Origin of the sequence: Rhodococcus sp. 14-2483-1-2 (assembly GCF_002259405.1) — a bacterium.
Taxonomy (GTDB): Bacteria; Actinomycetota; Actinomycetes; order Mycobacteriales; family Mycobacteriaceae; genus Rhodococcoides.
In genome coordinates this window covers 692057-749727 of the sequence record NZ_NPFW01000022.1, presented here as the reverse complement: position 1 = coordinate 749727, position 57671 = coordinate 692057, and the positions used below count along the sequence as shown (strand labels likewise).

Below are 57671 nucleotides of genomic sequence, written 5' to 3'. Positions count from 1 at the left end.
GACGACGAACTCGACTTTCCGTACTCGTCGTCGTCCGACGCACGCTCGGCCGATGCACAGCCCACGGAGAAGATGCAGACCTATCGACCGTCGGCCTTCGCCGATTCGCCGACCGATCGCAAGTCTGACTCCGACACCACGTCGTCGAGTGCGTACTCCGACAACTCGACTGCGTACCTCGGTACCACCGCAGCCGCGGCGCCTGCGGCAGCCGTCGCTCCGGAGCCCGAGATCCGTACCGAGACCGTCGAGGTTCCTGCCCGTCGCGGCAGCACCGACCTCGGCCTGTTCGTCCTGCGCGTCACGATCGGCGCGGTGTTTCTCGGTCACGGACTGCAGAAGCTCGTCGGACTGTGGGACGGCCCCGGCCTCGACGGATTTCAGAACCTGCTGGAGACTTCGGGATTCCGCTACTCGGAAATCCTCGCGATCGCGGCCGCGGCGGGCGAAACCCTCGGCGGAGCGCTGCTGATCCTGGGTCTGGCAACACCACTGGCAGGCGCGGCCGTGCTGGCCACGATCATCAACGCCTGGTGCTTCAAGCAGGCCGTCGAGCCCGGATTGCAATTCTCCGGCACCGGCGGCGTTGAGTACGAGACGGTTCTCGGCTTCGCCGCTGCCGCGATCATCCTCACGGGCCCGGGAAAGATCGCGTTCGACGGCCGACGCGGATGGGCCACTCGGCCGCGGATCGGTTCGTTCCTCGCGCTCGTCGTCGGCATCGCCGCAGGCGTGTGCATCTGGATCTTCCTCAACGGGGCCAACCCCGTCGTCCGCTGACCCGGATACCGACCCGACCACGTGAGCGGAACTTCGTAGCCTGCTACGAAGTTCCGCTCACGCGCGTTTCACCCTCAGGGCACGTAGCGAACGGCACCCTTGTCCGCTGATGTCGCCAGCGCGGCGTATGCGCGCAGAGCGGTGGTGACCGTGCGCTGACGGTCCACCGGCTGCCACGGTCGCTCGGACGCGTTCATCTTCGCGCGTCGCGTCTCGAGGGTCTCGTCGTCGACGAGGATCTCGAGGGTGCGGGTGGCGACGTCGATCCGGACCTGGTCGCCGTTCTCGACCAGTCCGATCACACCGCCGGCGGCTGCCTCGGGGGAGATGTGTCCGATGGACAGTCCCGAGGTTCCGCCGGAGAATCGGCCGTCGGTGATCAGTGCGCAGACCTTGCCCAGTCCGGCACCCTTGAGAAACGCCGTCGGGTGCAGCATCTCCTGCATGCCCGGACCGCCCTTGGGCCCCTCGTAGCGAACGACCAGCACGTCACCGGGCTGAATCTTCTTCTGCAGGATGGCCGAGACAGCTTCTTCCTGGGACTCGACGACCAGTGCCGGGCCCTGGAAGGAGAACAGGTCCTCGTCGATGCCTGCGGTCTTGAGGATCGCACCGTCGACGGCGATGTTGCCGCGGAGTACCACCAGGCCACCCTCGACCGTGTAGGCGTGTTCGAGATCGCGGATGCAGCCGCCCGCGGCGTCGGTGTCGAGCGAGGACCAGCGGTTGCCCGTGGAGAACGGTTCGACGGTGCGGACACCGCCCGGTGCGGCGTGGAACAACTCGACGGCCTCGTCGGACGCCTTGCCGGAGCGGATGTCCCAGGTGTCGAGCCAGTCGTCGAAGCTCTTCGTGTGCACGGTCGAGACATCGGTTTCGAGCAGGTTCGCGCGCCGCAGTTCGCCGAGGAGCGCCGGGATTCCGCCGGCGCGGTGCACGTCTTCCATGTGGTAGTCGGAATTGGGAGAGACCTTCGACAGGCACGGAACCTTGCGGCTGATGGCGTCGATGGTGTCGAGGTCGAAGTCGACCTCGCCCTCCTGCGCGGCTGCGAGGGTGTGCAGCACCGTATTGGTCGATCCGCCCATCGCGACGTCGAGAGCCATGGCATTGCGGAACGCGGCCGGAGTGGCGATGTTGCGCGGGAGTACGGATTCGTCCTCGTCGCGGTAGTACTTCAGCGCTGCCTCGACGATGGTGGTGCCGGCGCGCGTGAACAGCGCTCGGCGGGCCTGATGCGTGGCCAGGGTGGAGCCGTTGCCGGGCAATGCCAGGCCGAGCGCCTCGGTGAGGCAGTTCATCGAGTTCGCCGTGAACATGCCCGAGCACGACCCGCACGTGGGGCACGCGCTGCGCTCGACCTCGTCGAGGCCGGCCTCGGACACGGCGTCGTTGGCGCTGGCGGAGATCGCGGTGATCAGGTCGGTCGGTGCCTGCGCGACGCCGTCGACGACGACGGCCTTGCCTGCCTCCATCGGTCCACCGGAGACGAAGACGGCCGGGATGTTCAGGCGCATCGCGGCATTGAGCATGCCGGGGGTGATCTTGTCGCAGTTGGATATGCAGACGAGCGCGTCGGCGGTGTGGGCGTTGGCCATGTACTCGACGGAGTCGGCGATGATCTCGCGGCTGGGCAGCGAATACAACATCCCGCCGTGGCCCATGGCGATCCCGTCGTCGACGGCGATGGTGTGGAACTCCCGGGGAACGCCGCCTGCCGCCCGTACGGCATCGGCGACGATCTCGCCGACGTTCTTCAGATGCACGTGGCCGGGAACGAACTGGGTGTACGAGTTCGCGATGGCGACGATGGGTTTTCCGAAATCCGAATCGGTCATTCCGGTGGCGCGCCACAGCGAGCGTGCGCCCGCGGCATTGCGTCCGACAGTGGTGACCCGTGAGCGTAGCGGCGGCATAGTGCGTAGTCCTCGTTCGTTGCAGCGGTTTCTCGCATCGACGAGATTACTCGCCGCCCGCTACTGCTCCTTCGGTGCCTGCTCGCCGTCGTCCTCGGCGTTCTCGGCCTCCGCACGGTCTCGATCCTCGGCAGCGGCCGCGGCCGCTGCGTAGGGATCGGTGATGCGGCCCCCGCTGGCCGCAGCGAGTTGGGGGAGTAGATCGAAACGCACGAGCGGCAACGACTTCTCGCTCTTGTCGGTCAGAACCACCCGCGCCCAGCGACGATCCGGGAAGTGCAGACCCGCCACCGATTCCCACGCGATCACGTCCGAACCCACGAACCGTCGAGCCGTGATCGCCTCCGGGGAGATGACCGTGCGCACTCGAAACACCCAGATGCCCGCGACGATCGGCAGGGTCAGCAGCCATCCCATGGCCACGGGCCAGCTGGCGGCGGTCAGTCCCGTGCCGAACAGCAGCAGTCCCACGCCGAGGAGCGCGAGGCGCGGGACTCGGATGACCTGCGTTCTCGATGGTTGCGGTCCCTCGGCACCGTTCGGCGACTCGGGTGCGGTGTGGGATGATGGCCGAGGTGGTTCGGACTGCTGCGAAGACGACACCCATTCATCTTCGCATTGCATCTACGCGATCTCACATAATGGGATTGCGTCGTGACGAGTTTGACTCTTCCCTGTGCGCGCGCCTACCGTCGAGCGCGTGAAGCGGAATTGGATACTCGTAATCGGCCGGCGCGTCAACGCCTGAGCCGGTTGTTCAAACTCGCATCGACGCGCCACCCTCGTACAGCTCATGCTGACGGGGGTTTTTTCTTGCCCAGAGATCGCCCAGCAATTTCACATTCCTGAGGAAGCAATCAGTGAGCGCACCAACCGCACGCCCAGGGCCCACGACCCGTAAGTCGGGGACAGCGTCCAGCCCGTCGACCAGCCCGTCCGCAGAAGCGGCGACCAACGGATCGCGACGCCACGTCGCGCCGGAGAAGGTCACCGGCGCACAGTCGGTCGTTCGGGCCCTCGAAGAACTCGACGTCGACACCGTATTCGGCATTCCCGGAGGCGCGGTTCTCCCGGTCTACGACCCGCTCTTCGACTCCGTGAAGGTGCGCCACATTCTGGTGCGCCACGAGCAGGGTGCGGGCCACGCCGCGACCGGCTACGCCCAGGCGACCGGCAAGGTCGGCGTCTGCATGGCAACGTCCGGTCCGGGCGCGACCAACCTCGTGACTCCGCTCGCCGACGCTCAGATGGATTCGGTTCCCGTCGTCGCGATCACCGGTCAGGTCGCCCGCAGCCTGATCGGGACGGACGGCTTCCAGGAAGCCGACATCTCGGGCATCACGATGCCCGTCACCAAGCACAACTTCCTCATCACCGACGGTGCCGACATCCCGCGCATCATGGCCGAGGCGTTCTACATCGCGTCCTCCGGTCGACCCGGCGCCGTGCTCGTCGACATCCCCAAGGATGTGCTGCAGGCACCGACCACGTTCTCGTGGCCGCCGGAGATGCGTCTGCCCGGCTACCGGCCGGTGACCAAGCCGCACGGCAAGCAGGTTCGTGAGGCAGCGCGCTACATCGCCGACGCCAAGCAGCCGGTGCTGTACGTCGGCGGCGGCGTCATCAAGGCCAATGCCTCGGCAGAGCTGCTCGAGCTCGCCGAACTGACCGGAATTCCCGTTGTCACCACTCTGATGGCTCGCGGTGTGTTTCCCGACTCGCACAATCAGAACCTCGGAATGCCGGGAATGCACGGCACCGTCGCCGCAGTCGCCGCGCTGCAGCGCAGCGACCTGCTGATCACGCTCGGAGCCCGGTTCGACGACCGCGTCACCGGTCAGCTCTCGTCGTTCGCGCCGAACGCCAAGGTCATCCACGCCGACATCGACCCGGCCGAGATCGGCAAGAACCGCTACGCGGACGTGCCGATCGTGGGCGACTGCCGTGAGGTCATCACCGAGCTCATCGAGGCGCTGCGGGCCGACCGCGCGACCGGAACCACGCTCGATCTCGAGCAGTGGTGGGTCTACCTGAACGGCATCCGCAAGACCTACCCGCTGAGCTACGACCGCCCGTCCGACGGATCGATGTCACCGGAGTTCGTCATCAGCTCGGTCGGCAAGTTCGCCGGACCCGACGCGATCTACTGCGCAGGCGTCGGTCAGCACCAGATGTGGGCCGCACAGTTCATCAGCTACGAGAAGCCGCGTACGTGGCTCAACTCGGGTGGCCTCGGCACGATGGGGTACGCGGTCCCGGCCGCAATGGGTGCCAAGAGGGGCCTCCCCGACGCCGAGGTGTGGGCCATCGACGGTGACGGATGCTTCCAGATGACCAACCAGGAACTCGCGACCTGTGCGGTCGAGGGCATCCCGATCAAGGTTGCACTCATCAACAACGGCAACCTCGGCATGGTCCGCCAGTGGCAGACACTGTTCTACGAGGAGCGTTACTCCAACACCAATCTCGGTACGCACGGTGCCGTCCGCATCCCCGATTTCGTGAAGCTCGCGGAGGCGCTGGGTTGCGTCGGGCTGCGGTGCGAGCGGGAAGAGGACGTGGATGCGGTGATCGCGCAGGCACGAGCGATCAACGATCGTCCGGTCGTCATCGATTTCATCGTCGGAGCCGACGCGCAGGTGTGGCCGATGGTCGCTGCCGGAACCGGCAACGACGAGATCATGGCCGCCCGCGGAATCCGTCCGCTGTTCGACGAGGACGAGACCGTGGGCAGTGAGCCCGGCCTCGACGAGGCCATGGAGCGCGAGCAGGCCCCGCACCCGCAGATCGACGACGTGAAAGGCACCGACAAGTGAGCACGAGCCATACCCTCAGCGTCCTCGTCGAGGACAAGCCAGGTGTGCTGGCCCGCGTCGCCGCGCTGTTCTCGCGCCGTGGATTCAACATCTCCTCGCTTGCCGTCGGCGGCACCGAGATTCCCGAGATCTCGCGGATGACGATCGTGGTGACCGTCGACGAGTTCCCGCTCGAGCAGGTGACCAAGCAGCTCAACAAGCTCATCAACGTCATCAAGATCGTCGAGCAGGACGACGATTCCTCGGTGGCTCGCGAGTTGGTGCTGATCAAGGTCCGCGCCGACGCCAGTGTGCGCAGTGAGGTCATCGAAACGGTGAACCTGTTCCGCGCCAAGGTGATCGACGTGTCTCCCGAGGCCGTGACGGTCGAGGCGACGGGCACCCGCTCGAAGCTCGATGCGTTGCTGAAGATGTTGGACCCCTATGGAATTCGAGAAATAGTTCAGTCGGGAGTCGTTGCCGTCGGACGTGGACCGAAATCGATCACAGCGTCGCGCTGAGCGGCGGACGTGATTTTCAGCGAAATCGAAGAGGAAAGGTTACAAACAGTGGCAGTCGAGATGTTCTACGACGACGATGCTGATCTGTCGATCATCCAGGGCCGCAAGGTCGCTGTGATCGGTTACGGAAGCCAGGGCCACGCGCACTCGCTGAGCCTGCGCGACTCCGGTGTCGATGTGCGCATCGGCCTGGCAGCGGGCTCGAAGTCCCGCGCCAAGGCGGAGGAGCAGGGCCTGAAGGTCGGCACTCCCGCCGAGGTGTCCGAATGGGCCGACGTGATCATGGTGCTCGCACCCGATACCGCGCAGGCCAAGATCTTCTCCGAGGAGATCGAGCCCAACCTGAAGGACGGCGACGCGCTGTTCTTCGGCCACGGCCTCAACATCCACTTCGACCTGATCAAGGCTCCGGAGTTCGTCACCGTCGGCATGGTCGCACCCAAGGGCCCCGGCCACCTCGTGCGTCGCCAGTTCGTCGACGGCAAGGGTGTTCCCGCGCTCATCGCCATCGACCAGGACCCCAAGGGCGAAGGTCAGGCACTGGCTCTGTCCTGGGCCAAGGGCATCGGTGGAACGCGCGCAGGCGTCATCAAGACCACGTTCAAGGAAGAGACCGAGACCGACCTCTTCGGCGAGCAGGCCGTGCTGTGCGGTGGCACCGAAGAGCTCGTCAAGACGGGCTTCGAGGTCATGGTCGAGGCCGGCTATGCGCCCGAGATGGCGTACTTCGAGGTTCTGCACGAGCTCAAGCTCATCGTCGACCTCATGTACGAGGGCGGCATCGCTCGGATGAACTACTCGGTGTCCGACACCGCGGAGTTCGGCGGCTACCTCTCGGGACCGCGCGTCATCGACGCAGGCACCAAGGAGCGCATGAAGGCCATCCTGGCCGACATCCAGTCGGGTGAGTTCACCCGTCGCCTGGTCGCCAACGTCGAGAACGGCAACACCGAGCTCGAAGGCCTGCGCAAGGCCAACGCCGAGCACCCCATCGAGGTCACCGGCAAGAAGCTGCGCGACCTGATGAGCTGGGTCGATCGCCCGATCACCGAGACGGCCTGATTCTCATCGAATCACGTTCTCACGCATGCTGATCGAAGGGCACCCCTGCATCGGTAGGGGTGCCCTTCGGTGCGTGCACGAGGTGGCGTCACAGTTCGGCGACTCCGGCCTCTAAACTGTTTCTGCTGCACCAGCTCCGAATTTCACCGACAACAGTCTCGTACCGACCTAGGGAGTTTTTCACGTGAGCCAGCCAGGCCGTCCTGTCGTTCTGATCGCCGACAAACTTGCGCCGTCCACCGTCGAGGCATTGGGCGACGGCGTCGAGGTCCGTTGGGTCGACGGCCCGGACCGCCCCGCGCTGCTCGCCGCGGTTCCCGAGGCCGACGCGATCCTGGTGCGCTCCGCGACCACGGTCGACGCAGAGGTTCTCGCCGCCGGAACCAAGCTCAAGATCGTCGCCCGCGCCGGTGTCGGCCTGGACAACGTCGACGTTCCCGCAGCCACCGAGCGCGGTGTCCTCGTCGTCAACGCCCCGACCTCCAACATCCACACCGCCGCCGAGCATGCCGTGACGCTGCTGCTGTCGGCCGCACGCCAGATTCCCGCTGCCGACGCCACTCTGCGTCAGCACGAGTGGAAGCGCAGCAAGTTCAACGGTGTCGAGATCTTCGGCAAGACCGTCGGCGTCGTCGGACTCGGCCGCATCGGTCAGCTGTTCGCACAGCGTCTCGCCGCATTCGAGACCCACATCATCGCCTACGACCCCTACGTCTCGGCCGCGCGTGCCGCCCAGCTCGGCATCGAACTGGTGAGCCTGGACGAGCTGCTCGAGCGCGCCGACATGTTCTCGGTTCACCTGCCGAAGACCCCCGAGACCAAGGGAATCATCGGCAAGGAAGCCCTGGCCAAGACCAAGCCCGGTGTCATCGTCGTCAACGCCGCTCGCGGTGGACTGGTCGACGAGCAGGCCCTGGCCGACGCCATCACCAGTGGCCACGTCTTCGCCGCAGGAATCGACGTCTACGCCTCCGAGCCGTGCACCGACAGCCCCCTGTTCGAGCTGCCCCAGGTCGTCGTCACCCCGCACCTCGGCGCGTCGACGACCGAAGCCCAGGACCGCGCGGGCACCGACGTGGCCAAGTCGGTACTGCTCGCTCTCGCAGGCGAATTCGTCCCCGACGCCGTCAACGTCAAGGGTGGTGCCGTGGGCGAGGAGGTCTCCCCGTGGCTCGAGATCGTGCGTAAGCAGGGTGTACTGCTCGGCGCTCTGTCCACCGAACTTCCCACGTCGCTGTCGGTCGACGTACGCGGCGAACTCGCCACCGAGGACGTCGAGATCCTCAAGCTCTCGGCGCTGCGCGGACTGTTCTCCGCCGTCATCGAGGACTCGGTCACGTTCGTCAACGCCCCGTCGCTCGCCGAGGAGCGTGGCGTGACCGCCGAGGTCACGACCGCGTCCGAGAGCGAGAACCACCGCAGTGTCGTCGACATCCGCGCCGTCTACGGCGACGGCTCGGTGCTCAACGTCGCGGGCACTCTGACCGGCACCACGCAGGTCGAGAAGATCGTCAACATCAACGGTCGTAACTTCGACCTTCGTGCCGAGGGCAAGAACCTCATCGTCAACTACGCGGATCAGCCCGGCAGCCTCGGCCGGATCGGCACCCTGCTCGGCGACGCCGGCATCGACATCCAGGCCGCCGCACTGAGCCAGGACTCCGAGGGCGACGGTGCAACGATTCTGCTTCGCGTCGACAAGGACGTTCCGGCCGAGTTGAGCGCAAGCATCGCCACCGCGGTCGGCGCGTCCACCATCGAGCTGGTCGATCTGTCCTGAGCATCGCTCGCAGTCGATCGAACGACGTCGAACAATCACGAGGAGTGAGATGAAGCTGGCCGTCATCGCCGGGGACGGAATCGGACCCGAGGTCGTCACCGAGGCGCTCGCCGTGCTCGATGTGGTTGCACCCGGGGCCGAGAAGACCGAGTACGACCTCGGTGCGCGTCGCTACAACGCCACCGGAGAACTGCTGCCGGACTCGGTGTTGGCGGAACTGCGTGAGCACGACGCAATTCTGTTGGGAGCCATCGGAGATCCGTCGGTACCGAGCGGCGTGCTCGAGCGTGGACTGCTGTTGCGAGCTCGGTTCGATCTCGATCACCACATCAATCTGCGCCCGGCCAAGCTGTACCCCGGAGTGGTCGGCCCGCTGGCCGGTGACAAGCAGATCGACGTCGTGGTCGTGCGTGAGGGCACCGAGGGTCCGTACACCGGAAACGGTGGAGCACTTCGCGTCGGCACACCGCACGAGGTGGCCACCGAGGTCAGTGTCAACACCCGCTACGGCGTCGAACGGGTGGTGCGCAACGGTTTCGAGCGTGCTCTGACTCGACGCAAGCATCTGACGCTGCTGCACAAGACCAATGTGCTCACGTTCGCAGGCAGCCTCTGGGCCCGCACGGTGGACGAGGTCGCGGCGGAGTTCCCGGACGTCGAGGTCGCATACCAGCACATCGATGCCGCGATGATTCACCTCGTGACCGATCCGGGCCGGTTCGACGTCATCGTCACCGACAATCTGTTCGGTGACATCGTGACCGACCTCTCGGCGGCGGTGACCGGTGGAATCGGTTTGGCCGCAAGCGGAAACATCGATGCGACCGGTACCAATCCGAGCATGTTCGAGCCGGTGCACGGCAGCGCTCCCGACATCGCAGGGCAGCAGAAGGCCGATCCGACCGCTGCCATCCTGTCGGTGTCGCTGCTACTCGATCATCTCGGCGACGCGGCAGGAGCGGCGCGTGTGGAAGCCGCTGTCGCAGCGGACCTCGCCGAGCGGGGAACCACCACCGCGTCCACGAAGGACATCGGCGCACGAATCGCCGCTCGCCTGTAACTGGACCGACACGAAATGCCACGGTAGGCCGACCGGCCACCGTGGCATTTCGTGCTTCTCGGGTATACCGCCGTGCTGGATCAGCCGGTGCTGTCGGCCTTCTCGTCGGGAACCTCGGGACGTGGATCGTCGGGGACGATCGGCACGGAGAGTGCGGGGAAGATCGCCGACACCAGGAATGCGATGGGAAAGCTGACCGCCGCAAGTGCCCCGAACACCGGCGGCACGGCCGACGCGAACACGTACTGACTCGTGTTCTGCACGCCGAGGGCGCGGCCGCTCCAATACGGTCCCGATATCTCGGCAACAGCGGTGAAGGCAAGACCGTTCGGGGCAACGGTGGCGACCGACGCGACGACGAGCATGACGATCGCGACAGGGGAGTCGAACCAGTCGGCCACCCCGAGTCCGAGCATGCTGACGGCGGCAGTCACCGCGACCCACCGGAGGGGCCGCATGCGGCTGCCGACCCGATCGGACAACGCGCCGACGCTCATCCGGCCCAGTGCACCGAGAATCTGCGTCGCCGTGACGAGGACTCCCGCCGCCGCAGCCGTCCATCCTCGGTCGGTCATCAGCCATACGAGCGCATACGTCCAGACCACGTACTGCGGCACCACCAACAGGATCGAGGTGGCGTGAATGCGCCACAGCTGCCTGCTGCCTCGGTACGGATTGTCGAGCAGACCCTGCTCCGCCGCATCGATGCGATTCGGACGCGGGGGGTCGACCACCGCGAGACACATCAGTGCGGCAATTGCGCACACGGCGGCGGGTACGAGCAATGCTGCACCGACGCCGTGGTCCCGGGCGATGGGTGGGATGGTCAGGGCCGCGATGGCAACGCCGAGAGGGACCGACATCTGCCTGATCCCCATGGCCAATCCACGACGCTGCGGTGGGAACCAGCCGACCACCACGCGTCCGCTGGCGCTGTTCGCACTCGCCGCGGCCATACCGCCCAGCAGGAGCAGGATTGCCAGCAGGGGAATGGAGGAGGTGAACACGGCGGCTACGGCGGCGAGCGCCGTCAGACCGAGCCCGACTGCGAGTACCAGTCTTTCGCCGATTCGATCGACCAGCACACCCCAGGCGATCAGGGTGAACATGATGCCCACGGTGGGCATGGCGACGACGAGTCCGGCGGCGGGCAGGCTCAGGCCGCGGTCGTCGTGCAAGGCGGGAATGAGAAACGCTGCGCCGTTGATGAACACCGCGCCTGCGGTCTGCGCGAGCATGCCGAGGGCAAGCATGAACCATCGCCTGAACTCGCCGATGTCGGACAGCTGCGCGGTGGCGTCCATCAGTTCTCCATCTCAATATATGGACGTATGTTCTTGCAATGTGGTATCGGAGATCGACCCTACACCGGCCCGAATCGCGCTGAACGGACGGTGGCGGAGTGCACACCACGCATGTCGATAGACTTCCGACATGCGTCTCGGTCGAATTGCAAGTCCTGATGGTGTGGCATTCGTGAGTATCGAAGGTGAGGGCGACTCGCAGACTGCGAAGGAAATCGCCGAACATCCCTTCGGCACACCCACGTTCACGGGTCGGTCGTGGCCGCTGGCCGATGTGCGACTGCTCGCGCCCATCCTCGCCAGCAAGGTCATCGCCATCGGAAAGAACTACGCCGCGCACGCGGCCGAGATGGGCGGTGAGGCACCGAAGGATCCCGTGATCTTCATCAAGCCGAACACCTCCATCGTCGGCCCCGGTGCGGCCATCGTGCTGCCACCGTCCTCGAACGAGGTGCACTTCGAGGGCGAACTGGCGATCGTCATCGGCCGTCCGTGCAAGGACGTCCCCGCCTCGAAGGCGTACGAGGTGGTGCTCGGCTACACCGTCGCCAACGACGTCTCGGCCCGCGACCATCAGAAGCACGACGGACAGTGGACTCGCGCCAAGGGACACGACACCTTCTGCCCACTGGGGCCGTGGATCGAGACCTCACTCGACCCGACCGATCTCGAGATCAAGACCGAGGTCGACGGCGTGGTCAAGCAGCGGAGTCGCACTTCGCTTCTGCTGCACGACATTCCGAAGATCATCGAGTGGGTGTCCGCAGTGATGACGCTGCTCCCCGGAGACGTCATTCTCACCGGAACCCCCGAGGGAGTCGGACCCATCACCGACGGAGACAGCGTGTCGATCACCGTCGAGGGAATCGGTACCCTGACCAACCCCGTCGCAGCGAAGAAGTAGGGCGAGCATGACCACACCAACAGATGTCCGCGTTCGGTTCTGCCCGTCGCCCACCGGTACCCCGCACGTCGGCCTGGTCCGAACCGCACTGTTCAACTGGGCGTTCGCCAGGCATCACGGCGGCACCTTCGTCTTTCGCATCGAGGACACCGACGCCGCACGTGACTCCGAGGAGTCCTACGCCGCCCTGCTCGACGCGTTGCGCTGGCTGGGCCTCGAATGGGACGAGGGCCCCGAAGTGGGCGGCCCGTACGAGCCGTACCGTCAGTCGCTGCGCCGGGACCAGCACGTTGCCGTCGTACAGCAGTTGCTCGACGCAGGGGAGGCCTACGAGTCTTTCTCGACGCCGGAGGAAGTGGAAGCCCGTCACAAGGCAGCCGGACGCGACCCCAAACTCGGGTACGACAACTTCGACCGCGACCTGACGCCGGAGCAGCGACAGGGCTTTCTCGACGAGGGGCGCGGGGCCGTCGTACGACTGCGGATGCCCGATCACGATCTGACGTGGAACGACCTCGTGCGCGGGGAGACCACGTTCAAGGCGGGGACCGTACCCGACTTCGCCTTGACCCGCGGCAACGGAGTTCCGCTGTACACGTTGGTCAATCCGGTCGACGACGCACTGATGAAGATCACGCACGTCCTGCGCGGCGAGGACCTGTTGTCCTCGACGCCGCGTCAGCTCGCTCTCTACGAGGCATTGATCCGGATCGGTGTCGCAGAACGCACCCCCGAGTTCGGGCACCTGCCGTTCGTCATGGGCCAGGGCAACAAGAAGTTGTCCAAGCGTGACCCCGAGTCCAACCTGTTCATCCACCGCGATCGTGGGTTCGTTCCGGAGGGATTGCTGAACTACCTTGCTCTTCTCGGATGGGGTATCTCGGACGATCACGACGTCTTCTCGCTCGACGAGATGGTGGCCGCGTTCGAGATCTCGTCCGTCAATTCCAATCCGGCCCGCTTCGATCAGAAGAAGGCCGACGCGATCAACGCCGAGCACATCAGGTTGCTGGCAGCGGACGATTTCGCGGCGCGATTGCGCGAATTCCTCGTTGCCCGAGGACATCTGGTCGAACCGATCGACGAGAAGATCTTCGCTGTTGCCGCCGATCTGGTGCAGACCCGCATCGTCGTCCTGTCGGATGCATGGGGACTGTTGAAGTTCCTGTTCGTCGACGAGGCGGACTTCGAGATCGACCCCGCAGCCGCGGCCAAGAATCTCGGTGCCGATGCCGCACCCGTTCTCGACGCCACTGTCGAGGCACTGACGGCGTTGCAGAGCTGGACCACGGCCGACCTGGAGGCGACTCTCAAGGACGTGTTGATCGAGAAGCTGGAGCTCAAGCCGCGCAAGGCTTTCGCCCCGATACGGGTGGGAGTGACCGGGTCGCACATCAGCCCGCCGCTGTACGAGTCCATGGAATTGCTCGGGCGCGAGAAGACCTTGGCGCGCCTGGCTGCGGCACGCGCCCAGGTGGCGTGAGGGCGCACGGCCGCCGGCGCACCCCGGTCCTCGGGGAGAGCCTCGAATGAGTGTGTCCGATCGACTGGATCGACTCCAGCGCAGGCGGCCGGTTCTCGGATATCCCATTGCGGTGGTGTACAAGTTCGTCGACGATCAGGGTGGCTACCTCGCTGCCCTGATCACCTACTACGCCTTCGTCTCGCTGTTTCCCGCACTGTTGCTGTTCTCGACGGTTCTGGGCATCGTGTTGGCCGGTAGTCCGGAACTGCAGCAACAGATCCTGAACTCGGCGCTCGGTCAGATCCCGGTGATCGGAGACGAACTGGGCCGGCCCGAACGCATCGGTGGAGGCACCGTCGGTCTGGTGGTGGGTGTCCTCGGCTCCCTGTACGGCGGACTCGGGGTGGCGGTGGCGCTCCAGAACGCGATGAACACCGCGTGGACGGTGCCGAAGAACCTACGGCCCGATCCCATCCGCGCCCGGGTGCGCGGCCTGGGTCTGCTGAGCACGGTCGGTCTGGCCGTGCTGGCCATCACAGCACTCAATGTGCTCAGTGCCGCAGGATATTTCGGTCCGGAATCCGGCCTGGTGGTATTCGTGGTCGGCACGTTCTTCTACGTCGGCGTGTTCGTCGTCGCGTTCAGGCTCGCCACAGCGAGATCGGTGTCGATCCCGCAGGTCCTTCCCGGGGCCATCGTGGCCGGTCTGATCTGGCAGCTGCTGCAGACGTTCGGCAGTGTGTACGTGAAGTACGTCGTCAGCAACGCGACCGTGACCAACGGTGTGTTCGCTGTCGTACTGGGACTGCTGGCGTTTCTGTACGTGACGTCGGTGTCGATCGTGATGTGCATCGAGATCAACGTGGTTCGCGTCGATCGGCTGTTTCCCCGAGCCCTGCTCGGCCCGTTCACCGACGACGTCGAACTGACCGAGGGCGACAAGCTCACCTACACCGGACAGGCCGAAGCGCAACGCAACAAGCCGTTCGAGGACATCGACGTGACGTTCGTGGACCCGCCGCGTGCTCAGTCCGAATCCGGCTCCGAACCGGCAGCCGAGGCACCGTAGAAGCGGTCGATTCTCGTTTCCATCGGAAACCGGACCGCCGTGTCGCCGAACATCAGCCGGGTTGCCGACAATGCCGACCCGGCAATCGCTTCGGCGGCACGATCCGACTCGGCGACGGGACAATGCACCACCACCTCGTCGTGCTGAAAGAACACCAGTTCGCTGTCGGTCCCGGAATTCCGGTCGCTCCTGCGGGCTCCGCTGCCGGAATTTTGGTCGCTCCTGCGGGCTCCGCTCCCGGCCAACCGACCACGCAGATCGGCCAGCAAGCACAGCGCCCACTCGGCGGCGGTGGCCTGCACGACGAAATTGCGAGTGAACCGGCCACGGGCATGGGCGTCACCGGCGGACCACCACTGCGCCGAGGGCGGTGGGCAGGCCCGTCCCAGCCACGAACGAACGACCTCGCCACGTTCTCCGGCGCGGGCGGCCTCCTCCACCAGTGCGACGGCACCGGGGAACTTGGCCCGTAGTCGCGTCAGCAGAGCGCGCGCCTCACCCGAGGTCGCGCCGTAGAGCACCCCGAGAACGGCGACCTTCGCGTGGCCGCGATCGCCGTCGAACGATTCTGCCGCCACCGGTGCGTACAGATCTGCGGTGCCTGCCGCGGCGACCATGCGCGGATCGCCGGACATCGCAGCGAGGATGCGTGGTTCGAGCTGGCCCGCATCGGCAGCCACGAAGGTATAGCCGGGATCGGCTATCACGCTGGCGCGCAGGGGTTTCGGAATTTGAAGGCCGCCCCCACCGCGACTGGCCCACCGACCCGACACCACAGCGCCGGGAACGTAGACCGGCCGGAATCTGTCGTCGCGAACCCATGCGTCGAGCCACGCCCACCCGTTCGCGGCATGCAGCTTCGAGAGATCACGGTGGCGCAGCAGCAGCTGAACCGCCGGGTGGTCGATGTCGCGGATGACGTGCGCGCGAGTCGATGTCAGTTCGATACCGACGCGCGCGAACGCGGCCACCAACTCCACGGGCGAGGCGGGATTGACGCGTCGGCCGAATACCGACGAGATCTGGTTCTCGAGTTCCACGAGGGCCGGGGGAGTGGATCCATCGAGCGGCCGGGTACCGAGCATCGTCTCGAGATGACGGCGATGCGCCGACGCCGAGAACGGCAACCCGTCGAAGGTCATCTCCGCTGCAGCCAGTCCTCCGGCCGACTCGGCCGCTGCCAGCAGGTGCAGTGCGCGATCGGCACCGATGTCGCGTAGCTGACGCCGATACTCGGTGAGTACCGCCACGGGATCGGAGTTAGGGTTCGCGTCGAACAGGCCCGGTCGCAGGTCGGCAGGAGCCGACGGGACGGTCGCCGAGCCGGCCCGCATGGACAGAATGGCACCGACCAGTGCGAGATCGTGACAGCGGCGTACGCGTATCCCTCCGTCGAGCAGTCGAGGGTAGATCCGGCTCGTGTCTTCCCACACCCACCTCGGTCGATCGTCGCGCTCGATCTCGGCTACGGCCGCGGCCGGATCCTCGACCACGATGGGATCACTGAGCGTCGAGCCGTCGTCGGCGAGGTACGTCAGTACGGCCTGCTCGCCCTGTGGAACGAGCAGAACCTTCATCGGACTCGGCCGGGTCTGCGATCGGTCACGGAGAACAAGTCTGCTCCACGCGTCGGCCGAGGTGTGGAGGGGGCTCTTCGGTCCCCACGCGAGGGTGTCTCAGCGGCTCCCGACGCGTCCTTGGGGCGGTTTCGGTGGCTCTGAGCAGCCGATTTGGAGAATGGGTAGTCACCTTTGATAGTCTCTATCCCGGCTCGAAACGCAGTGCACATCGATCGTGATGAGCAATTCGATTCAAGTCCATTGGGGTATGGTGTAATTGGCAACACAGCGGTTTCTGGTACCGCCATTCTAGGTTCGAGTCCTGGTACCCCAGCGAGCAGGTGAAGGCGATTTTGTCGCCGAGGCCGAGGCAGTTAAGCTGGCTCAGCACGTACAAGCTCGAACACAATGCAGGTGAAGTTCCTGGCCCCGTCGTCTAGCGGCCTAGGACGCCGCCCTCTCAAGGCGGTAGCGCGGGTTCGAATCCCGTCGGGGCTACAACTGGCAACACCCTCTCGATCCTCGGATCGGGAGGGTGTTGTCGTTTCGGTGCGGGCTTCTCAGACGCTCTTGCGGCGGAACATCTTCTGATGGTCGGCCGGACCGTGGGCGTTGTTGACCTTCGGTCCACCGTCCTTGTGTTCGACGGAATTGTGAGACTTGCTGTTCTTCTGTTCCAGAACCTCGCGGAACTTCTTCTTCAGTTCTTCACTGCCGGATTCGGGCATGGGATGACTCCTCGCAGTCGTCGACCGGCCGGGTAGGCCGTTCGAGACGAAGGTACCCCACTCTCGCAGCTCGATCAGCTCGTTTTCCTCGGGCCGACGGGGCCTGCATGCTTCTATCGGAGTCGCTTGTTCAGTGCGTCCGCGGCCGCCAGGAGATCCGCGGCCCAGCGCGCTCCTGGCTTGCGTCCGATTCGATCGATGGGTCCGGATACCGAGATCGCCGCCACCACAGTGTCGTTGCTGTCTCGAACCGGCGCTGCGACGCTCGCGACGCCCGGTTCACGCTCGCCGGCACTCTGTGCCCATCCGCGCCGCCGAACTTCGAGGAGAACACGCTCACCGAATTCTGCATCGGGCAGAACTGTTCGTTGAGTCTGCGAATCTGCCCATGCGAGAAGCACTTTGGCACCCGATCCGGCCGTCATCGGAAGGCGTGCGCCGACGAGCACGGTGTCGCGAAGTCCGGTCGGCGGCTCCATGGACGCCACGCACACCCGCACCGTCCCTTCCCGCCGATAGATCTGCACGCTCTCACCGGTGATTTCGCGCAGGCGTGGGAGTACCGAGGCGGCGGCATCGAGCAGGGCGTCCGATGCGCTCGCCGCAAGCTCTCCCAGCCCCGGCCCCGTCCGCCACAGGCCGTCGGCATCTCGTACGAGTAGTCGGTGGGTCTCCAGGCCCACCGCGAGCCGGTGGGCCGTGGCCCGGGGCAGGCTCGTTCGCGCGCACAGATCGTTGAGATTGCAGGGCTTCTCGGCCACCGCGTGCAGCACGGTCATCGCCTTGTCGAGGACCCCGATACCGCTCGATTTGTCGACGAGGCCATTCGGGCTATGCTGTCTCATAGAACGATATTAGCCTCCCGAATGCTGAGATTGCACAACTACGAGATCTTCAGTGCGCGTCAGGGGCATGATGTCGAGACGATCACGCGAGGTGGGCCAGCCCGTTCATCGGCGCGACGACGACAGGGAAGACGAGGTCCGCGACAGCGATGTCCGAAACACCGAAGACTTTGGCGGAGAAGGTATGGGACCAGCACGTGGTGGTCCGAGGCGGCGGAGAAGGCGGAGCGCGTGAGCCGGACCTGATCTACATCGATCTCCATCTGGTGCACGAGGTCACGAGCCCGCAGGCGTTCGACGGCCTTCGGCTGGCCGGCCGCGGACTCCGGCGTCCCGATCTCACGATCGCGACCGAGGACCACAACGTCCCGACGGCAGACATCTTCGCGCCCATCGCAGATCTGGTCTCGCGCACACAGGTCGACACTCTTCGACGCAACTGCGAGGAATTCGGCGTTCGGCTCTACCCGATGGGCGATCTCGATCAGGGCATCGTGCACATCATCGGGCCACAGTTGGGTCTGACCCAGCCCGGCATGACCGTGGTGTGCGGAGACAGTCACACCTCGACGCACGGTGCCTTCGGCTCGATCGCGATGGGCATCGGTACCAGCGAGGTCGAGCACGTCATGGCCACGCAGACCTTGTCGCTGCGTCCCTTCAAGACGATGGCGATCAACGTCGACGGTGAGCTCGCCCCCGGTGTGACGAGCAAGGACCTGATCCTTGCTGTCATTGCACAGATCGGCACCGGCGGCGGCCAGGGCTACGTCCTCGAGTACCGCGGTGAGGCCATTCGCAAGCTGTCGATGGAGGCGCGAATGACCATCTGCAACATGTCGATCGAGGCCGGTGCGCGGGCAGGCATGATTGCTCCCGACGAGATCACCTACGAATACCTGAAGGGGCGTCCGCACGCTCCCAGCGGTGCCGACTGGGACGCGGCGGTGGCGGCGTGGGACGAACTGGCGACCGATCCGGATGCGGTGTTCGACAACGAGGTCCACATCGATGCCGATACGTTGACGCCGTTCGTCACGTGGGGAACGAATCCGGGTCAGGGTGCGCCACTGGGCGATACGGTGCCCGATCCCGAGGCGATGGTCGACGAGAGCGAGCGGGCCGCCGCGCAGAAGGCTTTGCAGTACATGGGCCTGGAAGCAGGCACACCCATCCGCGAGATCGCCGTCGACACCGTGTTCGTGGGCTCGTGCACCAACGGTCGAATCGAGGATCTGCGGGCCGTCGCGTCCGTTCTCGAAGGGCACCGGGTTGCCGACGGAGTGCGAATGCTGGTGGTACCCGGGTCCATGCGGGTGCGGGCGCAGGCCGAAGAAGAGGGCCTCGGTGAGATATTCACGGCCGCAGGAGCGGAGTGGCGTCAGGCCGGCTGCTCGATGTGCCTGGGAATGAATCCGGATCAATTGGCGGCGGGCGAGCGATCGGCGTCGACATCCAACAGGAATTTCGAGGGTAGGCAGGGTAAGGGTGGTCGCACCCATCTCGTGTCACCGTTGGTTGCGGCGGCAACTGCAATCCGCGGAACCCTGTCCTCTCCGGCCGATCTCGCGTAACGCGCGTATTCGCTCGGATCGATCGAACGCATAGGAGCACATTCGATGGAAGCTTTCACTCGACACACCGGTATCGGAGTTCCGCTTCGGCGGTCCAACGTCGACACCGACCAGATAATCCCCGCGGTCTACCTCAAGCGCGTCACGCGTACCGGATTCGAGGACGGGTTGTTCGCGGCCTGGCGCTCGGACCCGAACTTCATCTTGAACCTCGAGCCCTACGACCGAGGCTCGGTGCTCGTTGCCGGGCCCGATTTCGGTACGGGATCGTCACGCGAACATGCCGTCTGGGCACTCTCGGACTTCGGATTTCGGGTTGTGATCGCTTCCCGTTTCGCCGATATCTTTCGCGGAAACTCGGGCAAAGCCGGGCTGCTGGCCGCCGAAGTCGATCAGTCGGACGTCGAATTACTGTGGAAAGCCTTAGAAGAACAGCCCGGTCTGGAAATAATTGTCGACCTCGTCGACAAGACCGTAACGGCTGGAACGTTGGTGGTGCGCTTCGCGATTGACGACTACACGCGGTGGCGTCTGCTGGAGGGTCTGGACGACATCGGATTGACATTACGCCAGGTAGAGGCCATTACGGAGTACGAAAAGTCAAGGCCTTCATACAAACCCCTGACCCTCCCGGCGCGGATCGAGACACCCGCCGAAAGCTGACCGGGCACCGGTCCGACACGCTTTGCGGCCGTGAATCATTGCGCGACACCAGAATGAAAATTGGCGTGGCGCATAGACTCTTGACGACTTGGGGTTTACCGTTGTAGTAGTCGGTCCGACGATGGACCACCATATAGCGGAGGAAATCCATGAACAAGGCAGAGCTGATTGACGCCCTGACCGAGAAGTTGGGGTCTGATAGGCGGAGCGCCACAGAGGCTGTCGAGAACATCGTCGACACCATCGTGCGCGCAGTACACCGCGGCGAGAGTGTCACGATCACGGGCTTCGGCGTGTTCGAGCAGCGTCGTCGCGCAGCGCGCGTCGCCCGTAACCCCCGCACCGGTGAGACCGTTCGCGTGAAGCCGACCAACGTTCCGGCATTCCGTCCGGGTGCACAGTTCAAGGCCGTCATCGCGGGCGGACAGAAGTTGCCCGCCACCGGTCCTGCCGTCAAGCGCGGTTCGGCTGCGGCTCCGGCCAAGAAGACTGCGGCTGCGAAGAAGACGGCTGCGAAGAAGGCGGCCGTGAAGACGACCGCCCGCAAGGCAACCACTGCTGCCGCCAAGAAGGCAGCACCGGCGAAGACCACGGCTCGCAAGGCTGCGGCTCCCGCGAAGACCGCTGCGAAGAAGGCAGCTCCCGCGAAGACCACCGCACGCAAGACCGTTGCGAAGAAGGCTCCGGCCAAGACGACCGCGCGCAAGGCGGCAACGACTGCTGCTCCCGCCAAGAAGGCTCCGGCGAAGACAGCGGCCAAGAAGACCGTAGCGAAGAAGGCTCCGGCCAAGAAGGCTCCGGCGAAGAAGGCTCCCGCGAAGCGCGCAGCAAAGAAGTAGAGCCTGCAGGTCTCACTCGTGAGGCGCAGCCGCTGATGCGGCTGCGTGAGTGTGGCAGTGTGGACAAGGCAGAAGGCCCCCGACTCGAAGAGCGAGTCGGGGGCCTTCCGTCGTTCGTGTTGCGTTGCTCAGCCGTCGGCGGCGAGGGTGGGCAATGGACTGGCGATGTGGTCGGCAGCGATGAGCCTGCCGTCGCGGCGCGAGAGGACCCAAATGCTGCCCTTGCGATTTCTGTTGGCAGGCAACGTTATTCCGTCCTTCTCGGCCCACCATCGCATCAGGTCGGGGATCACCTTTCCCTGGCTGCAGATCACGGGGGTGCCGGGTAGTTCGGCGATGTCGCGAGCGCGGTGGCGCCCCTTACGTGGGTCGTCGGCGTACCCCTCCTCGGACAGGAGGTGCTCGGGAGTGATGTCCACCCCCAACGATTCCGCGAACGGAGCGACTGTCTGGACGCATCGAGCGCGGTCGGCGGCGTACACGGAATCACCGCCGAAGGCCCGAAGCAACGAGACCAAGGATTCGGCCTGACGTCGTCCGGTTCTGTCGAGTGGACGGTCGACGTCGTTGCCCTTGAACCGTGAGCGCGACCCGGCGCTGCCGTGCCGAACCAGCAACACCGTGGAGGTGTCGGCAGGCTTGGCCACGAACCGGCGAAGGATCTTGTGGTCCATGGGATACGAGAGCTCGCGGCCGACGTCCTCCGGAGTCACCCAGCGCAGTTCGTCCACCTCGACATTGGGAACGAACTCGCCCCCGGTGACCTCGGCCGCCCAGTACAGCACCTTCTTGACCCGGCGGTGCCCCGGGATCGGATAGGTGACGTAGGACAGCGACCGTCCGAGTCGCGAGTCGAATCCGGTCTCCTCCTTGACCTCTCGGACCGCGGCGTCGACAGCTGTCTCACCGGGATCGAGCTTTCCCTTGGGGAACGACCAGTCGTCGTACTTGGGCCTGTGCACCAAGGCGACCTCGACGCCGGGGTCGCCGCTCGGTGAACGTCGCCACAGGATCGAGCCCGCCGCGAAGATGTTGGCGCGGGGAGAGCCGTCGGAAGTGCCCATCAGGACGCCTGATTCCTCCGACTGCGCATCAGGTCCACCTGATGCTCACGAACTTTCTCACCTCGAGCCGGTGACGCGACCCAGCCGCCGTCCGGTCCCAGCTCCCAGCATCGAGTGGTGGGGTCGAGGGCAGAATCGAAGATGTCGCTCAGCTGGTTCGCCAGTCGCGGATCCTTGACCTGAGCCATCACCTCGACTCGGCGATCGAGGTTGCGGTGCATCATGTCTGCGCTGCCGATCCAGAACTCGTCCGCACCCTGGAAGTGCAGAACTCGCGAGTGTTCGAGGAATCGGCCGAGGATGGAACGAACTTCGATGTTCTCCGACAGGCCGGGAACTCCTGGCTTGAGTGCACAGATTCCGCGCACCACCACCTTCACCGGAACTCCTGCCATCGATGCTCGGTAGAGCGCGTCGATGACCTGCTCGTCGACCAAGGCGTTGGCCTTGAGACGAATTCCGGCCGCGCGGCCTTCCTTGAGGTGTTCGACCTCCGCCTCGATGCGCTCGACGATGCCGCGCCGCACCCCGTACGGTGCGACGAGGAGGTTGCGGTACTTGGACTTTCGCGAATATCCGGTCAGTGAGTTGAACAGATCGGTGAGGTCGGCCCCGATTTCGGGCGACGACGTCAACAAGCCCACGTCCTCGTAGATTCGCGCTGTCTTGGGGTTGTAGTTGCCGGTACCGATGTGGCAGTACCGGCGAATGACGGATCCTTCTCGGCGCACGACCAGGCAGGTCTTGCAGTGCGTCTTGAGGCCGACGAGGCCGTACACCACGTGGACGCCCGCCTTTTCGAGCTTGCGTGCCCACTCGATGTTGGCCTGTTCGTCGAAACGCGCCTTGATCTCGACCAGTGCAACGACCTGCTTGCCCGCTCCGGCGGCGTCGACGAGCGCGTTGACGATCGGGGAATCGCCCGAGGTCCGATAGAGCGTCTGCTTGATGGCGAGCACCTGCGGATCGGCCGCCGCCTGTTCGATGAAGCGTTGAACGCTGGTGGAGAACGAATCGTAGGGATGATGTACCAGCACGTCGCCGTCGCGCAGGGTGGAGAAGACGCTCTTGGGGGTCTCGCGCTCACCGAATGCCGGGTGGGTGGCCGGGACGAAGGGGGCATCCTTGAGGTTGGGGCGGTCGACGCTGTAGACCTGCCACAGGCACGACAGGTCGAGCAGTCCGGGGACCTGAATGACGTCGCCTGGATCGACATCGAGTTCGCGAAGCAGCAATTCGAGCATGTGCTCGGTCATGTCGTCGGCGATCTCGAGGCGGACCGGCGAGCCGAAGCGCCTGCGCGCGAGCTCACGCTCCAGTGCCTGCAGGAGGTCCTCGTCTCGGTCCTCCTCGACCTCGAAATCGGCGTTGCGCGTGATGCGGAACGCGTGAGACTCGACGACCTCCATCCCGGGGAAGAGGACGTCGAGGTGAGCCGAGATCAATTCCTCCATCGAGAGGAAGGCATCGATGCGGTGATTGCCGTCGCCGCGCTTGACCCGTACGAAGCGATCCACATTGTCGGGAACCTTCACGCGGGCGAAGTGCTCACCGGTCGTCGAGTAATCCTTCACTGTCACAGCGAGATTCAAGCTCAGGCCACTGATGTACGGGAAGGGGTGGGCCGGGTCGACGGCCAGCGGCGTGAGAACCGGAAAGACCTGCTCGGTGAAATACTCCGACAGCCGCGTGCGCTCGTCGCTGTCCAGGTCGGACCACCGGATGATCGCGATGCCCTCGGCGGTGAGCTCGGGCAGGATCGAATCGAGCAGCACACGCGCATGTTTGAGCGCGAGCTCCTGGGTGCGTTGCCCGATCACGGCGAGCTGCTCGCGCGGAGTCATACCGTCGGCGGAGCGAACCGACAGACCGGTTTCGTCACGACGCTTGAGGCCGGCAACTCGAACCATGTAGAACTCGTCGAGGTTGGATGCGTAGATGGCGAGGAACTTCGCCCGTTCGAGCAAGGGGAGCGACGAGTCCTCCGCCAGCGCGAGAACTCGCGAGTTGAAGTCGAGCCAGCTCAATTCCCGGTTGAGATAGCGATTTTCGGGGAGCACGGTGGCAGCGTCCACGGATTCCGGCGTGGCAGCCGGTAGAGCGGAGGGAATGCTCGGCATCGTCGCCGCGATCGGAGCGCTCCATGCCGGCTCCGCACCGGTGGCCTTTCCGGTCTCGATCGGCGGATCCTGGTTCGCGGGCTGCACGTCGTCTTTGCTCACCGCACGATCATCCCCCATACCCGGCGTGGGTGAAACTCCGATGGCCGAACTCACCGCCGGTGTTCACTCGACTGCCGCGGCGGTCCGCACGCTCACGCAGTCGTCGCAGATGCTTCGTCACTCCAGCCGAGCGAGTGGAGGACGGCCGCCGTCGCCGGTCCGACCCCCAGACGGTGCGCTCTACGGACGTCGTCGGCGGTGTCCACGTCCAGTCGAAGACCCGGCCACGTGCCGTCGAGTTCCCGTGCGCCCGACTCGGTGTGGCGGTGTGCGGAGTCTCTGCCGAACAGTGGAGCCAGCTCGTCGGGGGAGTCCTTGAGGATCAGGGCAGCGGTCCCCGTGCCGTGATGATCGACCACGAGTGATCTGCCTCCCCGGCGGGCACCGGTGTAGGCCTGGGCGAGTTCCACCGAACGCATCGCCGGAAGGTCTGCTTGCAACGCGATGATGTCGACTCGGTCTGCGGCAACGGTCGAGCCCCCACGACCGTCCGCGCCGACGTGACCGTGTCGCAGTACGTGCGCCGCGGCGGAGAACGCGTGATTGAGGCGTTCGTCCGGTGGCAGCGCAGGATCGCGGACCGGTTCGTCGAACACCCGTGCACCGATTCTGCGGGCGGTCTCCGCGACGAGAGGATCAGGGGTGACCACCGTGACCGAATCGACCACCGACACCGCGTCTGCGGCCGCCACGGTGTCGCTGAGCATGGCGAGCACCAATCGTGTCCGGTCGGGTGGCGAGAACTCCGCCGCCAGGCGCGACTTCGCCGCGGTGAGATCCTTCACCGCGATGAGAACCCTGACGACGCGGTCGCCGTCGCCGTCTCGTGATGCACCCATGGTGCTCGATCCTGCCAGCGTCACGGATCTGTGCCGACTCCGACCGCCCGAGCAGGTCTGCGAGTTAGGGTGATGCGCGCGTGGACAGGGCATCGGCGAAGTAGGCGAGGGGTTGGCGGAATGAGCAGAGCAGCGGTATTGGGGTCGGGTTCGTGGGGGACCGCATTCGCCAAGGTGTTGGCCGATGCGGGAACGGACGTCACCATGTGGGCCCGCCGCGAGGAACTCGCTGCATCCATCACCGACGACCACGAGAACAAGGATTATCTGTCGGGAATCGAGCTGCCGTCGTCGATTCGCGCGACGAGTGATCCCGTCCGTGCACTCGACGGAGCCGACATCGTGGTGCTGGCCGTGCCGTCGCAGAGTCTGCGGGCCAATCTGGGGGCGTGGACCGATTCGATTCCGCCGCACGCGACCCTGCTCTCCCTGGCGAAGGGAATCGAGACCGGAACGCTCATGCGGATGAGCCAGGTGATCTCTCAGGTCACCGGTGCGGACCCCAGCCGGGTCGCGTGCCTGTCCGGGCCGAATCTTGCGCGCCCCATAGCCGAGGGACAGCCCGCCGCGACCGTCATCGCGTGCTCCGACTCCCAGCGTGCCCTCGAGATTCAGAAGTCCTGCGCCACCGGATATTTCAGGCCGTACACCAACAGTGATGTCATCGGTGCCGAGATCGGTGGTGCCTGCAAGAACGTCATCGCCCTCGCCTGCGGGATGGCCGCAGGCGTCGGATACGGCGAGAACACCCTCGCGTCGATCATGACCAGGGGTCTGGCCGAGATCATCCGTCTCGGAGTAGCGCTCGGTGCCAAACCGTCGACGCTGTCGGGCCTGGCAGGCGTGGGAGATCTGGTCGCCACCTGCTCGTCACCTCTCTCGCGCAATCGCACGTTCGGAGAACGACTGGGTTCGGGTGGCTCCCTCGAGAGTGCGCAGGAAGCGGCGCACGGGCAGGTTGCCGAGGGCGTCAAGTCCTGTACCTCGGTCCGGGCGCTCGCCGAGAGTTACGACGTCGAGATGCCGCTGACCGACGCGGTCCATCGGGTGTGTCACGGCGGCATGTCCGTTCCGGATGCAGTCGGGCACCTGCTGGGACGTCGCATCAAGCCCGAGTGAGGCAGTGATCGGGGTCTCGCGACGAACAGGGCGAATCCGCGTTCGATGAGCCGCGGCGGTACGGTTTCTCATCGTGAGTACTCCCCGCATCAAAGTTGCCGTCGTCTTCGGTGGACGCAGCAGCGAGCACGCTGTGTCCTGTGTATCGGCAGGTAGCGTGCTGCAGAACCTCGATCCGGCCAAGTACGAGGTGGTTCCCGTGGGAATCACCGCGGACGGTGCTTGGGTACTCGGTTCCTCCGACATCGACGCGCTGACGATTCACGACCGGGTGCTTCCGACCGTGGACAAGACCGGCGCATCGCTAGCTCTCAGCACGGACCCGGGTCACGCCGGCGCTCTGCTCGCCCTCGGCGAAGGGGAAGGCGGGACGGTGCTCGCATCCGTCGACGTCGTGTTCCCGGTTCTGCACGGACCGTACGGCGAGGACGGCACCCTGCAGGGTCTGCTCGAATTGGCAGGCGTTCCGTACGTCGGGCCGGGCGTGCTGGCCAGCGCCGCGGGGATGGACAAGGAATTCACCAAGAAGCTGCTCGGAGCCGAGGGACTGCCGATCGGTCGCCAGGTGGTACTCCGGCGCGCGGTCGACGACCTGACGGCTGCCGAGCGTGACCGAATCGGTCTGCCCGCATTCGTCAAACCGGCCCGAGGCGGGTCGTCCATCGGAATCTCGCGCATCACCGAATGGGACCAACTCCCCACCGCGATCGCCGTCGCACGCGAACACGACCCCAAGGTGATCGTCGAGGGCATGATCCACGGCCGCGAGGTCGAGTGCGGGGTACTGGAGTTTCCCGACGGCACCGTGCGCGCGAGCGCCGTCGCCGAGATCCGAATTCCCGACGCGGACATCGACGATCACGCTTTCTACGACTTCGACACCAAGTACCTCGACGATGTCAGTGAGTTCGACATCCCGGCTGCCCTCGACGACGCCACGAGCGACCGCATTCGTGACCTCGCCGTCGCTGCCTTCCGTGCGTTGGACTGCCAGGGCCTGGCGCGGGTGGATTTCTTCGTCACCGAGAACGGTCCGGTCATCAACGAGATCAACACGATGCCCGGGTTCACCTCGATCTCGATGTACCCCAAGATGTGGGCGGAATCCGGCGTCGACTACCCGACGCTCATCGCCACCCTGATCGACACCGCTCTCGCCCGCGGTATCGGTCTGCGTTAGAGCTGTTGCGGCCCAGCGCTACTGCAGCGGAGCCGGGTCGAGAGGTTGCTGGGGCAGCGCGCCGGACACGGCCGAGGACGCGTCCTGCAACGGGGTGGGGCCCGAGTCGCCCGGAATCGTCAGGGCCACGTACACACCGCGATCGACGACGAACCATGTGCTGGCGTCGATCCCGTCGTCTTCCCCGGACACCTCGAACCACTGAACGTCGTCGATCACCTGCAGTGGTGCAGCCACATCGAACCCGATCGGCCGCGGCAGGCCGCAGCGCAACACGACCGGCTCGGCGTTCTCCTCGGCCGAGACCCATGCGCGGACTCCGACCGGTGCCGGATCGGCCAACTCGGCTCTGGTGTAGTCGCCGAGGTTGTCGGGCAGGGCGTCGAGCAGCGACGTGCACTGCGCACTCGCGGCATCGGGGGAGTCGACCGGGCCCAGAGCGACCGGATCGTGGACGGGCGAGCGGTTGACCGCGATGGCGGCAACCAGAACTCCGACGACCAGCGCGACCGGTAGGGCGATCGCGGTGGCGATGACCGCAGGATGGCGCTGCTCGCGAGTGCCCTCGGTCTCGGCGGGGCTGTTTTCGGTGCCGGCGTCGTTGCCGGTGTCGGGTGAATTCACGAGCTATCCGACGGACGTCGTCGACTGCGGGGCCACAGGGCAGGTGAGGGTGCGAGTGATGGCATCGACCTTCTGGATGCGGGAGACGATCTCGGCGATCTCGGCGTCGGAGGCACCGTCGGCGCGGGCTATCACGTCGTAGGGCCCGACCACTGCCTCCGCCGACACGACACCGTCGACGGCCTCGATCTGCTGTGCGACGGCCGTCGCTCGGCCGACCTCGGTCTGAACGAGAACGAATGCTTGCACCATCGGTGGTCCCTTTCCCCTGCCGGACTTCTCGACTGTAGGTTGAGTCGACTACGTTCTCTTCGCACGTAACCTGCTGCATCGGTACTGTCCCGACCGCCGCTAAAAGGTACCGCAGGCGCGGCGCGCGCTCCGCGTGAGACCGTCGCGCACGTACCGCGTTCTCAGAGAGGAACATCATCGACGACTCCGTCACCGACTCGGCCACCGGCAGCGAGCGCACCGTCGCGCAGGTCGGCGAATTCGACGTGATCGCCCGTGCGATCGCAGACCGTGTGCAGCCACCGTCGACCATCGTCGGGCCGGGCGACGACGCAGCCGTTGTCGCTGCGTCCGACGGTCGGATCGCGGCGTCCACCGATATGTTGGTGCACGGCAGGCACTTTCGACTCGACTGGTCGAGTCCGATACAGATCGGCCGTAAGGCGATCGCGCAGAACGGCGCTGACATCGCCGCAATGGGCGCGCAGTGCTCGGGCTTTCTCGTCTCTCTCGGATGTCCGGCCGACACGCCGGTGAGCGTGACCGACGGTCTCAACGAGGGCATGTGGCTCGAGGCAGTTGCTGCGGGGTCGGCCGTTGTCGGTGGCGATGTGGTGCAATCGCCGGAGCTGGTGATCTCGATCACCGCGCTCGGCGATCTTCAGGGCCGGGCCCCGGTTCTTCGATCGGGGGCGCGTGCCGGCAACGTGATCGCGTACGCGGGGCGGCTCGGCTGGTCGGCGGCCGGACTGGCACTACTGCTCGGTGACAGGGACACAACCGGCCACGACGTCGTGGTGGACGCGCACCGGGTGCCCGTCCCTCCGTATCGCGCCGGGATCGACGCCGCAGAGGCGGGTGCGACCTCGCTCACCGACGTCTCCGACGGGTTGTTGGCCGATCTCGGCCACATCGCCGACGCGTCGGGCGTTCTCCTGGACCTCGATCCGGATCTGCTGGAGATCCCCGTCGAACTGCGGTCGGCAGCAACGCTGGTGGGGCACGATCCGCTGGAGTGGGTACTCACCGGAGGCGAGGATCACGCGCTCGTCGGCACCTTCCCCGATGCCGCAGGCGTTCCTCGGGGATGGACGGTGATCGGCCGTGTCCAGCACGGCGGTGATGGACAGAGCCCGCGAGTGACGGTCGGTGGACGCGTTCACGAGGGTAGATCGGGATGGTCGAGTTTCGAGGGCGAGTGAACACGGGTCGGGTCCAACGAGTCGGCTAAGTTGCAGAGATGGCTATCTATGCACTCGGTGATCGTGAACCCGACATCCACCCCGACGCCTACGTTCATCCCGACGCCGTCGTCATCGGAGCGGTGACCCTGGCTGCCGGATCGTCGGTGTGGCCCACTGCGGTTCTGCGGGCCGACTACGGCACGATCTCGATCGGCGAGGGCACCAACGTGCAGGACGGAACCGTGGTGCACTGCACCCCGATCGACGCAACGGTCATCGGATCCGGATGCGTACTGGGCCACAACGCGCACGTCGAGGGTGCGACCATCGGGGACAACTGCCTCATCGCGTCGGGCTCGGTGGTGCTGAACGGTTCGAAGATCGGTGCCGGTTCGATCGTCGGTGCTGGCGCGGTTGTGCCGTTCAAGTTCGTCGTTCCCGAACGTTCCATGGCGCTCGGTGTGCCCGCGAAGATTCGCGAGGGCTACCAGGTTCCCGACGGCCATGTCGACATCAACGTGCAGATGTACTCGGCCAACGCCGCGTACTACCGCGACGCGCTGCGCCGGATCGATCGGTGACGCCCAAGCCGCTCGCCGATGCCGTCGAATCGGGATGGGCACGGGCCCTCGCGCCGGTCGAGTCGAATGTCGCTGCGATGGGCGACTTCCTGCGGGCCGAGCTCGCCGCAGGACGGCACTATCTGCCCGCGGGAGAAAACGTACTGCGGGCGTTTCGCTACCCCTTCGACGAGGTTCGAGTCCTCATCGTCGGCCAGGATCCGTACCCGACGCCGGGACACGCAGTGGGGCTGAGCTTCTCGGTTGCACCGGACGTGCGACCCGTCCCGCGGAGTCTGAACAACATCTTCAAGGAGTACTCGGACGACCTGGGTTTGCCCACGCCCAGCAGCGGTGATCTCACGCCCTGGTGCGACCGCGGCGTGATGCTGCTCAACAGGGTGCTGACCGTCGAGCCGGGTCAGGCGGCGTCGCACCGAAAGAAGGGGTGGGAAGCGGTGACGGAGCGGGCTATTCGGGCCCTGGTCGCCCGAGCGGAGACACCCGACGCGCCCGGACTTGTCGCCGTTCTGTGGGGACGCGACGCGGCAACCCTGAAGCCGATGCTCGGATCCGTGCCCTGCATCGAATCCGCTCATCCATCACCGCTGTCCGCCTCGCGCGGGTTCTTCGGATCCAAGCCCTTCACTCGTGTCAACGAGTTGTTGGTCGAGGGCGGAGACGAACCGATCGACTGGACCCTGCCCTGACCGGTTCAGGAGAAGTCGGGACGACGCTTCTCGACGAACGCGTCGACCCCTTCACGTCCGGCAGGTGACGACGCAGCTGCTGATATCGAGGCGGCTTCGGCGTCCAACTGCTCTGTCAGAGTTGTCGATTCAGACGTTCCGAGCAGTTTCTTGATTCCCTGGTACGCCGATGTCGGTCCGTTGGCGAGGGTTCGAGCCAGACGCTCGGCCTCGCTGTCCACGATGTCGTCGCCCACCAGCCGGCTGAGGATCCCGAGCCGAACGGCGTCCTCTCCGTTGATGATCGCGTCGTTGAGCAGGATGTCCATCGCGCGGCCCGAACCGACGATTCGGGGCAGTGTCCAGGACATTCCACCGTCCGGAGTGAATCCGATCGAGGGGTACGCGGGGCGCAGCTTGGTCGACGGTCCGCCGATGGCGACGTCGGTCAGACAGACCAGGCTCATGCCTGCACCGGCGGCCCAGCCGTGCACACCGGCGACGATCGGGACGCTGACCGTGGCGAGTTCGCGAACGAAGGCATGAAACGTGTCGGCGACGGAACCGACGAAGGCACTGCGATCGGCCGCGCCGGCGAAATCGCGCACGTTGCCGCCGGCGCAGAAGTTGGGTCCCCGTCCGATGAGCAGGACGCTTCCGATCGCGGTGCTGCCGGCATTGACGGAGCGTAGAGCCGAGGTGCCTGCGTCGATTCCCTCGAGGTCGAGGGAGGCACCACCGGCATCGGTGGCGACGACGATGCGCAGTACACCGTCCTCGATGCTGACCTTGCTGGAAATGTCTGCGTCCGAATAAGTCACGTTCGGGACTCTAACCGACGGTTCTGTTCCGCCGTGGGGCCGCCGTGCTCGGGCACGGATGCGGGAGTCAACTGTCGGAGCCGCTACCGGGGTCGGAGACGGGGCAGCCGGACGCTGAAGACCGTGGTCGAATCCACTCGGTCGGCAGTGATGGTGCCGCCGTGCAGGCGTACGTTCTCGGCGGCGAGGGACAGTCCGAGTCCGCTGCCTTCGCTGCGGCCGCGAGCGGTGTCCACCTTGTAGAACCGTCGGAAGATCGCGTGGTTGTCCTCCGGCGATATCCCTGGCCCGTGGTCCACCACTGTCACGTCCACCCACTCGGGACGAGCGCTCATCTCCACGCGTACCGGGGGCGCGCCGTGACGAAGTGCATTACCCACGAGGTTGGCGACCACCACGTCGATGCGTCGGGGATCCACGGTCGCGTCGATACTGTTTGGCCCTCGCAGTTCGACGCTTTCTGCCCATCCGCGGCGGGTCAGTGAGTGTCGGACCAGCTCGACGAGGTCGACGTCGTCGAGAACGAGGCGCGCCTGTTGTGCGTCGTGACGAGACATCTCGATGAGATCCTCGACGAGTCGAGCGAGCTTCCCGATCTCACCGCTGACTATCCGGGCGGCTGCTCCCGCATCGGCCGAGAGTTGGGGGATCTCCTCGCGGAGTATCTCTCCGACCGGAACCAGTGCTGCCAGTGGAGTTCTGAGCTCGTGGGAGACGTCGGCGACGAACCTGCGCGCCTGCTCTTCCGACTCCTCCAACCCGCGAATGACCGTCTCGTTTCTGGCGATCATGGTGTTGAAGGTCGTCGTCAGCTCGGCGAGTTCGGTCACGCCCTCCTCGGAGAGTCGAACACTCAGATCACCGTCGGCGGCGCGGGCAGCGGCCCGATCGAGGCGTCGCAGTGGACGCACCAGGGTCGAGGCGATCCACATTCCGAGCAGCCCACTGACCAGTACTCCGCCCGCCAGGGTGAGGGCCACGGCGCGCAGGAGATCGTCGAACTTGTCCTGCACGCCCTCGAGCGGCCGAATGGCGACGGCCGTGACCAGGGTTTCGTCGCCGTCCGGATCGGTCGCCTCGAAGACACGGACCGACATGGCGATCATGATCCGTTCGGAGTCGAGTCTGACGAAGCGGATGATTCCGCGACTGCCCACCCCGGCCAGAAAATCGGGGGAGAGCGTGGCCGGGTCGACGGATCCCCGTTGTACTTCGTCGTCGCCGACGAGCAACGTCATGTCGGACGGAAAGAACTGTTTCAGTTCGGATGAATTCGCTCGGGTCACCTGGGCCCCGTCGGCATCCTGGAGTTCGTCGCGGAACTGCGCAGTCGCCACGTCCTGCGCGTTGGAGTAGATCCACGAACGCGCCATGAACGACACCACACCGGCCGTTGCACCGGCGATGATCACGACGATGGTGATGAACACCAGGACCAGTCGAGTACGCAGGCCGTCGACTCGCAGCCGGGACGGCATCAACGAGCCGGGCCGGGATCGAATCGATATCCGAACCCACGCACCGTTTCGATGGTGGCCGGTGCAGCGGGATCGTCCTCGATTTTTCCGCGTAGTCTCTGGATCGCAGCATCGACGATTCGGGAGTCACCGAGGTAGTCCTGATCCCATGCTGCAGACAACAATTGGCCTCGGCTGAGCACGTGACCCACGTTCTCGGTCAGAGCGAGCAGGAGCCGAAGCTCGGTCGGCGTCAGCGTCAGCAGAGTTCCGCCCTTCCTCACCTGTAGTGACGAACGGTCGACGGTCACATCGCCGTACTGCTCGACGATCGCCGTTGCCGTTGGCGTCGCCGCGGGAGTCGTATCGGTCGATCGTCTGATCACAGCCTTGATGCGCGCGTCCAGGACTCGTGGGCTCGTGGGTTTGACGACGTAGTCGTCCGCACCGGCTTCCAGACCCGCAACGGTGTCGATGTCATCGGAGCGGGCTGTGAGGATGATGATCGGCACCGAACTCTGCGCGCGGATTCGTCGGCAGATCTCGAAGCCGTCGGCTCCGGGGAGGCCGAGGTCGAGCAGGACGATCTCGGCGGAGCCCAGCGCGTTGTCGAGATCACCGTTGCCGTCGGGGCGATGGTCGACTCGGTGACCGAGTCGGTTCAGCCCCAACGTCATTGCTTCGGCCACAGCCGGATCGTCCTCCACGAAGAGAATGTTCACCATGTCGAGGACCTCGTGTAGTAGGGGCAATCGCGGTCGGCCAAGGGTACAGGGCTCACACCTGCGCGAGACGTTCGTTGCCGGGGTCGGCCAGCGTCGAATATCGGGGCGCGGAGATCCTGATCGGAAATGCGGAGACCGCCAGGGCATAGCACCCGACGAGCAGCAGCGCGCCGAGGGCGTCACTGGGGCGGTGCCATTTCAGGACGACGACCGACACAGCAGTTCCGACGATGAGCAGTGCACCGTTGATCGCGACGACGATCCGCCAGCGGTGAGCGGACGCGAGGTATACCGCACAGACGACAGCGGTGACGCAGGTGAGGGTGCCGCTGGGAAAGGAGTTGTGCTGGACGAGGCCATCGAGGTTCGGTCGATCGAGCGAGTACTTCAGAATCCAGGCCGTCGCGATCGGTCCGAGCGTCATGATTCCTGCTCGCAGCGCAAGGGCAATCCTGTTGCCGCGCCAGGCGATCAGGCATACGACGAGAACCGCTCCTGCGGCCGAGACCGGTGCGACGAGTTCGACGAAGTCGGCGCAGATCTCGGCGAGGTCACCGGACAGTGATTCGGCGCTCACCATCAGCCTCTGATCCACGGTTTGGCCTGTGGTCGTCAACACGCACAGGCAGTAGACGAGGACTCCAAGGTTCAGCAGTACGAGAGCGGCGACAAGTCGCCTCGGTTCGACCCGTGTCATTGTCAGCCCTCCGATCGTTCTTCGGATGGGTCGTCGAGTGGGGCCGGGCAGGTGCCGCCCGCACTGGTCGCCATCTCGAAGTGCCACATTTCGTTGGCATAGGTCTGGCACAGGCCGTAGTCGCTGCCGTGTCGGATCATCCAGTCGGCGGCGTCCGTCGGTCCGACATCCACCGCCCGTCCGGTGACATGCTTGGAATTGTTGGGTGTCTGCACCCAGCGTCTTGCTTCGTCGGTGCTGCCGTAGCGGGTTACGGCCTCGTCGAACAAGCGTTGCTGGTACGACGCGGAACGCCATCCGGAGGTGACGTACACATCCACCCCGGACGATGTCGCATCCGCAGCAGCGGACTGCAGTGCCATCAGCAGGCCGCGGTCGAGACGGGCGAGTGCGGGAAGATCGGTGTTGTCGAGGCCTATCCGGTCGTCTATCTCACCGCCGGCCGGCCCCGAGTCGGGCTGACTGGCCAGGTAGTGCGCGGCCGTCGGCGTATCGGGCTCTGCGTTCGAGCATGCCGTGAGCGTCAGCGCTGCGAGCGCCGTGACGAGGAGTGTGCGTGTTGTCGCCATGCGTTCGAGACTGCTCGGCCGGTGTCACCGGCCGGTGCCCGTGATTCGCCGTATTCGTCACGGTCCCGACCGGTTGTGTAACAGTACGGAACGGAACCGAAACGGAAGCTCACACGACTGTGCCCCGCCTCCGAGATCGGGGGCGGGGCACAGTGCTCGCACGCAGTCGAGGCCGTGGAGGAAATCGAAGAGCGAGGCCGAAATCAGCCCCGGACCACCTTGCCTGCCTTCAAGCAGGAGGTGCACACGTTCATGCGCTTGGAGTTACCAGGCGCAACCTGAGCGTGAACGGTCTGGATATTCGGGTTCCAACGACGGTTGGTCCGTCGGTGCGAGTGCGAGACCGACTTACCGAAGCCGGGCCCCTTGGCGCATACGTCGCAGACGGCAGCCATAGTCGCGAACTCCTTGATAGATGTTGATCGATACATGTGGTCGAAGACATCGAAACGAACTACGAGCAGATGCAAAGATTGCAATGCGTGAAGATCGCCTCGAGGCAACCCTGCAAGAATAGCGGCGTCGCACGCAATCACCAAACCGCCACGGCAGACGCTGCGTGAGGGCTCACGGAAGGCGCGCCACCGATCATGCCCGACTAAGCTTCGGGCACTGTCCGCGAGGGAGTTCGGACGAGGTGGCGTGTGTGACGCGGGGGGAGGCTGCTCGAGGTGGTCGACGTTCTCGAATCGATCGATGCCGCAGCTCTGCGACGGTGGGCCTACCGCTGCGTCGATTCCCTGACCGCGCGGTGCGACGAGATCGATGCACTCAACGTGTTCCCCATCCCCGACTCGGATACCGGCACCAATCTCATGTTCACCTTCCGTGCCGCGGTGGAGTCGATGCGTGCAGCCGGGCCCACGGCGGACGCCCGCGCGATCGGGCGGGCACTGGCCGTGGGGGCGGTCGCGGGTGCGCGGGGCAACTCGGGAGTGATCGTGTCCCAACTCTTGCGCGCTGTCGCCGAGGCCTCGGCCGACGGCCCGTTGGACACGGTGTCGGTCCAGGCCATGTTGCGACGCGCGAAAGTCCTGGTTGCGGGAGCGGTCAGCGTTCCCGTCGAGGGCACGATGCTCACCGTTCTGGCCGCCGCCGATCGCGAGGCCTCCGCCCACGATGCCAATGTCGGCCTCGCCACTCTGGTGGTCGACATCGCCGAGGCCACCGCTCGTGCGGTCGACAGCACGACGGACCAACTCGCCGAACTCCGGGAGGCGGGGGTCGTGGACGCAGGCGCTCTCGGTCTCTCGGTGATCATCGATGCGCTCGTGGAGGTGGTGATCGGCCGCACTCCACCGCGCCGGCGATACCGTCGCCCACACGAGCACGAACGCCGGACGGTGGGCGATGCGTCGAACGTCTCGTCGGACTGCGACGGTGCACCCGAGCCGGGGTACGCAACGGGTCGCCCTCTCGGGTATGAGGTGGTCTACGTCGTGCACGGCCAGAACGATGCGGGGGCGGCGGAGCTTCGCCGGGCCCTGGCCGACATCGGTGATTCGGTCGTGGTCGCCGGTGACGGTTCCGGGGCCTGGTCCGCGCACGTACACACCGCCGACCCCGGCGGTGCCGTCGAACTCGGAATCGCTGCCGGAGATGTTCGCGGAGTGCGGATCTCGTGTTTCGGATTCGCCGAGCCGGCCGGAGCGGTGAGCCCCGAAGCGCACGACGGAGCAGAGTTGTCGGTCGGTCGCGATATTTTGGCGCTGGTGGCCGGTGACGGTGCTGCGGATCTCTACGTTCAGGAAGGCGCGACGGTGGTGCGGTGCGACGAGGCGATCGAGTCCTCGGTGCTGCATCGAGCGATCGTCGGGATGAAGCATCGCGAGGTGTTGGTGTTGCCGAACGGCGCGTTGTCCGCGCAGGAACTCGTAGCCGTCGGCGCAGCTGCCCGAGCAGACGGCAAAGACGTCGTGATGTTGCCGTGCTCGGCGATGGTGCAGGGGTTGGCCGCACTCGCGGTGCACGATGCCGCCAGGGCTGCGGTCGACGACGCGTTCACGATGTCCGAGGCGGCGGCGGGCACGAGGTGGGGTTCACTGCGTATCGCCCAGGAGCGATCCCTGACGTGGGTCGGCACGTGCGAGCCGGGAGACTGCATCGGGCTCGCAGGGCAGGAGGTGGTGATCGTCGCCGCTCGTCCGCTCGATGCGGGGTGCCGGCTGCTCGATCAGCTCCTGGCCACGGGCGGGGAGATGGTGACAGTGCTCGTCGGGGCCCAGGCCTCGGAGGACTTCGGTGATCGGCTGGCCGAGTACGTGGCCGGCGCACATCCCGGAGTCGACGTGGTGGTCTATACAGGTGGGCAGCCGGGGGATCTCGTGCAATTCGGAGTGGAATAGGGAATCTCGGACAATGGCAACGCTGGTGGACCGGCTCGATCACATCCTCGGAGCCGCGGCGGCGACGCCGCTGGCAGACGTCTTCGGTATTCACACCGTCGAGGACCTGCTTCGGCACTATCCGCACCGCTACATGACTCACGGTTCGGAGCTGGGGGAGAAGGAGCTGCCCGAGGGCGAGCACATCACCATCGTCGCCACGATCGAGTCCGCGACGCTGCGCTCGATGAAGAACCGCAACGGTCAGTTCCTCGCAGTGACACTCGCCGCCGACGGACAGCGGATCGACGCCACCTTCTTCAGCCCGCACAAGCTCAAGCACGTTCTGGTACCCGGTCGCCGAGGAATGTTCTCGGGCAAGGTCAAGTACTTCGGCAAGCGCTGGAATCTGACGCACCCCAGTTACGTGATTCTCGGCGGAGACGACAACGACGGTGCCGTCGTGCCCGCAGGGCGAATCGTCGGCGGCGGCACCCTGGCCGGACTCGCTCGTGGTTCCGTCGATTCGTCCGGTGCCGTCGACATGTCGGTGTTCGATCGAGCATTCGTGCCCATCTATCCGGCCGCGAAGGACGTCGAGAGCTGGACCTTCATGCGCTGCGTGCGGCAGGTGCTCGACCAGCTCGACGACGTGGTCGATCCGCTGCCCGAGTCGGTCCGTGCGCAACGCGGTCTCGTCGACATCGACACCGCGCTGCGGTCGGTCCATTTCCCGGACACCGCACAGGACAAGGACTCCGCGCGCGAGCGGCTCAAGTTCGACGAGGCGCTCGCCGTTCAACTCGTCCTCGCCGATCGCCGACGCGACGCATCCACCCGGGTGGCAGCGCGATGCCCACCGATCACCGACGGTATCGCCGCCGAGTTCGATCGGCGTCTGCCGTTCGAGTTGACGGCCGGCCAGCACCAGGTCGCAGCCGAGATCGCCCACGATCTGTCGGCACCGCATCCGATGTCGCGGCTGTTGCAGGGTGAGGTCGGCTCGGGCAAGACGATCGTCGCACTGCGGGCGATGCTGCAGGTGATCGATGCCGGACATCAGTGTGCGCTGCTGGCACCGACGGAGGTTCTCGCCTCCCAACACGCGCGCTCGATTCGGTCGATGCTCGGGAGCCTCGCGGCCGGTGGGGAACTCGGATCGCACGAGTTGGCGACCAAGGTCGCCTTGTTGACCGGCTCGATGTCCACGGCGGCCAAGCGGTCCGCCCTGCTCGATGCCGTCACCGGTGACGCGGGCATCGTGATCGGTACCCACGCCCTGATCGAGGACCGAGTGGAATTCCTCGATCTCGCCATGGTCGTCGTCGACGAACAACACAGGTTCGGCGTCGAGCAACGAGATGCGTTGCGCGCGAAAGCTCGCGACAACACCAGTCCGCACTTGCTGGTGATGACCGCGACCCCCATCCCGCGCACCATCGCGATGTCGACACTGGGTGACCTCGAGACGTCGGTGCTCACCGAACTGCCCCGCGGCCGATCGCCCATCGTCAGCAACGTCGTACCCGCCAGGAGCAAACCGGGCTGGGTCGATCGAGCGTGGCAGCGTATTCACGAGGAAGTGGCAGCGGGTCGCCAGGCCTACGTGGTGTGCTCCCGCATCGGCGACGACGAGGACGCGGAGAACGGGAAGAAGAGCGCCGCGAAGAAGAAGACCGCGAGCGCGGAGGACGGCCCCGAGACGACGGCTGCGGTGGACCTGTACGAGACCCTCTCCACCGGGCCGATGCACGATCTGCGCGTGGGGCTGCTGCACGGGCGACTGTCGGGAGACGACAAGGACATCACGATGTCCGAGTTCAACTCCGGAGAGATCGACGTGCTCGTCTGCACCACGGTGGTCGAAGTGGGCGTGGACGTTCCCAACGCGACGGTCATGGTCATCATGGATGCGGACCGATTCGGCGTGAGCCAACTGCATCAGTTGCGAGGCCGGATCGGCCGAGGCGGGCACCAGGGCCTGTGCATCATGATCAGCTATCTCAGCCCCGCGGGTGGCTCCTTCGCCCGGCTGGAGGCGGTGGCGGCCACCAACGACGGTTTCGAGTTGGCCAAGCTGGATCTGGCCACTCGTCGCGAGGGCGACGTTCTCGGAGCTGCACAGTCGGGCACGGTCAGCGGACTGCGGCTGCTCTCGTTCATCGACGACGAGGACATCATCGCCGACGCACAGGACTGCGCACGGTCTCTGTTCGCGCGGGACCCGTCGCTGGCGAACGATCCCGGCATTGCGTCGATGATGCGGTCGGCCTGGCGATCGGATCGAGTCGACTATTTGCAGAAGTCCTGACGGGGTAGGAGTGGAGCCTGCAGGAACGACCGGGGAAGGCAGGAGTGGAGCCTGCAGGAACGACCGGGAACGATCAGGAACGGCGTAGGGACTCACTGCACCGTTTCAGTCGGCCGATTCGAGCAATTCGTCCCGAATGGTGAGATCAGTACACCTCGGTGGCTCACGCTGCCGGGTAAGTTGAGCCAATGTTCTCCAAAGTTTTGGTTGCCAACCGCGGTGAAATCGCCATCCGCGCCTTCCGCGCCTCCTACGAACTCGGGGCCTCGACCGTTGCGGTGTTCCCGTTCGAGGACCGGAACTCGGTGCACCGGACGAAGGCCGACGAGGCGTATCAGATCGGGGAGAAGGGGCATCCTGTTCGCGCGTATCTCTCGGTCGAGGAGATCGTCGCCGCTGCCAAGCGCAGTGGTGCGGACGCGGTGTATCCCGGGTACGGATTCCTTTCCGAGAACCCGGATCTGGCCGCGGCGTGTGCCGAGGCGGGCATCACCTTCGTCGGCCCGTCGGCCGACGTGCTCGAACTGACCGGTAACAAGGCGCGGGCCATCGCGGCCGCCAAGGCCGCAGGGCTTCCTGTACTGGCGTCGTCGGACCCGTCGTCCGATGTGGACGAGCTCGTCGCGGCGTCCGAGACGATGACGTTCCCGTTGTTCGTCAAGGCGGTCGCCGGTGGCGGTGGTCGAGGTATGCGCCGAGTGGCCGAGCCCGAGCAGCTGCGCGAATCCATCGAAGCTGCTGCGCGCGAGGCCGAATCGGCCCTCGGTGATCCGACGGTGTTCCTCGAGCAGGCCGTGATCGATCCTCGGCACATCGAGGTTCAGATCCTCGCCGACGGCCAGGGCAACGTGGTGCACCTGTTCGAGCGCGACTGCAGTGTGCAGCGTCGGCATCAGAAGGTCATCGAGCTCGCTCCGGCTCCCAACCTGCCCGAAGGATTGCGTGAGAAGATCTGCGCCGACGCCGTCGCGTTCGCGAAGCAGATCGGCTACTCGTGCGCCGGGACCGTCGAGTTTCTGCTCGACACCCGTGGCAATCACGTCTTCATCGAGATGAACCCTCGAATTCAGGTGGAGCACACCGTCACCGAAGAGGTGACCGATGTGGATCTGGTGCAGTCCCAGCTGCGGATCGCCTCGGGTGAGACGCTCGCGGATCTGGGTCTGCAGCAGGAGAACATCGTGCTGCGCGGTGCGGCGCTGCAGTGCCGCATCACCACCGAGGATCCGGCGAACGGATTCCGGCCGGACGTCGGACGCATCACTGCGTACCGCACACCGGGCGGTGCGGGCGTGCGTCTCGACGGCGGAACCACGCTGGGCGCGGAGGTCGGCGCGTACTTCGATTCCATGCTCGTCAAGCTCACCTGCCGCGGCCGCGACTTCGACACCGCCGTGGCGCGGGCCCGACGAGCGTTGGCGGAGTTCAGGATTCGCGGTGTCGCGACGAACATCCCGTTCCTGCAAGCGGTTCTGGTCGATCCCGACTTCACCGCGGGCCGGGTCACCACCTCGTTCATCGAGGAGCGGCCGGAACTGCTCACCTCGCGATCCTCGGGCGACCGCGGCACGAAGATTCTCGCCTACCTGGCCGACGTGACGGTCAACAAGCCGCACGGCGAGCGTCCGTCCCCGGTGTACCCACACGACAAGCTTCCCGCTGTCGACTTCTCGGCTCCGATTCCCGACGGTTCGCGTCAACGACTGCTCGCGCTCGGGCCCGAGGGTTTTGCCCGCGATCTGCGCAACCAGAAAGCTCTCGGCGTCACCGACACCACGTTCCGTGACGCACATCAGTCGTTGTTGGCGACGCGAGTGCGGACGAGCGGACTGCTCGGTGTCGCCCCGTACGTGGCGCGTACGACGCCGCAGTTGCTCTCCATCGAGGCGTGGGGCGGTGCGACGTACGATGTGGCGCTGCGGTTCCTGCACGAGGATCCGTGGGAGCGCCTGGCGAGTCTGCGAGAGGCCGTGCCGAACATCGCAATTCAGATGTTGCTGCGCGGCAGGAACACCGTCGGCTACACCCCGTATCCGGAGAAGGTGACCCGCAGCTTCGTTGCCGAGGCCACCGACACCGGCATCGACATCTTCCGTATCTTCGACGCCCTCAACAATGTCGATCAGATGCGCCCGGCCATCGATGCCGTGCGCGAGACCGGTACGGCGCTCGCCGAGGTGGCACTGAGTTACACCGGTGATCTGTCGAACCCGAACGAGAACCTCTACACCCTCGACTACTACCTGAAGTTGGCCGAGCAGATCGTCGACGCAGGCGCGCACGTGCTCGCCATCAAGGACATGGCAGGACTGCTCCGCGCACCCGCAGCCAAGACGCTGGTGACGGCGTTGCGCTCGAACTTCGATCTGCCCGTGCACGTACACACGCACGACACACCCGGTGGTCAGCTCGCGACGTACCTCGCCGCGTGGGAGGCCGGGGCCGACGCTGTCGACGGTGCCAGCGCGGCGATGGCGGGTACCACGAGCCAGCCTGCGTTGTCGGCGATCGTGGCGGCTGCCGCGCACACGGAGCTTGACACCGGCCTGAATCTTCAGGCCGTCTGCGACCTGGAGCCGTACTGGGAGGCCGTGCGAAAGGTGTACGCGCCGTTCGAGTCCGGGCTGCCGGCACCGACGGGCCGCGTCTACACGCACGAGATTCCCGGCGGACAGCTCTCGAATCTACGGCAGCAAGCTATTTCGCTTGGTCTCGGTGATCGGTTCGAGACCGTCGAGGCCAATTATGCTGCAGCCGACCGCATGTTGGGCCGATTGACCAAGGTGACGCCGAGCTCGAAGGTCGTCGGCGACCTGGCTCTGGCTCTGGTCGGTGCAGGGGCGTCCGCCGAGGAATTCGCCGAGAATCCCGGCCGCTACGACATCCCCGATTCGGTGATCGGATTCCTGCGCGGTGATCTGGGCACGCCTGCGGGCGGATGGCCGGAACCGTTGCGGACGAAGGCGTTGGAGGGTCGTGGAGAGGGCAAGCCGGTGACACCGCTCACCGAGGAGGACGAGAAGAACCTCGACGGCACGTCGGCTCAGCGCCGCGAGACACTCAACCGTCTGCTGTTCCCCGGTCCCACGGCCGAACTCGCTGCCCACCGCGAGAAGTACGGCGATACGACGCGGCTGTCGGCCAATCAGTTCTTCTACGGGCTGCGGCAGGGCGAGGAGCATCGGGTGGCACTGGAGAAGGGCGTCGAGCTGCTCATCGGGCTCGAGGCCATCTCCGATCCCGACGAGCGTGGCATGCGCACCGTGATGTGCATTCTCAACGGACAGTTGCGGCCGGTGTCGGTGCGCGACCGATCCATCTCCAGCGAGGCCCCCACGGTCGAGAAGGCGGACCGATCGAACTCCGGGCACATTCCGGCACCGTTCGCAGGCGTCGTCACACTGTCCGTCGAAGAGGGACAGAAGATCTCGGCCGGCGACACCATCGCCACGATCGAGGCGATGAAGATGGAGGCTGCCATCACCGCTCCTCGCGGCGGCTCGGTGACCCGGCTGGCGATCTCGGGCGTGCAGCAGGTGGAGGGCGGCGATCTGCTCGTCGTCATCGGTGGGGGGTCGACGGGCGAAGAGGCCGGCAGCGAATGACACGGATCGTGGCGGGTGTCGCGGGCGGTCGACGATTGTCGGTTCCCGGCCAGGGCACCCGTCCCACCTCCGAGCGAGTTCGCGAAGCGTTGTTCAGCTCGCTGGAGAGTCGAATGGAACTCGACGGTGCCGCGGTGCTGGATCTGTTCGCAGGATCGGGAGCACTGGGGCTAGAGGCACTCTCGCGTGGAGCGTCGTCGGCGGTGTTGGTCGAATCGGACGCCCGAGCGGCGGCGGTGGTGCGAAAGAACATCGCATCGGTGGGTTTGCCCGGCGCATCGGTCCGGTGCGCTCCGGTGGCGTCGGTGCTGGCGGGCGCTGCGGATGCGGCGTACGACCTGGTGTTGGCCGACCCGCCGTATGCCGTGACCGACACTGCCGTCGCCGGCCTGTTGGACAGACTCGTCACCGGGGGATGGCTCGCTCCCGACGCGGTCGTCGTCCTCGAGCGGTCGTCGCGTTCGCCGGAGACCCGATGGCCGGCCGGACTGGTTCCGGAGAAGTCGAAGAAGTACGGCGAGAGTCGGATCGAGATCGCAGCACGCGCGTGACGAGCGAGCCCGGGATCGGCTGATAGGTTCGCGGGCATGACTGGCGCACTCTGCCCTGGATCCTTCGACCCGGTGACCAACGGTCACCTCGACATCTTCGAGCGTGCCGCCGCCGCCTTCGACGAGGTGGTGGTCACGGTGATGGTGAACAAGAGCAAGAAGGGCATGTTCAGCATCGACGAGCGGATCGAGATGCTCGAAGTCGCCACGGATCATCTGCCCAATGTCAGAGTCGGTTCGTGGTACGGCCTGTTGGTCGATTACGCACGGCAAGAAGGCTTTTCGGCGATCGTCAAAGGTCTGCGCAGTGCCAACGACTTCGATTACGAGTTGCAGATGGCGCAGATGAACAGAACGTTGACCGGTGTGGACACGCTGTTTCTCCCGGCGAATCCAGCTCACGGCTTCCTGTCGAGTTCGTTGATCAAGGAGGTCGCGACCTTCGGGGGAGACGTCACCGGCATGCTGCCGCCCTTCGTTCAGGACCGACTGACGGCCCGTATCGCCGAGCGGGCCGCAGAGTAGTTCGAAGAGCGACACACCGGGCCGGTATAGCGCAGACGCACGCGTCGACGGGCAGACTGAACAGCGCAGCACTGCGAGTGAAGACCGCGCAGTGGCAGATTCGACGATTGGGGTAACCGGTGTACCGCGTATTCGAGGCGCTCGACGAACTCGTCGCCATTGTCGAGGAGGCGCGCGGCGTTCCGATGACTGCCGGGTGCGTCGTCCCTCGCGGCGATGTCCTGGAACTGCTCGACGACGTCCGAGACGCCATCCCCGGCGAGTTGGACGACGCCCAGGACGTACTGGATCACCGCGACAAGCTCGTCGGCGACGCCAGGGCCACTGCGGAGAAGACGGTCGGCACCGCCAACGCAGAGGCCAAGGACACGGTCGAGAACGCCAGGGATTCGGCCGATCGCATTCTCGCCGACGCCAAGGCTCAAGCGGATCGCATGGTGTCCGAAGCGTCGGCCCACGCCGATCAGCTCGTGGCCGATGCCGAGGCGGAGGCCGAGCGAACGGTGCTCGACGGCCAGCGTGAGTACGAGGAACTGACCGTTCGTGCGCGCACCGAGGCCGATCGGATGATCGAGTCCGGTACCGCGTCGTACGAGCGGTCGGTCGCAGACGGCACAGCCGAACAGAACCGGCTCGTCTCGGAAACCGAGGTCGTCCAGGCGGCCCGCGCCGAGTCTGCTCGGGTGATCGACAGCGCGCACGCCGAATCCGATCGGATGCGCAGTGAGTGCGACGTCTACGTCGATACCAAGCTTGCAGAGTTCGAGGAGTTCCTCAGCGGCACCATTCGTTCGGTCGGCCGTGGGCGTCAGCAGCTGCGAACCGGTTCGGGTGTACCGGAATACGGCAATGAGCCGTACGGTGACTCCGCGTACGGGAGCCCGGACCAGGGCCGTCGCAGCCGCCACTGAACGGCAGCGATTTGCCCTCGTATGCGCGTATGCGTATCGTTGTGGGGTTGCTTACCGACAGTAGGCATACCGACAGTAAGGAAGAACAGCCGTGCCCCCGCCCAAGAGAACGACGCGTCCGGAATTGGACGACGGATTCGTTCTGGACATTCTCAACCTCGGTCGTCGACCCGGGTCGACGAAGGCCATCGAGCGGACGGTTCCGGCTCCTTCCCGAATCGGCCTCGATGCCATTGCCATCGAAGCCGGTGTTCCGGTCTCGCTCGATCTGCAGTTGCAGGCGGTCTCGGAGGGCGTTCTCGTCACCGGTTCCGTACGGGCAGTCACGGCCGGCGAGTGCACGCGCTGCCTCGACCCGGTCGGTGGCAACGTCGACGTCTACCTGACCGAGTTGTTCGCTTACCCGAACAGCATCACCGAGGAGACCACCGATGCGGACGAGATTCACCGCATCGTCGACGACCTGATTGACCTCGAACCCGTCATCGTCGACGCGGTCGGTTTGGAGCTTCCACTCCACCCCGTCTGCAGTGACGAGTGCGAGGGATTGTGCCCAGAATGCGGCGTTCGCCTGGCGATTGCTGAATCCGGCCACAGTCACGATACAATTGATCCTCGCTGGGCTGGTCTTGCAGCCAAATTTGGCGTGGATCCAGAACCGAGCACAGAACTTGTGAACAACGAAGCCGAGGAGAAGTAAGTGGCTGTCCCGAAGCGCAAAATGTCGCGTTCCAACACGAGGTCGCGTCGTGCACAGTGGAAAACCACTGCGCCCACCCTCGTGACGTGCCCCAACCGCGGTTGTGGCGAGAAGACTCTGCCCCACATCGCGTGCCCCTCGTGTGGCACCTACAAGGGCCGCCAGGTCGTCGCAGCGGTCTGATTTCCGCTTACGTGACAAACGAAGTAGTGGACCGGCACAACAGCGGTTCGCAGAAGAATAGCTCCACTGCCGTCAGCGGCGGGGACGACCGAGAGTCGCTCCTCGCCGCTATCGGTGTCTCCCTGTCGGAACCATTGTTGACATTGGCTCTGACGCACCGGTCGTTCGCGTACGAGCACGGTGGTCTGCCGACGAACGAGCGGCTCGAGTTCCTGGGGGACTCGGTGCTCGGCCTGGCCGTCACCGAGCATCTCTACGCGGTGCACCCCACCAAGTCCGAAGGTCAGCTGGCCAAGATCAGGGCGAGCGTGGTCAACATGCATGCCCTGGCCGAGGTCGCGCGTGGACTCGGCGACGGCGGCTTGGGTCGCCACCTGCTGTTGGGCAAGGGCGAGGAGCAGACCGGCGGACGCGACAAGCCGAGCATCCTTGCCGACGGCATGGAGTCGATGCTGGGTGCAATCCACCTGCAGCACGGCATCGACGTCGCGCGCACCGTGGTCCTGACGCTGTTCGCAGGTCTCCTCGATCGGGCTCCCAAGCTCGGTGCGGGGCTGGACTGGAAGACGAGCCTGCAGGAATTGACCGCCGAACGTGCACTGGGCGTTCCCGCGTACGAGATCTCGTCCACTGGGCCCGATCACGACAAGGAATTCACCGCGACCGTGTTGGTCGGCGGATTCCCTCGCGGCGTCGGTATCGGTCGATCGAAGAAGGAAGCCGAACAGAAGGCTGCCAGTCTGGCGTGGAACACACTGTCGAACAACGACACTGCGATTCCGGCCGAGTCGGCAACCGACGAAACCTGATGCCGGAACTGCCCGAGGTCGAGGTCGTCAGGCTCGGTCTGGAATCTCACGTCGTCGGCAGGACGATGCGGTCGGTGGAGGTGCTGCACCCGCGCGCCGTGCGACGACACGATCTCGGGGGCCTCGATCTGATCGGCCAGCTGCGCGGTCAGCGTGTCTCATCTGCTCGGCGGCGCGGCAAGTACCTGTGGCTGGTGATGGAACCCGGCGACTTCGCGACCGTCGTGCACCTGGGTATGAGCGGACAGATGCTGGTGCAGCCGCCGTCCGCCCCGGACGAGAAGCACCTGCGGATTCGCGCTCGACTCGACGACGGCACCGATCTGCGCTTCGTCGATCAGCGCACGTTCGGCGGCTGGGCTCTCGCCCCGATCGTCACCGTGGACGGCACAGAGGTACCCGAACCGGTCGCGCACATTGCCCGCGACCCGATCGATCCACTGTTCGACGCCGAATCGGTGGTGAACGTGTTGCGCGGCAAGCACACCGAGATCAAGCGGGCACTGCTCGATCAGACCGTGCTCTCGGGCGTGGGCAACATCTATGCCGACGAGGCGCTGTGGCGCGCGAAGATCCACGGCAATCGAATCGCGGAGACTCTGACGCGGCCGGCACTGCGACGCCTTCTCACCGCGGTGCACGCGGTGATGGGCGAGGCCCTGGCACAGGGCGGAACCTCGTTCGACGCGCTGTACGTGAACGTCAACGGACAATCCGGCTACTTCGATCGTTCCCTCGACGCTTACGGTCAGGAGGGCCTGCCCTGTTCTCGGTGCGGAGCCCCGATCAGACGCGAGAAGTTCATGAATCGCTCCTCGTTCAGCTGCCCAACCTGCCAGCCGCGACCCCGACACGTGCGCGGCTGACCGGGCGCAGGTCATTCCGCGGGCTCCACTCCTGTGCGAACACGTCATTCCGCGGGCTCCACTCCCGAACCGCCCGCCTAGTATTTCGGTCATGGCAGAACAGAGCACGCCGACCAACCTCTGGGTCGAGCGCACAGGCACCCGTCGCTACACCGGCCGCAGCTCACGAGGAGCCGAAGTGCTCATCGGGTCCGAGTCGGTCGAGGGCGTCTTCACCCCCGGCGAGCTGCTGAAGATCGCACTCGCCGCCTGCACCGGTATGAGCTCGGACCTACCGCTCTCGCGTCGACTGGGCGATGACTACGCCGCCACCGTCGAGGTGTCCGGTGCCGCCGATCGCGAAAACGAGCGGTACCCGGAACTGAACGAGATTCTCCGAGTCGACCTCAGTGAGATGGATCCCGAGGCGCAGGAGCGTCTGCTGACGGTCGTCCAGCGCGCCATCGACAAGGTGTGCACCGTCGGGCGGACCCTGAAGGCCGGTACGACTGTCACCCTGGACATCGACGTGGACGCCTGATGAAAGCCGGGGCAGCCGTGGTCGTCACGGGTCTGCTCCTCGGCGCGGCGACCGCCCTGTCACCCACCGCGGACGCGTCGAGCAGCTGCACTCCGTGGTCGGTGAGCACGGTGGCGTCGGGATTCGGGATGCTCGAAAATCTCGAATTCGACGGCCGCGGTTCTATGATCGTCTCCGAGAACTCTCCCATCGGACCCGGCGCTCTGCGTACCGTGGCTCCGGACGGTGACCGGGGCACACTCGTTGCCGACGTCGAGTCGCCGGGCGGACTGGTCACCGATGGTGACACGCTGTATTTCACGACCGGAAACAGCGCTGCGGCAGGGCTTGTCGATACCCGAACCGGCACCGTCGACACGATCGATCTCGGTACGGGGGTTCGGTCGACGTACGCGTCGGGCCTGGCGATGCCCAACGGGCTGGCGAGATCGGAGACGGGTGATCTGTTCACCACCCGCAATCTGGGTGTCGCTGCAGGCCTGAGCCGGATCGCGACCGATCGCACCGTGTCGACGGTACGTACGGACGTGGGCACGGCGAACGGAATCGGCATCGGCGGCGGAAAGATCTACGTGGCCAACACGTTCGATCTCGAGACGACGCTCACCGTGCTCGACGCGAACAATCCGTCCGGGCCCTCCGAGCGCATTCGTATCGACGGTATCGGACCGCTCACGATGTCGGACGATCTGACCGTGGCCGATGACGGAACGGTTTATCTCGCACAGAATCTCGCCGGCAGGGTGGTCCGTATCGACCCCGAGACCGGATCGTCCTGCGTGATGGCCACCGGTGTTCCGCTGACCTCGTCGGTCGCCTTCGGCGGGGTCGGATTCGACGAGAAGGCTTTGTACGCCACCAGTTTCGACGGAACAGTCCGAAAGATGAGTCAGGTATGACGGACGAACGGCTGACGGCGTGGGTGCACGGCCTGGTTCAGGGGGTCGGGTTTCGGTGGTGGACTCGCTCGCGTGCGTTGGAGCTGGGATTGGTCGGGCACGCGACCAATCACGCGGACGGACGTGTTCTGGTGATAGCCGAGGGCCCACGTGAGCGTCTCGAGGCGCTTCTCGAGTTGCTCCGAGGCGATCGGACCCCGGGCACGGTCACGCTCGTCGTGGAGAGTTGGGACACCGCCCGCGGAGATCTGACGGGCTTCGTCGAACGCTGATCGCCCGATGCGGACGGCTCGGCGCACATCGCTGCGTACTACCGGTAAAGTACGGACGCTATGTATCTCAAGAGTCTGACGCTGAAGGGCTTCAAGTCCTTTGCTTCGGCGACGACTCTTCGTTTCGAGCCCGGAATCACCTGCGTCGTCGGGCCCAACGGTTCGGGTAAATCCAATGTCGTGGACGCCCTGACCTGGGTGATGGGTGAACAAGGTGCCAAGGCGTTGCGCGGCGGGAAGATGGAAGACGTCATCTTCGCAGGCACGTCGGGTCGAGCCCCGCTCGGCCGCGCAGAGGTGACTCTGACGATCGACAATTCCGACGGCGCACTGCCGATCGACTACTCCGAGGTCTCGATCACCCGGCGTATGTTCCGAGACGGCGCGGGTGAGTACGAGATCAACGGCAGTTCGTGCCGATTGATGGACGTCCAGGAACTGCTCAGCGACTCCGGTATCGGCCGCGAGATGCACGTGATCGTGGGGCAGGGCCGGCTCGCCGCGATCCTGGAATCGCGGCCCGAGGACCGGCGAGCCTTCATCGAGGAAGCAGCCGGGGTGCTCAAGCACCGCAAGCGCAAGGAAAAGGCCGTCCGCAAGCTCGACGCGATGCAGGCCAACCTGGCGCGGTTGACCGACCTCACGACCGAATTGCGTCGCCAACTCAAGCCTCTCGGTAGGCAGGCCGAGGTTGCGCGTCGTGCGCAGACCGTCCAGGCAGACCTGCGCGATGCCCGGTTGCGACTGGTTGCCGACGATCTGGTGGCCAGGCGCGAGGAATTCGCGAACCAGACTCAGGACGAGGAAGCGGCTCGTGAGCAGTACGCGATGGTGCAGGACGCCCTCGAAGCGGGCTCGGTGGCACTCGGCGAACACGAGCAGGCCGTCGCTCGGCTGACTCCGAGCGCCGAAGCGGCCGGGCAGACGTGGTTCCGTCTCTCCGCGTTGGCCGAACGCGTGAATGCGACGGTGCGCATCGCGCACGAACGAGCTCGACATCTCGACGCCGTCCAGAGCACCGGTCGCGGACAGGACCCGGACGAGCTCGAAGCGCAGGCCGAGCGAGTGGCCGAGGAAGAGATGGAACTCGTCGAGGCCGTCGAGATGGCACGCGAAACGCTCGAGGCGGCACGTGAGCAGTTGGCCGAGCGCGAAGCCGCTGCTGCGGCCGCCGAGCGTGCCCACCTTGCGGCCGTACGCGCGGTGGCCGACCGCCGCGAGGGGTTCGCGCGCCTGTCCGGCCGAGTCGACACCTTCCGAACCAAGGTCGAGTCGATCGACGCGGAGGTGGCGCGCTTGTCGGTGGCCATCGACGAGGCACGAGAGCGCGGCGAATCGGCTCAGCGTGAATTCGAGAGTGTGCAGGATCAGATCGGCACCCTCGACGCGAGCGAACTGAGCCTCGACACCCACTACGAACGAGCCGTCGCCGCGCTGCGGCATGCCGATTCCCGGGTGACGGAGCTACAGGCCGAAGAGCGCATCGCGGGCAAGAGGGTGGCGTCGTTCGAGGCCAGGATCGAGGCGCTGACGATGGGCCTCGAACGCAAGGACGGTGCCGGGTGGCTGGTGGAGAACCAGCAGGACGGCCTGTCGGGTCTGCTCGCAGGCCATCTCACGGTCGAGCCGGGGTACGAGATCGCGGTGGCAGTGGCAATGGGTCCGGCCGCAGATGCCGCACACGCCGAATCGTTCGATGCCGCGCGTGATGCGGTGCTGGCGCTGCGTGCGGCCGACGGTGGCCGCGCGTCCATCGTGCACGGCAATGTGGCTGCAGCGCAACCGGTTCCACGTCCGGGCCTCCCGAGCGGCGCTCGATGGGTGCTGGACCTGATCGAGTATCCGGACCGGTTGGCCGGGGCCATGGCGGCCCTGCTCGACGGTGTGGTCGCGGTCGATTCGCTCGACGCTGCACACCGTCTCGTCTCCGGTTCCGGTGAGCTGCGTGCGGTCACCAAGGACGGCGACGTCGTCGAAGCCGGCTGGGTCACCGGCGGCTCGGATCGTCGCCCGAGCACCCTCGAGGTGCAGTCGGCAATCGACACGTCGACGGTGGAGTTGGCGGCGGCAGTCCGACGAGCGGAGGAGCTCGACGCAGCGCTGTCGGGAGCGTTGGCAGAACAACGGGATCGGCGCGAGTCGGCCGAGCAAGCGCTCGCAGCGCTCAACGAATCAGACGCTGCGATGGCCGCGGTGTACGAGCAGCTGGGCCGATTGGGTCAACTGGCGCGTTCGGCGCACGCGGAGTCGGCACGGTTGACGACGCAGCGCAGCTCTGCCGAGGCCAGCCGAGAAGAAGCGATTGCCCGGCTTGCCGAGCTCGAAGAAAATCTGCGGACGGCCGAGGACGAGCAATCCGGTTTCGCGGGAGACGGCGAGAGCGGTGATGCGGCGACCACCATGGAACGGGAGATGGCGGCAGCGGCACTGACCGAAGTACGTGCCGTGGAGGTCGAAGCTCGGTTGAACGTGCGGACCGCCGAAGAGCGTGCACAGTCCGTGCGAGGCCGGGCAGATTCGCTTCGACGGGCGGCGCGAGCCGAGCGTGAGGCCAGAGCGCGAGCCGAACGCGAGAGCGCAGCGCGTCGGCACGCGGCCGCAGTGGCCGCGGCGGTCGGAGAATCCGGCGAGGAGGTCGCCGCACGGTTGGCTACGGTCGTTGCCGCAGCTGCACGTAGACGCGACGAGCTCTCTGCCGAACGTGCAACGCGCACAATCGAACTCGACAAGGTGAAAGAGCAGGTCCGCGCCCTGCAGGGTCAGCTGGCGTCGATCACCGACGCCGTGCACCGGGACGAGGTGGCCCGCGCACAGGCAGCGCTGCGGATCGAACAGCTCGAGACGACGATTCTCGAACAGCACGGCATCGGCCTCGACGATCTGGTGGCCGAGTACGGGCCCGATGTGGCACTGCCTCCCACCGAACTCGAGATGGCCGAGTACGAGGCGGCCAAGGAGCGGGGTGAGCAGGTGGTGGCACCTGCCCCGATGCCGTTCGACCGAGCCACGCAGGAGCAGCGCGCCAAACGCGCCGAGCGTGACCTGGCCACACTCGGCAAGGTCAACCCGCTCGCCCTCGAAGAGTTCGCGGCCCTCGAGGAGCGCTACAACTTCCTGTCCACTCAGCTCGAGGACGTCAAATCCGCGCGCAAGGACCTGCTCGGCGTGGTCGCCGACGTCGACGAACGGATTCTGCAGGTCTTCACGGAGGCCTGGCTCGACGTCGAACGAGAATTCACCGGGGTGTTCGCCAAGCTCTTCCCTGGCGGCGAAGGACGACTGATCCTGACCGACCCGTCGGACATGCTCACCACCGGAATCGAGGTCGAGGCCCGCCCGCCCGGCAAGAAGGTCAAGCGGCTCTCGCTGCTCTCCGGTGGCGAGAAATCGCTGACCGCGGTGGCCATGCTGGTGGCCATCTTCCGTGCCCGACCGTCTCCGTTCTACGTGATGGACGAGGTCGAGGCTGCACTGGACGACACCAACCTGCGTCGACTGATCGGATTGTTCGAGCAGCTCCGCGAGAAGTCGCAGTTGATCGTCATCACCCACCAGAAGCCCACGATGGAGGTGGCCGACGCGCTGTACGGCGTCAGCATGCGCGGCGACGGCATCACCACGGTCATCTCGCAGCGGTTGAACCGAGAACGCGTCGCAGTGGACGCACCACAGCCGGACTCAGCCGAGCCAGACGCAGCCGAGCCGGACGCAACGGAGCTGGAGGCGGCACCTGTCGTCGCCGAATCCGACACCGTGTCCTGAGGTTCGTCCGCCGGAGCTACTGCTTGGGGTAGAGCTGTTCGGCGTAGGACGGTCCGTAGTACTCGCGCAATTCCTCCACCGTCTCGGGAGCCTGAGGAATCAGCGCCTTCGTCAGCGTCGCGACGTCGGGGATGGCGTCGGCATCCCAGGTCTCGGGCTGCCACAGCTTGGATCGCATGAACGCCTTCGCACAGTGGTGGAACACCTGCTCGATGTCGACGACCAGGCACATGATCGGTCGGTGGCCTTTGACCTGTAGCTCGTCGAAGAACGGGGCGTCGGTGACCAGGGAGGCGCGACCGTTGATGCGGAGGGTGTCGCCGCGACCGGGAACGAAGAAGTTCAGCCCGACGAACGGGTTCTCGAGAATGTTGCGATAGCCGTCCATCCTGCGGTTGCCCGGCCGTTCGGCGAGAGCGATCGTGGCGTCGTCGAGGACGTGCACCAGACTGCCGGGCGGATCGCCCTTGGGTGAGACGTCGCATCGCCCGCTCGCGTCGGAGGTTCCGAGGAGGCAGAACGGTGAGGCAGCGAGCCACTGCACGTCCAGAGGGTGCAGTGTGCGTCGGTCCTTGTTGGCGGCTCGGAAGCTCGGCTCTCCGAACATCTCGGTCAGTTCGGCGGCGTCGCGCACCGTGGTCCACTCCATGACCGTGAATGCTATCGACACTCCACTCCCGGGCGGGAGCGGATTTTCACGGTCGGTGCACCACCGGTGACCAACGGCCATGATCGCCTGAGAGGATGTCCTACGTGAGTAACCAAGCGTGGATCATCGTCGCGGCGATCGCTGCCGTCCTGCTCGTCGTCCTCGTCGTCGGGCTTGTCCTCTCCCGTCGTCGGAGAGTGTCCCTCAGGTCGGACGAGGCCGCACGAATCGAGGACGCGGCCGCCAAGGACAGATCCGGTGGCTACACCGCGGGCAGTGGTTTCTCGTTCAGTCAGGGAACGGCGACAGCCGAGCCCGTGGTCCCGAAGCCCCCCAAGCCTGCCGAACCGAAGCCGGTCGAACCGAAGCCTGCCGAACCGAAGCCGGTCGAGAACATCCCCGTCGAGCCGCCGCCGGTGGTTCCAGCGCCTGAACCGGTCGAATCGGAGACCGTGTGGATCGAGCCGGAAGTGCTCGAACCCGAGGCCCCGGCGACCGATGTCACCGTGGCCGAGCCTGTTGCGCCCGAGCCCCCCGTAGTCGACACCGTCGCCCCTGCGCCTCGCCGCTTGGACACCATCGACCCGACCGAGGGACGGCTCGACCGTCTCCGTGGCCGGTTGGCGCGATCTCAGTCCGCGGTGGGCAAGAGCCTGCTCGGCCTGCTCGGCGGCGGAGACCTGGACGAGGACTCGTGGGAAGAGGTCGAGGACGCCCTGCTGATCGCCGATATCGGGTCGGCCACCACAGCGGAGATCATGCGAACGCTGCGTGAGCAGATGGCGGCGCGCAGTATTCGCACCGAAGCCGATGCCCGGGCCCTGTTGCGCGAGATTCTCGTCGCGCAGCTGCATCCCGAGTTCGATCGGTCGATTCGTGCTCTGCCACACGACGGCGCGCCCGCCGTGCTGCTGGTGGTCGGCGTGAACGGCACCGGCAAGACCACGACCACGGGCAAACTGGCTCGCGTGCTGGTCGCCGACGGACGGCGGGTGTTGCTCGGTGCCGCCGACACGTTCCGCGCAGCTGCGGCCGATCAGCTGCAGACCTGGGCCGAGCGAGTGGGTGCCGAGGTGGTTCGCGGCAAGGAGGCCGCAGATCCGGCCGCTGTCGCCTTCGATGCGGTGAGCAAGGGAATCGAGAACGGGGTCGACGTGGTTCTTATCGACACTGCGGGACGGTTGCACACCAAATCGGGTCTGATGGACGAGCTGAGCAAGGTCAAGCGCGTCATCGAGAAGCGGGCCCACGTCGACGACGTTCTTCTCGTTCTCGACGCAACCGTGGGCCAGAACGGACTGACACAGGCCCGTGTCTTCGCCGAGATCGTGAACATCACGGGAGTCGTGCTGACCAAGCTCGACGGAACCGCGAAGGGTGGCATCGTTTTTCAGGTGCAGCGTGAGCTCGGAGTGCCCGTCAAGCTCGTCGGTCTCGGTGAAGGCGCCGACGATCTGGCTCCGTTCGAGCCGGGGGCGTTCGTCGACGCACTGCTCGGCTGATCGACCGCGGGGGCGGCCCGCTAACCGGGGTAAAAGCACAAACGCCAGCACGAAACCTTTTTGCAACAGGATTCGGTCATGCGTTCACATATCCGAAACACCAGAGTGTCACGGATGAAACCTCGTGAAACCACTCTTCTTGCGTAACGGCGCGCCAACCGGTGTGCAGGAGAATGGAGGGTGTACGTGAGTCCCGAGGATATGTTGGCCAACTCCGGCAACGCCGCGTGGATGCTGATGGCAGCATCGCTGGTACTGCTGATGACGCCGGGCTTGGCGTTCTTCTACGGCGGTATGTCGCAGTCGAAGTCCGTGTTGAACATGATGATGATGTCGTTCGGAGCGATGGCCGTCGTCTCGATCATCTACTTCCTGTGGGGCTGGTCGATGTCCTACGGCACCCAGGACATCGGCGGTGTCTTCGCCAACCCGTTCGAGTTCTTCGGACTCAAGGATTCGATCACCGATGCGGACGGTAACTACATCGCCGGCGCATGGGGTTACGCCAACGTCATCGACGTGGCATTCCAGGTCACCTTCGCCATCATCACGGTCGCACTGATCAGCGGCTCGATCGCCGGTCGCGTCAAGTACGGCACCTGGCTCGCCTTCTCCGGCATCTGGGTCACTCTGGCCTACTTCCCGCTGGCGCACATGGTCTGGGGCGGCGGACTGCTCTCCGGATCCGAGAACGGTCTTGCGGCAATGATCTTCGGCACCACCGACGACGGTGAAGGTGGACTCGTCGCCAACGTGGCTCCGATCGACTTCGCCGGTGGCACAGTGGTGCACATCAACGCCGGTATCGCCGGTTTGATCCTGGCGATCATCATCGGCAAGCGTGCCGGCTTCGGCAAGGTCGCCTACCGCCCGCACAACCTGCCGTTCGTCATGCTCGGTGCAGCTCTGCTCTGGTTCGGCTGGTTCGGGTTCAACGCCGGTTCCGCCTTCGCAGCCGACGGAATCGCCGGTGTGGCCTGGGTCAACACCACCGCAGCCACGGCAGCGGCAATCGTGGGCTGGCTCATCACCGAGCGCATTCGCGACGGACACGCCACCAGCCTCGGCGCTGCCTCGGGCATCGTTGCAGGTCTGGTCGCCATCACCCCGGCCGCAGGCGCACTCACGCCGGTCGGTGCCATGATCCTCGGCGTCATCGCCGGCGTGCTCTCCGCGCTGGCTGTCGGCCTGAAGTTCAAGTTCGGCTACGACGACTCGCTCGACGTCGTGGGCGTGCACCTCGTCGCAGGCCTGTGGGGAACGATCGGAATCGGCTTCCTCGCATCCGAGACCGGCCTGTTCTACGGCGGCGATTACAAGCAGCTCGTCGTGCAGATCGTCATCGCACTGTTCGCGTTGATCTTCACCGCCATCGTCACCGCGGTCATCGCGTTCGCGCTCAAGCCTCTCGGCTGGCGCGTATCGGACGAGGAGGAGGCGAACGGCATCGACGAAGCCGAGCACGCCGAGACTGCATATGATTTCGCCTGACAAGGTAGAGATAGACGTGAACGCTGCACCGTACGACAACGGGCACTCGAGGTCTTGTGAAGGGAAGCAAAAATGAAGCTGATCACGGCAATCGTCAAACCGTTCACCCTGGAGGACGTCAAGACGGGGCTGGAGCAGGCCGGCGTACTCGGAATGACAGTCAGTGAAGTTCAGGGTTACGGCCGCCAGAAGGGCCACACCGAGGTGTACCGAGGTGCCGAGTACTCGGTCGACTTCGTCCCGAAGGTCCGTGTCGAGGTAGTCGTCGACGACGCCGCTGTGGAGAAGGTCGTCGAGGTCATCGTCGAGGCTGCTCGCACAGGCAAGATCGGTGACGGCAAGGTCTGGGTTTCCCCGGTCGACTCGGTCATCCGAGTCCGCACCGGAGAACGTGGCGCCGATGCACTCTGACCCCAAAGGGTCTCGGGCCGTGGGCCCCGGTTCTGGCGCGAAAGCGTCAGGATCGGGGCCTTCGGTCTCCATGGGCTCCGCATCGAAGGGCACGAGCGATGCTGCAGCAGATCTCGCTCGGGCCAGAAAACAACTACTCGACGGCGGAACACGCAATCGTCGCCTCGATGCACCCTCGCTCCGGCAGGCTCTGGTCGATCTCCACGAGTTCTGGCTGACCACCAAAGGGGCCGAGCTGGGGATCAAACCGGACTCCGGTTTCGCGATCGTCGCCGTCGGCGGTCTTGCGCGTCGTGAACTTCTGCCGCATTCGGATCTGGACCTGATCCTGCTGCACGACGATCTCGAACCACGCATCGTCTCCGACGTCGCAGACAAGCTCTGGTACCCGCTGTGGGACGCACACATCAAGCTCGACCACAGCGTGCGAACGGTGCCGCAGGCTCTGCAGGTCGCTGCAGCCGACATGACGGCATCGCTCGGAATGCTCGAGGCGCGTCACATCGCCGGCGACGTCGAATTGAGCAATCTCCTC

General features: G+C 65.6%; 53 protein-coding genes and 2 tRNA genes (2 of these 55 running past the window's edge). 37 read left to right on the top strand and 18 right to left on the bottom strand.

What is annotated here, in order from left to right; genetic code table 11:
- A protein-coding gene (locus CH295_RS24515) for a DoxX family protein (protein WP_094742103.1) crosses the window boundary here: on the top strand, positions 1 to 780 show its 3' portion. 198 nt of this gene lie to the left of the window's left edge; only the last 780 of its 978 coding nucleotides appear in the window; the start codon falls outside the window, past its left edge; it ends in the stop codon at positions 778 to 780.
- A 74-nt stretch (positions 781 to 854) separates the two neighbouring features.
- On the opposite strand, the gene ilvD is transcribed toward CH295_RS24515, so the two are convergent.
- Positions 855 to 2696 (bottom strand): dihydroxy-acid dehydratase, encoded by a 1842-nt coding sequence (ilvD, locus tag CH295_RS24510; RefSeq protein ID WP_094742102.1) that lies wholly within the window; start codon positions 2694 to 2696, stop codon positions 855 to 857.
- Between the two features lie 60 nt (positions 2697 to 2756).
- Positions 2757 to 3299, bottom strand: a complete 543-nt coding sequence (locus tag CH295_RS24505; RefSeq protein ID WP_212556206.1) for a PH domain-containing protein — start codon at positions 3297 to 3299, stop codon at positions 2757 to 2759.
- Between the two features lie 257 nt (positions 3300 to 3556).
- On the opposite strand from CH295_RS24505, the gene CH295_RS24500 reads away from it, so the two are divergent.
- From CH295_RS24500 to CH295_RS24480, 5 genes are all read left to right on the top strand, one after another.
- The gene (locus tag CH295_RS24500) at positions 3557 to 5512 is read left to right on the top strand and encodes an acetolactate synthase large subunit (RefSeq protein ID WP_037189736.1); all 1956 of its coding nucleotides are present in this window, start codon (positions 3557 to 3559) and stop codon (positions 5510 to 5512) included.
- A complete protein-coding gene (gene ilvN, locus CH295_RS24495; protein WP_032397758.1) occupies positions 5509 to 6012 on the top strand; it encodes an acetolactate synthase small subunit in 504 nt (167 codons plus the stop codon). Before CH295_RS24500 ends, ilvN begins: the two co-directional genes overlap by 4 nt.
- A gap of 60 nt (positions 6013 to 6072) precedes the next feature.
- Positions 6073 to 7074, top strand: coding sequence for a ketol-acid reductoisomerase (gene ilvC, locus CH295_RS24490; protein ID WP_170944858.1), 1002 nt, complete (start codon positions 6073 to 6075; stop codon positions 7072 to 7074).
- A 184-nt stretch (positions 7075 to 7258) separates the two neighbouring features.
- Positions 7259 to 8854, top strand: a complete 1596-nt coding sequence (gene serA, locus CH295_RS24485) for a phosphoglycerate dehydrogenase (protein WP_037189733.1) — start codon at positions 7259 to 7261, stop codon at positions 8852 to 8854.
- A 49-nt stretch (positions 8855 to 8903) separates the two neighbouring features.
- Positions 8904 to 9914 carry a 3-isopropylmalate dehydrogenase gene (locus CH295_RS24480; protein ID WP_094742101.1) on the top strand — a complete coding sequence of 337 codons (1011 nt, stop codon included), beginning with the start codon at positions 8904 to 8906 and terminating at the stop codon, positions 9912 to 9914.
- Positions 9915 to 9994: 80 nt separating this feature from the next.
- On the opposite strand, the gene CH295_RS24475 is transcribed toward CH295_RS24480, so the two are convergent.
- Entirely contained in the window at positions 9995 to 11218 is a 1224-nt protein-coding gene (locus CH295_RS24475; RefSeq protein WP_212556205.1) for an MFS transporter, read from the bottom strand.
- Between the two features lie 130 nt (positions 11219 to 11348).
- Here CH295_RS24475 and CH295_RS24470 point away from each other — a divergent pair, with 130 nt between their 5' ends.
- Genes CH295_RS24470 through CH295_RS24460 form a run of 3 tightly spaced genes read left to right on the top strand, consistent with a single transcriptional unit; the run spans position 11349 to position 14656 of the window.
- Positions 11349 to 12122 carry a fumarylacetoacetate hydrolase family protein gene (locus CH295_RS24470; RefSeq protein WP_094634189.1) on the top strand — a complete coding sequence of 258 codons (774 nt, stop codon included), beginning with the start codon at positions 11349 to 11351 and terminating at the stop codon, positions 12120 to 12122.
- A gap of 7 nt (positions 12123 to 12129) precedes the next feature.
- Positions 12130 to 13605 carry a glutamate--tRNA ligase gene (gene gltX, locus CH295_RS24465; protein WP_094634190.1) on the top strand — a complete coding sequence of 492 codons (1476 nt, stop codon included), beginning with the start codon at positions 12130 to 12132 and terminating at the stop codon, positions 13603 to 13605.
- Between the two features lie 46 nt (positions 13606 to 13651).
- Positions 13652 to 14656, top strand: coding sequence for a YihY/virulence factor BrkB family protein (locus CH295_RS24460; protein ID WP_170946046.1), 1005 nt, complete (start codon positions 13652 to 13654; stop codon positions 14654 to 14656).
- Here the strand turns inward: CH295_RS24460 and CH295_RS24455 are convergent.
- A complete protein-coding gene (locus tag CH295_RS24455; protein ID WP_094742100.1) occupies positions 14614 to 16233 on the bottom strand; it encodes a bifunctional 3'-5' exonuclease/DNA polymerase in 1620 nt (539 codons plus the stop codon). The genes CH295_RS24460 and CH295_RS24455 overlap by 43 nt on opposite strands.
- 244 nt (positions 16234 to 16477) lie before the next feature.
- Between CH295_RS24455 and CH295_RS24450 the strand changes: the two genes are divergently transcribed.
- Positions 16478 to 16549, top strand: a tRNA-Gln gene (locus CH295_RS24450).
- A gap of 91 nt (positions 16550 to 16640) precedes the next feature.
- Positions 16641 to 16713 (top strand) — tRNA-Glu (locus CH295_RS24445).
- 62 nt (positions 16714 to 16775) lie between these two features.
- Here CH295_RS24445 and CH295_RS27940 read toward each other — a convergent pair.
- Entirely contained in the window at positions 16776 to 16943 is a 168-nt protein-coding gene (locus tag CH295_RS27940; protein WP_170946045.1) for a DUF5302 domain-containing protein, read from the bottom strand.
- 113 nt (positions 16944 to 17056) lie between these two features.
- On the bottom strand, positions 17057 to 17788 hold the full coding sequence (locus CH295_RS24440) for an IclR family transcriptional regulator (RefSeq protein ID WP_037189727.1): 732 nt from the start codon (positions 17786 to 17788) through the stop codon (positions 17057 to 17059).
- Positions 17789 to 17937: 149 nt separating this feature from the next.
- On the opposite strand from CH295_RS24440, the gene leuC reads away from it, so the two are divergent.
- From leuC to CH295_RS24425, 3 genes are all read left to right on the top strand, one after another.
- Positions 17938 to 19362 carry a 3-isopropylmalate dehydratase large subunit gene (gene leuC, locus CH295_RS24435; protein WP_037189725.1) on the top strand — a complete coding sequence of 475 codons (1425 nt, stop codon included), beginning with the start codon at positions 17938 to 17940 and terminating at the stop codon, positions 19360 to 19362.
- Between the two features lie 45 nt (positions 19363 to 19407).
- Entirely contained in the window at positions 19408 to 20025 is a 618-nt protein-coding gene (leuD, locus tag CH295_RS24430) for a 3-isopropylmalate dehydratase small subunit (RefSeq protein WP_037189724.1), read from the top strand.
- A 149-nt stretch (positions 20026 to 20174) separates the two neighbouring features.
- Positions 20175 to 20864, top strand: a complete 690-nt coding sequence (locus CH295_RS24425) for an HU family DNA-binding protein (RefSeq protein ID WP_037189723.1) — start codon at positions 20175 to 20177, stop codon at positions 20862 to 20864.
- Positions 20865 to 20992: 128 nt separating this feature from the next.
- Here CH295_RS24425 and CH295_RS24420 read toward each other — a convergent pair whose 3' ends face one another.
- From CH295_RS24420 to cofC, 3 genes are all read right to left on the bottom strand, one after another.
- Positions 20993 to 21928 carry an NUDIX hydrolase gene (locus CH295_RS24420; RefSeq protein ID WP_094716554.1) on the bottom strand — a complete coding sequence of 312 codons (936 nt, stop codon included), beginning with the start codon at positions 21926 to 21928 and terminating at the stop codon, positions 20993 to 20995.
- Complete coding sequence (locus CH295_RS24415; protein WP_230596244.1) at positions 21928 to 24048, bottom strand: RNA degradosome polyphosphate kinase; 2121 nt, start codon at positions 24046 to 24048, stop codon at positions 21928 to 21930. Before CH295_RS24415 ends, CH295_RS24420 begins: the two co-directional genes overlap by 1 nt.
- Positions 24049 to 24242: 194 nt before the next feature.
- On the bottom strand, positions 24243 to 25007 hold the full coding sequence (cofC, locus tag CH295_RS24410; RefSeq protein WP_373453577.1) for a 2-phospho-L-lactate guanylyltransferase: 765 nt from the start codon (positions 25005 to 25007) through the stop codon (positions 24243 to 24245).
- A gap of 102 nt (positions 25008 to 25109) precedes the next feature.
- Here cofC and CH295_RS24405 point away from each other — a divergent pair, with 102 nt between their 5' ends.
- Positions 25110 to 26108: an NAD(P)H-dependent glycerol-3-phosphate dehydrogenase gene (locus CH295_RS24405; protein ID WP_037189714.1), complete on the top strand. Its 999-nt coding sequence runs from the start codon at positions 25110 to 25112 to the stop codon at positions 26106 to 26108.
- A gap of 73 nt (positions 26109 to 26181) precedes the next feature.
- On the top strand, positions 26182 to 27288 hold the full coding sequence (locus CH295_RS24400; RefSeq protein ID WP_094742099.1) for a D-alanine--D-alanine ligase family protein: 1107 nt from the start codon (positions 26182 to 26184) through the stop codon (positions 27286 to 27288).
- A gap of 18 nt (positions 27289 to 27306) precedes the next feature.
- On the opposite strand, the gene CH295_RS24395 is transcribed toward CH295_RS24400, so the two are convergent.
- Complete coding sequence (locus CH295_RS24395; RefSeq protein WP_094742098.1) at positions 27307 to 27912, bottom strand: DUF3515 domain-containing protein; 606 nt, start codon at positions 27910 to 27912, stop codon at positions 27307 to 27309.
- A 3-nt stretch (positions 27913 to 27915) separates the two neighbouring features.
- Positions 27916 to 28164 (bottom strand): Lrp/AsnC ligand binding domain-containing protein, encoded by a 249-nt coding sequence (locus CH295_RS24390; protein WP_037189711.1) that lies wholly within the window; start codon positions 28162 to 28164, stop codon positions 27916 to 27918.
- Between the two features lie 245 nt (positions 28165 to 28409).
- Here CH295_RS24390 and CH295_RS24385 point away from each other — a divergent pair, with 245 nt between their 5' ends.
- The 3 genes from CH295_RS24385 to CH295_RS24375 are packed head-to-tail and all read left to right on the top strand — an operon-like array spanning position 28410 to position 30597.
- Positions 28410 to 29345, top strand: coding sequence for a thiamine-phosphate kinase (locus CH295_RS24385; RefSeq protein WP_502694532.1), 936 nt, complete (start codon positions 28410 to 28412; stop codon positions 29343 to 29345).
- 38 nt (positions 29346 to 29383) lie between these two features.
- Entirely contained in the window at positions 29384 to 29908 is a 525-nt protein-coding gene (locus CH295_RS24380; protein WP_032397774.1) for a gamma carbonic anhydrase family protein, read from the top strand.
- The gene (locus tag CH295_RS24375; protein ID WP_094742096.1) at positions 29905 to 30597 is read left to right on the top strand and encodes a uracil-DNA glycosylase; all 693 of its coding nucleotides are present in this window, start codon (positions 29905 to 29907) and stop codon (positions 30595 to 30597) included. The genes CH295_RS24380 and CH295_RS24375 overlap by 4 nt, the downstream gene beginning before the upstream one ends.
- 5 nt (positions 30598 to 30602) lie before the next feature.
- On the opposite strand, the gene CH295_RS24370 is transcribed toward CH295_RS24375, so the two are convergent.
- The 6 genes from CH295_RS24370 to rpmB form a co-directional block, all read right to left on the bottom strand.
- Positions 30603 to 31397 (bottom strand): enoyl-CoA hydratase/isomerase family protein, encoded by a 795-nt coding sequence (locus tag CH295_RS24370; protein WP_082323593.1) that lies wholly within the window; start codon positions 31395 to 31397, stop codon positions 30603 to 30605.
- Positions 31398 to 31480: 83 nt separating this feature from the next.
- Positions 31481 to 32875, bottom strand: coding sequence for a sensor histidine kinase (locus CH295_RS24365; protein WP_252342159.1), 1395 nt, complete (start codon positions 32873 to 32875; stop codon positions 31481 to 31483).
- On the bottom strand, positions 32875 to 33579 hold the full coding sequence (locus CH295_RS24360; RefSeq protein ID WP_094634199.1) for a response regulator transcription factor: 705 nt from the start codon (positions 33577 to 33579) through the stop codon (positions 32875 to 32877). The genes CH295_RS24365 and CH295_RS24360 overlap by 1 nt, the downstream gene beginning before the upstream one ends.
- A 52-nt stretch (positions 33580 to 33631) precedes the next feature.
- Positions 33632 to 34276: a phosphatase PAP2 family protein gene (locus CH295_RS24355; protein ID WP_094742094.1), complete on the bottom strand. Its 645-nt coding sequence runs from the start codon at positions 34274 to 34276 to the stop codon at positions 33632 to 33634.
- Positions 34277 to 34278: 2 nt separating this feature from the next.
- Positions 34279 to 34845, bottom strand: a complete 567-nt coding sequence (locus CH295_RS24350; protein WP_094742093.1) for a M15 family metallopeptidase — start codon at positions 34843 to 34845, stop codon at positions 34279 to 34281.
- Positions 34846 to 35048: 203 nt separating this feature from the next.
- Positions 35049 to 35240: a 50S ribosomal protein L28 gene (gene rpmB, locus CH295_RS24345; RefSeq protein WP_008717389.1), complete on the bottom strand. Its 192-nt coding sequence runs from the start codon at positions 35238 to 35240 to the stop codon at positions 35049 to 35051.
- 276 nt (positions 35241 to 35516) lie between these two features.
- Here rpmB and CH295_RS24340 point away from each other — a divergent pair, with 276 nt between their 5' ends.
- The 14 genes from CH295_RS24340 to smc all read left to right on the top strand — a co-directional run bounded on the left by CH295_RS24340 (position 35517) and on the right by smc (position 53083).
- A complete protein-coding gene (locus tag CH295_RS24340; protein ID WP_094742092.1) occupies positions 35517 to 37190 on the top strand; it encodes a DAK2 domain-containing protein in 1674 nt (557 codons plus the stop codon).
- Between the two features lie 13 nt (positions 37191 to 37203).
- The gene (recG, locus tag CH295_RS24335; protein WP_094742091.1) at positions 37204 to 39480 is read left to right on the top strand and encodes an ATP-dependent DNA helicase RecG; all 2277 of its coding nucleotides are present in this window, start codon (positions 37204 to 37206) and stop codon (positions 39478 to 39480) included.
- A 188-nt stretch (positions 39481 to 39668) separates the two neighbouring features.
- The gene (locus CH295_RS24330) at positions 39669 to 43085 is read left to right on the top strand and encodes a pyruvate carboxylase (RefSeq protein ID WP_094742090.1); all 3417 of its coding nucleotides are present in this window, start codon (positions 39669 to 39671) and stop codon (positions 43083 to 43085) included.
- Entirely contained in the window at positions 43082 to 43636 is a 555-nt protein-coding gene (gene rsmD, locus CH295_RS24325) for a 16S rRNA (guanine(966)-N(2))-methyltransferase RsmD (RefSeq protein ID WP_094634205.1), read from the top strand. Before CH295_RS24330 ends, rsmD begins: the two co-directional genes overlap by 4 nt.
- A 36-nt stretch (positions 43637 to 43672) precedes the next feature.
- Positions 43673 to 44161, top strand: a complete 489-nt coding sequence (gene coaD, locus CH295_RS24320; RefSeq protein ID WP_037189683.1) for a pantetheine-phosphate adenylyltransferase — start codon at positions 43673 to 43675, stop codon at positions 44159 to 44161.
- 119 nt (positions 44162 to 44280) lie between these two features.
- On the top strand, positions 44281 to 45072 hold the full coding sequence (locus CH295_RS24315) for a DivIVA domain-containing protein (RefSeq protein ID WP_094634206.1): 792 nt from the start codon (positions 44281 to 44283) through the stop codon (positions 45070 to 45072).
- Positions 45073 to 45163: 91 nt separating this feature from the next.
- Positions 45164 to 45772 carry a YceD family protein gene (locus CH295_RS24310; RefSeq protein WP_037189678.1) on the top strand — a complete coding sequence of 203 codons (609 nt, stop codon included), beginning with the start codon at positions 45164 to 45166 and terminating at the stop codon, positions 45770 to 45772.
- Positions 45773 to 45955, top strand: coding sequence for a 50S ribosomal protein L32 (gene rpmF / locus CH295_RS24305; RefSeq protein WP_032397784.1), 183 nt, complete (start codon positions 45773 to 45775; stop codon positions 45953 to 45955).
- 26 nt (positions 45956 to 45981) lie between these two features.
- On the top strand, positions 45982 to 46764 hold the full coding sequence (gene rnc / locus CH295_RS24300) for a ribonuclease III (RefSeq protein ID WP_037189675.1): 783 nt from the start codon (positions 45982 to 45984) through the stop codon (positions 46762 to 46764).
- Entirely contained in the window at positions 46764 to 47630 is an 867-nt protein-coding gene (mutM, locus tag CH295_RS24295) for a bifunctional DNA-formamidopyrimidine glycosylase/DNA-(apurinic or apyrimidinic site) lyase (RefSeq protein ID WP_094634207.1), read from the top strand. The genes rnc and mutM overlap by 1 nt, the downstream gene beginning before the upstream one ends.
- 91 nt (positions 47631 to 47721) lie before the next feature.
- Positions 47722 to 48150 carry an OsmC family protein gene (locus tag CH295_RS24290; protein WP_094634208.1) on the top strand — a complete coding sequence of 143 codons (429 nt, stop codon included), beginning with the start codon at positions 47722 to 47724 and terminating at the stop codon, positions 48148 to 48150.
- Positions 48150 to 49049, top strand: coding sequence for an SMP-30/gluconolactonase/LRE family protein (locus CH295_RS24285; RefSeq protein ID WP_141217076.1), 900 nt, complete (start codon positions 48150 to 48152; stop codon positions 49047 to 49049). Before CH295_RS24290 ends, CH295_RS24285 begins: the two co-directional genes overlap by 1 nt.
- The gene (locus tag CH295_RS24280; protein WP_094634209.1) at positions 49046 to 49321 is read left to right on the top strand and encodes an acylphosphatase; all 276 of its coding nucleotides are present in this window, start codon (positions 49046 to 49048) and stop codon (positions 49319 to 49321) included. The genes CH295_RS24285 and CH295_RS24280 overlap by 4 nt, the downstream gene beginning before the upstream one ends.
- Positions 49322 to 49381: 60 nt before the next feature.
- Positions 49382 to 53083 carry a chromosome segregation protein SMC gene (gene smc / locus CH295_RS24275; RefSeq protein ID WP_094742089.1) on the top strand — a complete coding sequence of 1234 codons (3702 nt, stop codon included), beginning with the start codon at positions 49382 to 49384 and terminating at the stop codon, positions 53081 to 53083.
- A 16-nt stretch (positions 53084 to 53099) separates the two neighbouring features.
- Here smc and CH295_RS24270 read toward each other — a convergent pair whose 3' ends face one another.
- The gene (locus CH295_RS24270; RefSeq protein WP_094742088.1) at positions 53100 to 53732 is read right to left on the bottom strand and encodes a pyridoxamine 5'-phosphate oxidase family protein; all 633 of its coding nucleotides are present in this window, start codon (positions 53730 to 53732) and stop codon (positions 53100 to 53102) included.
- Between the two features lie 95 nt (positions 53733 to 53827).
- Between CH295_RS24270 and ftsY the strand changes: the two genes are divergently transcribed.
- The 4 genes from ftsY to CH295_RS24250 form a co-directional block, all read left to right on the top strand.
- Positions 53828 to 55234, top strand: a complete 1407-nt coding sequence (gene ftsY / locus CH295_RS24265) for a signal recognition particle-docking protein FtsY (RefSeq protein WP_170946043.1) — start codon at positions 53828 to 53830, stop codon at positions 55232 to 55234.
- Positions 55235 to 55435: 201 nt separating this feature from the next.
- Positions 55436 to 56725 (top strand): ammonium transporter, encoded by a 1290-nt coding sequence (locus tag CH295_RS24260; RefSeq protein ID WP_170946067.1) that lies wholly within the window; start codon positions 55436 to 55438, stop codon positions 56723 to 56725.
- Positions 56726 to 56797: 72 nt separating this feature from the next.
- Positions 56798 to 57136 (top strand): P-II family nitrogen regulator, encoded by a 339-nt coding sequence (locus tag CH295_RS24255; protein ID WP_019664269.1) that lies wholly within the window; start codon positions 56798 to 56800, stop codon positions 57134 to 57136.
- Positions 57126 to 57671: the start of a [protein-PII] uridylyltransferase gene (locus CH295_RS24250; protein WP_037190176.1), read on the top strand. 1986 nt of this gene lie beyond the right edge of the window; only the first 546 of its 2532 coding nucleotides appear in the window; the start codon lies at positions 57126 to 57128; its stop codon lies off the right edge, out of view. Before CH295_RS24255 ends, CH295_RS24250 begins: the two co-directional genes overlap by 11 nt.

Coding starts and splice junctions, on each gene's coding strand:
- ilvD (WP_094742102.1), bottom strand. CDS start 2,696: ATGCCGCCGCTACGCTCACGGGTCACCACTGTCGGACGCAATGCCGCG.
- ilvC (WP_170944858.1), top strand. CDS start 6,073: ATGTTCTACGACGACGATGCTGATCTGTCGATCATCCAGGGCCGCAAG.
- CH295_RS24480 (WP_094742101.1), top strand. CDS start 8,904: ATGAAGCTGGCCGTCATCGCCGGGGACGGAATCGGACCCGAGGTCGTC.
- CH295_RS24475 (WP_212556205.1), bottom strand. CDS start 11,218: ATGGACGCCACCGCGCAGCTGTCCGACATCGGCGAGTTCAGGCGATGG.
- CH295_RS24470 (WP_094634189.1), top strand. CDS start 11,349: ATGCGTCTCGGTCGAATTGCAAGTCCTGATGGTGTGGCATTCGTGAGT.
- gltX (WP_094634190.1), top strand. CDS start 12,130: ATGACCACACCAACAGATGTCCGCGTTCGGTTCTGCCCGTCGCCCACC.
- CH295_RS24460 (WP_170946046.1), top strand. CDS start 13,652: ATGAGTGTGTCCGATCGACTGGATCGACTCCAGCGCAGGCGGCCGGTT.
- CH295_RS24455 (WP_094742100.1), bottom strand. CDS start 16,233: ATGAAGGTTCTGCTCGTTCCACAGGGCGAGCAGGCCGTACTGACGTAC.
- CH295_RS27940 (WP_170946045.1), bottom strand. CDS start 16,943: ATGCCCGAATCCGGCAGTGAAGAACTGAAGAAGAAGTTCCGCGAGGTT.
- CH295_RS24440 (WP_037189727.1), bottom strand. CDS start 17,788: ATGAGACAGCATAGCCCGAATGGCCTCGTCGACAAATCGAGCGGTATC.
- leuC (WP_037189725.1), top strand. CDS start 17,938: ATGTCCGAAACACCGAAGACTTTGGCGGAGAAGGTATGGGACCAGCAC.
- leuD (WP_037189724.1), top strand. CDS start 19,408: ATGGAAGCTTTCACTCGACACACCGGTATCGGAGTTCCGCTTCGGCGG.
- CH295_RS24425 (WP_037189723.1), top strand. CDS start 20,175: ATGAACAAGGCAGAGCTGATTGACGCCCTGACCGAGAAGTTGGGGTCT.
- CH295_RS24420 (WP_094716554.1), bottom strand. CDS start 21,928: ATGGGCACTTCCGACGGCTCTCCCCGCGCCAACATCTTCGCGGCGGGC.
- CH295_RS24415 (WP_230596244.1), bottom strand. CDS start 24,048: ATGCCGAGCATTCCCTCCGCTCTACCGGCTGCCACGCCGGAATCCGTG.
- CH295_RS24405 (WP_037189714.1), top strand. CDS start 25,110: ATGAGCAGAGCAGCGGTATTGGGGTCGGGTTCGTGGGGGACCGCATTC.
- CH295_RS24390 (WP_037189711.1), bottom strand. CDS start 28,164: ATGGTGCAAGCATTCGTTCTCGTTCAGACCGAGGTCGGCCGAGCGACG.
- CH295_RS24380 (WP_032397774.1), top strand. CDS start 29,384: ATGGCTATCTATGCACTCGGTGATCGTGAACCCGACATCCACCCCGAC.
- CH295_RS24365 (WP_252342159.1), bottom strand. CDS start 32,875: ATGCCGTCCCGGCTGCGAGTCGACGGCCTGCGTACTCGACTGGTCCTG.
- CH295_RS24360 (WP_094634199.1), bottom strand. CDS start 33,579: ATGGTGAACATTCTCTTCGTGGAGGACGATCCGGCTGTGGCCGAAGCA.
- CH295_RS24355 (WP_094742094.1), bottom strand. CDS start 34,276: ATGACACGGGTCGAACCGAGGCGACTTGTCGCCGCTCTCGTACTGCTG.
- CH295_RS24350 (WP_094742093.1), bottom strand. CDS start 34,845: ATGGCGACAACACGCACACTCCTCGTCACGGCGCTCGCAGCGCTGACG.
- rpmB (WP_008717389.1), bottom strand. CDS start 35,240: ATGGCTGCCGTCTGCGACGTATGCGCCAAGGGGCCCGGCTTCGGTAAG.
- recG (WP_094742091.1), top strand. CDS start 37,204: ATGGCAACGCTGGTGGACCGGCTCGATCACATCCTCGGAGCCGCGGCG.
- CH295_RS24330 (WP_094742090.1), top strand. CDS start 39,669: ATGTTCTCCAAAGTTTTGGTTGCCAACCGCGGTGAAATCGCCATCCGC.
- rsmD (WP_094634205.1), top strand. CDS start 43,082: ATGACACGGATCGTGGCGGGTGTCGCGGGCGGTCGACGATTGTCGGTT.
- coaD (WP_037189683.1), top strand. CDS start 43,673: ATGACTGGCGCACTCTGCCCTGGATCCTTCGACCCGGTGACCAACGGT.
- mutM (WP_094634207.1), top strand. CDS start 46,764: ATGCCGGAACTGCCCGAGGTCGAGGTCGTCAGGCTCGGTCTGGAATCT.
- CH295_RS24290 (WP_094634208.1), top strand. CDS start 47,722: ATGGCAGAACAGAGCACGCCGACCAACCTCTGGGTCGAGCGCACAGGC.
- CH295_RS24285 (WP_141217076.1), top strand. CDS start 48,150: ATGAAAGCCGGGGCAGCCGTGGTCGTCACGGGTCTGCTCCTCGGCGCG.
- CH295_RS24280 (WP_094634209.1), top strand. CDS start 49,046: ATGACGGACGAACGGCTGACGGCGTGGGTGCACGGCCTGGTTCAGGGG.
- smc (WP_094742089.1), top strand. CDS start 49,382: ATGTATCTCAAGAGTCTGACGCTGAAGGGCTTCAAGTCCTTTGCTTCG.
- CH295_RS24270 (WP_094742088.1), bottom strand. CDS start 53,732: ATGGAGTGGACCACGGTGCGCGACGCCGCCGAACTGACCGAGATGTTC.
- ftsY (WP_170946043.1), top strand. CDS start 53,828: ATGTCCTACGTGAGTAACCAAGCGTGGATCATCGTCGCGGCGATCGCT.
- CH295_RS24260 (WP_170946067.1), top strand. CDS start 55,436: ATGTTGGCCAACTCCGGCAACGCCGCGTGGATGCTGATGGCAGCATCG.
- CH295_RS24255 (WP_019664269.1), top strand. CDS start 56,798: ATGAAGCTGATCACGGCAATCGTCAAACCGTTCACCCTGGAGGACGTC.